Annotated in this window: 58 protein-coding genes and 1 pseudogene (1 of these 59 running past the window's edge); 22 read left to right on the forward strand and 37 right to left on the reverse strand. The window is 39.6% G+C overall.

Annotated features, from left to right (window positions below):
* Positions 1 to 335: 335 nt before the first annotated feature.
* Together EO93_RS09980 and hxlA are read right to left on the reverse strand one after the other, a co-directional pair.
* Positions 336 to 1,112 carry an A24 family peptidase C-terminal domain-containing protein gene (locus tag EO93_RS09980; protein WP_235284193.1) on the reverse strand — a complete coding sequence of 259 codons (777 nt, stop codon included), beginning with the start codon at positions 1,110 to 1,112 and terminating at the stop codon, positions 336 to 338.
* Positions 1,113 to 1,315: 203 nt separating this feature from the next.
* A complete protein-coding gene (gene hxlA / locus EO93_RS09985) occupies positions 1,316 to 2,587 on the reverse strand; it encodes a 3-hexulose-6-phosphate synthase (RefSeq protein ID WP_082105863.1) in 1,272 nt (423 codons plus the stop codon).
* A 414-nt stretch (positions 2,588 to 3,001) separates the two neighbouring features.
* On the opposite strand from hxlA, the gene EO93_RS09990 reads away from it, so the two are divergent.
* From EO93_RS09990 to pyrI, 3 genes are all read left to right on the forward strand, one after another.
* Complete coding sequence (locus EO93_RS09990) at positions 3,002 to 3,481, forward strand: DUF5788 family protein (RefSeq protein WP_048162376.1); 480 nt, start codon at positions 3,002 to 3,004, stop codon at positions 3,479 to 3,481.
* A gap of 104 nt (positions 3,482 to 3,585) precedes the next feature.
* Complete coding sequence (gene pyrB, locus EO93_RS09995) at positions 3,586 to 4,512, forward strand: aspartate carbamoyltransferase (protein WP_048131269.1); 927 nt, start codon at positions 3,586 to 3,588, stop codon at positions 4,510 to 4,512.
* Positions 4,509 to 4,979, forward strand: a complete 471-nt coding sequence (gene pyrI / locus EO93_RS10000) for an aspartate carbamoyltransferase regulatory subunit (RefSeq protein ID WP_048162378.1) — start codon at positions 4,509 to 4,511, stop codon at positions 4,977 to 4,979. The genes pyrB and pyrI overlap by 4 nt, the downstream gene beginning before the upstream one ends.
* A gap of 215 nt (positions 4,980 to 5,194) precedes the next feature.
* Here pyrI and EO93_RS10005 read toward each other — a convergent pair whose 3' ends face one another.
* A complete protein-coding gene (locus tag EO93_RS10005; RefSeq protein ID WP_048162380.1) occupies positions 5,195 to 5,659 on the reverse strand; it encodes a hypothetical protein in 465 nt (154 codons plus the stop codon).
* A 643-nt stretch (positions 5,660 to 6,302) separates the two neighbouring features.
* Between EO93_RS10005 and EO93_RS10015 the strand changes: the two genes are divergently transcribed.
* Entirely contained in the window at positions 6,303 to 6,776 is a 474-nt protein-coding gene (locus tag EO93_RS10015; protein WP_048162384.1) for a DUF5788 family protein, read from the forward strand.
* Between the two features lie 80 nt (positions 6,777 to 6,856).
* On the opposite strand, the gene EO93_RS10020 is transcribed toward EO93_RS10015, so the two are convergent.
* From EO93_RS10020 to EO93_RS10040, 5 genes are all read right to left on the reverse strand, one after another.
* The gene (locus tag EO93_RS10020) at positions 6,857 to 7,603 is read right to left on the reverse strand and encodes a DUF1673 family protein (protein ID WP_235284194.1); all 747 of its coding nucleotides are present in this window, start codon (positions 7,601 to 7,603) and stop codon (positions 6,857 to 6,859) included.
* An 11-nt stretch (positions 7,604 to 7,614) separates the two neighbouring features.
* The gene (locus tag EO93_RS10025) at positions 7,615 to 8,334 is read right to left on the reverse strand and encodes a DUF1673 family protein (RefSeq protein ID WP_048162388.1); all 720 of its coding nucleotides are present in this window, start codon (positions 8,332 to 8,334) and stop codon (positions 7,615 to 7,617) included.
* Complete coding sequence (locus tag EO93_RS10030; RefSeq protein WP_048162391.1) at positions 8,335 to 8,943, reverse strand: DUF1673 domain-containing protein; 609 nt, start codon at positions 8,941 to 8,943, stop codon at positions 8,335 to 8,337.
* A 79-nt stretch (positions 8,944 to 9,022) separates the two neighbouring features.
* Positions 9,023 to 9,634 (reverse strand): DUF1673 family protein, encoded by a 612-nt coding sequence (locus tag EO93_RS10035; RefSeq protein WP_048162393.1) that lies wholly within the window; start codon positions 9,632 to 9,634, stop codon positions 9,023 to 9,025.
* A gap of 33 nt (positions 9,635 to 9,667) precedes the next feature.
* The gene (locus tag EO93_RS10040) at positions 9,668 to 10,123 is read right to left on the reverse strand and encodes a hypothetical protein (RefSeq protein ID WP_048162395.1); all 456 of its coding nucleotides are present in this window, start codon (positions 10,121 to 10,123) and stop codon (positions 9,668 to 9,670) included.
* Between the two features lie 324 nt (positions 10,124 to 10,447).
* Between EO93_RS10040 and EO93_RS10045 the strand changes: the two genes are divergently transcribed.
* The 3 genes from EO93_RS10045 to EO93_RS10055 all read left to right on the forward strand — a co-directional run bounded on the left by EO93_RS10045 (position 10,448) and on the right by EO93_RS10055 (position 11,933).
* Positions 10,448 to 10,765: a transcriptional regulator gene (locus tag EO93_RS10045; protein ID WP_235283377.1), complete on the forward strand. Its 318-nt coding sequence runs from the start codon at positions 10,448 to 10,450 to the stop codon at positions 10,763 to 10,765.
* A gap of 98 nt (positions 10,766 to 10,863) precedes the next feature.
* Positions 10,864 to 11,439 (forward strand): hypothetical protein, encoded by a 576-nt coding sequence (locus tag EO93_RS10050; protein ID WP_156161289.1) that lies wholly within the window; start codon positions 10,864 to 10,866, stop codon positions 11,437 to 11,439.
* 77 nt (positions 11,440 to 11,516) lie between these two features.
* Positions 11,517 to 11,933 (forward strand): hypothetical protein, encoded by a 417-nt coding sequence (locus tag EO93_RS10055; RefSeq protein WP_048162400.1) that lies wholly within the window; start codon positions 11,517 to 11,519, stop codon positions 11,931 to 11,933.
* 121 nt (positions 11,934 to 12,054) lie between these two features.
* Here EO93_RS10055 and dapB read toward each other — a convergent pair whose 3' ends face one another.
* The 9 genes from dapB to EO93_RS18475 form a co-directional block, all read right to left on the reverse strand.
* The gene (dapB, locus tag EO93_RS10060; RefSeq protein WP_048162402.1) at positions 12,055 to 12,846 is read right to left on the reverse strand and encodes a 4-hydroxy-tetrahydrodipicolinate reductase; all 792 of its coding nucleotides are present in this window, start codon (positions 12,844 to 12,846) and stop codon (positions 12,055 to 12,057) included.
* Positions 12,843 to 13,718: a 4-hydroxy-tetrahydrodipicolinate synthase gene (gene dapA, locus EO93_RS10065; RefSeq protein ID WP_048162404.1), complete on the reverse strand. Its 876-nt coding sequence runs from the start codon at positions 13,716 to 13,718 to the stop codon at positions 12,843 to 12,845. Before dapA ends, dapB begins: the two co-directional genes overlap by 4 nt.
* A gap of 58 nt (positions 13,719 to 13,776) precedes the next feature.
* Positions 13,777 to 13,971: a 30S ribosomal protein S17e gene (locus EO93_RS10070; protein WP_048131258.1), complete on the reverse strand. Its 195-nt coding sequence runs from the start codon at positions 13,969 to 13,971 to the stop codon at positions 13,777 to 13,779.
* Positions 13,972 to 14,569: 598 nt separating this feature from the next.
* On the reverse strand, positions 14,570 to 14,887 hold the full coding sequence (locus EO93_RS10075; RefSeq protein ID WP_048131257.1) for a hypothetical protein: 318 nt from the start codon (positions 14,885 to 14,887) through the stop codon (positions 14,570 to 14,572).
* A 418-nt stretch (positions 14,888 to 15,305) separates the two neighbouring features.
* Positions 15,306 to 16,070 carry a heparan-alpha-glucosaminide N-acetyltransferase gene (locus tag EO93_RS10080; RefSeq protein ID WP_048131256.1) on the reverse strand — a complete coding sequence of 255 codons (765 nt, stop codon included), beginning with the start codon at positions 16,068 to 16,070 and terminating at the stop codon, positions 15,306 to 15,308.
* Positions 16,071 to 16,186: 116 nt separating this feature from the next.
* Positions 16,187 to 17,158, reverse strand: coding sequence for a hypothetical protein (locus EO93_RS10085; protein WP_048162407.1), 972 nt, complete (start codon positions 17,156 to 17,158; stop codon positions 16,187 to 16,189).
* Between the two features lie 271 nt (positions 17,159 to 17,429).
* Positions 17,430 to 18,305, reverse strand: coding sequence for a CPBP family intramembrane glutamic endopeptidase (locus tag EO93_RS10090; RefSeq protein WP_048162409.1), 876 nt, complete (start codon positions 18,303 to 18,305; stop codon positions 17,430 to 17,432).
* Between the two features lie 2 nt (positions 18,306 to 18,307).
* The gene (locus tag EO93_RS10095) at positions 18,308 to 19,207 is read right to left on the reverse strand and encodes a DUF1616 domain-containing protein (protein ID WP_048162411.1); all 900 of its coding nucleotides are present in this window, start codon (positions 19,205 to 19,207) and stop codon (positions 18,308 to 18,310) included.
* A gap of 356 nt (positions 19,208 to 19,563) precedes the next feature.
* On the reverse strand, positions 19,564 to 19,692 hold the full coding sequence (locus EO93_RS18475; RefSeq protein ID WP_255350216.1) for a hypothetical protein: 129 nt from the start codon (positions 19,690 to 19,692) through the stop codon (positions 19,564 to 19,566).
* Between the two features lie 90 nt (positions 19,693 to 19,782).
* On the opposite strand from EO93_RS18475, the gene EO93_RS10100 reads away from it, so the two are divergent.
* The gene (locus EO93_RS10100; protein ID WP_048162412.1) at positions 19,783 to 20,679 is read left to right on the forward strand and encodes an NAD-dependent epimerase/dehydratase family protein; all 897 of its coding nucleotides are present in this window, start codon (positions 19,783 to 19,785) and stop codon (positions 20,677 to 20,679) included.
* Positions 20,680 to 20,818: 139 nt separating this feature from the next.
* Here the strand turns inward: EO93_RS10100 and EO93_RS10105 are convergent, their stop codons facing one another.
* Together EO93_RS10105 and EO93_RS10110 are read right to left on the reverse strand one after the other, a co-directional pair.
* Complete coding sequence (locus tag EO93_RS10105) at positions 20,819 to 22,747, reverse strand: TIGR04279 domain-containing protein (protein WP_235284196.1); 1,929 nt, start codon at positions 22,745 to 22,747, stop codon at positions 20,819 to 20,821.
* Positions 22,748 to 22,844: 97 nt separating this feature from the next.
* Positions 22,845 to 23,723, reverse strand: coding sequence for a hypothetical protein (locus tag EO93_RS10110; RefSeq protein ID WP_235283305.1), 879 nt, complete (start codon positions 23,721 to 23,723; stop codon positions 22,845 to 22,847).
* A 680-nt stretch (positions 23,724 to 24,403) separates the two neighbouring features.
* On the opposite strand from EO93_RS10110, the gene EO93_RS10115 reads away from it, so the two are divergent.
* Positions 24,404 to 24,601, forward strand: a complete 198-nt coding sequence (locus EO93_RS10115) for a hypothetical protein (RefSeq protein ID WP_235284197.1) — start codon at positions 24,404 to 24,406, stop codon at positions 24,599 to 24,601.
* Between the two features lie 395 nt (positions 24,602 to 24,996).
* Positions 24,997 to 25,431, forward strand: a pseudogene (locus EO93_RS10120) (RNA-guided endonuclease TnpB family protein); the annotation flags it as partial.
* Between the two features lie 343 nt (positions 25,432 to 25,774).
* On the opposite strand, the gene EO93_RS10125 reads toward EO93_RS10120, so the two are convergent.
* Entirely contained in the window at positions 25,775 to 26,686 is a 912-nt protein-coding gene (locus tag EO93_RS10125) for a hypothetical protein (RefSeq protein WP_235284198.1), read from the reverse strand.
* A gap of 536 nt (positions 26,687 to 27,222) precedes the next feature.
* Positions 27,223 to 27,348 carry a hypothetical protein gene (locus EO93_RS18480; protein WP_255350217.1) on the reverse strand — a complete coding sequence of 42 codons (126 nt, stop codon included), beginning with the start codon at positions 27,346 to 27,348 and terminating at the stop codon, positions 27,223 to 27,225.
* Here EO93_RS18480 and EO93_RS10130 point away from each other — a divergent pair.
* Complete coding sequence (locus EO93_RS10130; RefSeq protein WP_235284199.1) at positions 27,347 to 27,544, forward strand: hypothetical protein; 198 nt, start codon at positions 27,347 to 27,349, stop codon at positions 27,542 to 27,544. The two genes, EO93_RS18480 and EO93_RS10130, sit on opposite strands and share 2 nt — an antisense overlap.
* An 892-nt stretch (positions 27,545 to 28,436) precedes the next feature.
* On the opposite strand, the gene EO93_RS10135 is transcribed toward EO93_RS10130, so the two are convergent.
* The 5 genes from EO93_RS10135 to EO93_RS10150 form a co-directional block, all read right to left on the reverse strand.
* Entirely contained in the window at positions 28,437 to 29,633 is a 1,197-nt protein-coding gene (locus tag EO93_RS10135; RefSeq protein ID WP_235284200.1) for a TIGR04279 domain-containing protein, read from the reverse strand.
* Between the two features lie 98 nt (positions 29,634 to 29,731).
* The gene (locus EO93_RS10140; protein WP_235284201.1) at positions 29,732 to 30,490 is read right to left on the reverse strand and encodes a hypothetical protein; all 759 of its coding nucleotides are present in this window, start codon (positions 30,488 to 30,490) and stop codon (positions 29,732 to 29,734) included.
* Between the two features lie 454 nt (positions 30,491 to 30,944).
* Positions 30,945 to 32,156: a CPBP family intramembrane glutamic endopeptidase gene (locus EO93_RS10145; protein ID WP_235284202.1), complete on the reverse strand. Its 1,212-nt coding sequence runs from the start codon at positions 32,154 to 32,156 to the stop codon at positions 30,945 to 30,947.
* Between the two features lie 373 nt (positions 32,157 to 32,529).
* Positions 32,530 to 32,661: a hypothetical protein gene (locus tag EO93_RS18485; protein WP_255350218.1), complete on the reverse strand. Its 132-nt coding sequence runs from the start codon at positions 32,659 to 32,661 to the stop codon at positions 32,530 to 32,532.
* 30 nt (positions 32,662 to 32,691) lie between these two features.
* On the reverse strand, positions 32,692 to 33,579 hold the full coding sequence (locus tag EO93_RS10150; protein ID WP_048162416.1) for a DUF1616 domain-containing protein: 888 nt from the start codon (positions 33,577 to 33,579) through the stop codon (positions 32,692 to 32,694).
* 1,063 nt (positions 33,580 to 34,642) lie between these two features.
* On the opposite strand from EO93_RS10150, the gene EO93_RS10160 reads away from it, so the two are divergent.
* Entirely contained in the window at positions 34,643 to 35,614 is a 972-nt protein-coding gene (locus EO93_RS10160) for a glycosyltransferase family 2 protein (RefSeq protein WP_048162420.1), read from the forward strand.
* 698 nt (positions 35,615 to 36,312) lie between these two features.
* On the opposite strand, the gene EO93_RS18490 is transcribed toward EO93_RS10160, so the two are convergent.
* Positions 36,313 to 36,441 carry a hypothetical protein gene (locus tag EO93_RS18490; RefSeq protein ID WP_255350219.1) on the reverse strand — a complete coding sequence of 43 codons (129 nt, stop codon included), beginning with the start codon at positions 36,439 to 36,441 and terminating at the stop codon, positions 36,313 to 36,315.
* A gap of 260 nt (positions 36,442 to 36,701) precedes the next feature.
* Here EO93_RS18490 and EO93_RS10165 point away from each other — a divergent pair, with 260 nt between their 5' ends.
* The 10 genes from EO93_RS10165 to EO93_RS10210 all read left to right on the forward strand — a co-directional run bounded on the left by EO93_RS10165 (position 36,702) and on the right by EO93_RS10210 (position 46,876).
* Positions 36,702 to 37,673 carry a glycosyltransferase family 2 protein gene (locus EO93_RS10165; protein WP_048162422.1) on the forward strand — a complete coding sequence of 324 codons (972 nt, stop codon included), beginning with the start codon at positions 36,702 to 36,704 and terminating at the stop codon, positions 37,671 to 37,673.
* A gap of 26 nt (positions 37,674 to 37,699) precedes the next feature.
* The gene (locus tag EO93_RS10170; protein ID WP_048162424.1) at positions 37,700 to 37,951 is read left to right on the forward strand and encodes a hypothetical protein; all 252 of its coding nucleotides are present in this window, start codon (positions 37,700 to 37,702) and stop codon (positions 37,949 to 37,951) included.
* Positions 37,948 to 39,201 (forward strand): glycosyltransferase family 4 protein, encoded by a 1,254-nt coding sequence (locus tag EO93_RS10175; RefSeq protein ID WP_048162427.1) that lies wholly within the window; start codon positions 37,948 to 37,950, stop codon positions 39,199 to 39,201. Before EO93_RS10170 ends, EO93_RS10175 begins: the two co-directional genes overlap by 4 nt.
* A complete protein-coding gene (locus EO93_RS10180) occupies positions 39,185 to 40,408 on the forward strand; it encodes a prenyltransferase/squalene oxidase repeat-containing protein (protein WP_048162429.1) in 1,224 nt (407 codons plus the stop codon). The genes EO93_RS10175 and EO93_RS10180 overlap by 17 nt, the downstream gene beginning before the upstream one ends.
* Positions 40,398 to 41,672 carry a hypothetical protein gene (locus tag EO93_RS10185; RefSeq protein WP_048162431.1) on the forward strand — a complete coding sequence of 425 codons (1,275 nt, stop codon included), beginning with the start codon at positions 40,398 to 40,400 and terminating at the stop codon, positions 41,670 to 41,672. Before EO93_RS10180 ends, EO93_RS10185 begins: the two co-directional genes overlap by 11 nt.
* Positions 41,669 to 42,469, forward strand: a complete 801-nt coding sequence (locus EO93_RS10190; protein WP_048162433.1) for a formyltransferase family protein — start codon at positions 41,669 to 41,671, stop codon at positions 42,467 to 42,469. The genes EO93_RS10185 and EO93_RS10190 overlap by 4 nt, the downstream gene beginning before the upstream one ends.
* A 244-nt stretch (positions 42,470 to 42,713) precedes the next feature.
* A complete protein-coding gene (locus tag EO93_RS10195) occupies positions 42,714 to 44,153 on the forward strand; it encodes a phenylacetate--CoA ligase family protein (protein WP_048162435.1) in 1,440 nt (479 codons plus the stop codon).
* Positions 44,137 to 44,682, forward strand: coding sequence for a serine acetyltransferase (locus EO93_RS16555; RefSeq protein ID WP_052735432.1), 546 nt, complete (start codon positions 44,137 to 44,139; stop codon positions 44,680 to 44,682). Before EO93_RS10195 ends, EO93_RS16555 begins: the two co-directional genes overlap by 17 nt.
* Positions 44,683 to 44,698: 16 nt before the next feature.
* A complete protein-coding gene (locus tag EO93_RS10205; protein ID WP_162198697.1) occupies positions 44,699 to 45,796 on the forward strand; it encodes a glycosyltransferase family 4 protein in 1,098 nt (365 codons plus the stop codon).
* An 84-nt stretch (positions 45,797 to 45,880) separates the two neighbouring features.
* The gene (locus EO93_RS10210) at positions 45,881 to 46,876 is read left to right on the forward strand and encodes a glycosyltransferase (protein ID WP_162198698.1); all 996 of its coding nucleotides are present in this window, start codon (positions 45,881 to 45,883) and stop codon (positions 46,874 to 46,876) included.
* Positions 46,877 to 47,045: 169 nt separating this feature from the next.
* Here EO93_RS10210 and EO93_RS10215 read toward each other — a convergent pair whose 3' ends face one another.
* From EO93_RS10215 to EO93_RS10260, 10 genes are all read right to left on the reverse strand, one after another.
* Positions 47,046 to 49,004, reverse strand: a complete 1,959-nt coding sequence (locus tag EO93_RS10215) for a hypothetical protein (RefSeq protein WP_048162439.1) — start codon at positions 49,002 to 49,004, stop codon at positions 47,046 to 47,048.
* Positions 49,005 to 49,086: 82 nt separating this feature from the next.
* Positions 49,087 to 49,944: a glycosyltransferase family 2 protein gene (locus EO93_RS10220; RefSeq protein ID WP_048162441.1), complete on the reverse strand. Its 858-nt coding sequence runs from the start codon at positions 49,942 to 49,944 to the stop codon at positions 49,087 to 49,089.
* 426 nt (positions 49,945 to 50,370) lie between these two features.
* The gene (locus tag EO93_RS10225; protein ID WP_162198699.1) at positions 50,371 to 51,537 is read right to left on the reverse strand and encodes a glycosyltransferase; all 1,167 of its coding nucleotides are present in this window, start codon (positions 51,535 to 51,537) and stop codon (positions 50,371 to 50,373) included.
* A gap of 81 nt (positions 51,538 to 51,618) precedes the next feature.
* On the reverse strand, positions 51,619 to 52,371 hold the full coding sequence (locus EO93_RS10230) for a class I SAM-dependent methyltransferase (protein WP_048162445.1): 753 nt from the start codon (positions 52,369 to 52,371) through the stop codon (positions 51,619 to 51,621).
* Positions 52,368 to 53,477 carry a DegT/DnrJ/EryC1/StrS aminotransferase family protein gene (locus EO93_RS10235; RefSeq protein ID WP_048162446.1) on the reverse strand — a complete coding sequence of 370 codons (1,110 nt, stop codon included), beginning with the start codon at positions 53,475 to 53,477 and terminating at the stop codon, positions 52,368 to 52,370. The genes EO93_RS10230 and EO93_RS10235 overlap by 4 nt, the downstream gene beginning before the upstream one ends.
* Positions 53,474 to 53,914, reverse strand: a complete 441-nt coding sequence (locus EO93_RS10240; RefSeq protein ID WP_048162447.1) for a hypothetical protein — start codon at positions 53,912 to 53,914, stop codon at positions 53,474 to 53,476. The genes EO93_RS10235 and EO93_RS10240 overlap by 4 nt, the downstream gene beginning before the upstream one ends.
* Positions 53,915 to 53,986: 72 nt before the next feature.
* Positions 53,987 to 55,003, reverse strand: a complete 1,017-nt coding sequence (locus tag EO93_RS10245) for a glycosyltransferase family 2 protein (RefSeq protein ID WP_048162448.1) — start codon at positions 55,001 to 55,003, stop codon at positions 53,987 to 53,989.
* 25 nt (positions 55,004 to 55,028) lie between these two features.
* Positions 55,029 to 55,610 (reverse strand): class I SAM-dependent methyltransferase, encoded by a 582-nt coding sequence (locus EO93_RS10250; RefSeq protein ID WP_048162449.1) that lies wholly within the window; start codon positions 55,608 to 55,610, stop codon positions 55,029 to 55,031.
* Complete coding sequence (locus tag EO93_RS10255) at positions 55,607 to 56,827, reverse strand: hypothetical protein (protein WP_048162450.1); 1,221 nt, start codon at positions 56,825 to 56,827, stop codon at positions 55,607 to 55,609. The genes EO93_RS10250 and EO93_RS10255 overlap by 4 nt, the downstream gene beginning before the upstream one ends.
* A gap of 6 nt (positions 56,828 to 56,833) precedes the next feature.
* Positions 56,834 to 57,671, reverse strand: partial view of an ABC transporter ATP-binding protein gene (locus tag EO93_RS10260; protein WP_048162451.1) — the 3' portion only. Its footprint extends 470 nt past the window's final position; the window shows 838 of its 1,308 coding nt (coding positions 471–1,308); its start codon lies beyond the right edge, outside the window — the gene reads right to left on this strand; the stop codon is at positions 56,834 to 56,836.

Here is a 57,671-nt window from a genome sequence, read left to right on the forward strand (position 1 = left end):
GAAATGAACATGAAAATAAGATCAACTGGAAGTTTACGAGAAAAGTTGCTGATGAGAAAATGTCTAAATATTATGCACCATAATTAAGTTTCTAAGACACTAGGAGCCCCATGCACATCATTGCGAGGGCAATGACTACAATACGGCTTACGGCTTTCTCATCATATGTGAATTTTCCTAAGAACCCTGAACCCGAAATAGCTTCATCCCCATCGTAGAATCAATTTACATCCGTCATATTAATTTATTAATACTGTTATGCGTCTCAATGTATAAAAAAGTTTCAAAAGACACCGGTTCTTTATCAATCCTTAATCAGGTCTTAGATGATGTACTTATTTACCTATAAAAAAGTAAAATCGGGAAAGAATTTCTGTCAGGAAATAATAAATGAGATCTCCTAATATGACTGCCAGAACAAAACTTGCTGTTATGGGAATCATGAATGGAAGTCCTGGAGTTACCCAGACAGTGCTGCCAAGGAGTCCCTGCTTTTCGTGTGCCTCAAGTCGGGAGAGCATATTATGGTTTACAGTAATTCCTCTGCCTGCAAAAAAAGGATATAACTTCCCGTTATTCAGCTCAAAACGTTCAGCTAGCCGGATGTGCCTGCCTTTCTCCAGAAGTCTTCGCAGATCTTTAATGTTTATCCTGTATGCAAAGAGCATATAAAATGGCTTTTTGAGCATATCAGGAGTAAAATGAAGAAGGTTGTAACAGAAAAGTCCTAACGGAACGGCAGCGGTAAGAAGGAAGGAATTTTCAAGAACAGTAAGTGCAAAGAGCCCTGCAGGAGGAAATCCAAGCAGGGGAAAAGTGTAGCCGTGAAACTCAAGGGCAGGGTAAACCGGGATAAGAGTCCCGATCACTATCAGTGCTTTTGCATCTGCGCCTCCGAAAACCCTGCTCCTGAAAAGCAGATAAACCAGAAATAAACTGGAAAAAAAAGAAAAAACTAACTGGAAAAGAAAGTAAATTCCCCCCTTCACAATCTCATATATTAAGAAACCTGAAAGGGAAAGAAGCATAAGCTTCCATACACGGTTTGGAACCCTGCGGGTTTTCAGGTCCAGGTAGGAAGAGTAAAGGAGAAAAGGCAGACAGGCTGCCAATTTCAAAATTTCTATCATGTATAGTTTTCTACTCTTTTGATTTGTGTATTTCTCCGGTTACAATCTTTTATCTTACTGGGTTTTATTATTTTCTGCAGCTTCTTTAGTTTAGTTTTTATTTCAGGTTTTGATTCCCGGTTCTTACCTCTGTTTTTATTCCTGCTTTACTTCCGGTTTCTGAAGTTTCCTGAGGATAACTTTTTTCAAAGTTTTTCCCATTTCTTGAGTTCCAGGATTTCTGAGAGGGTTCCGCCCCTCCGGATCTCATCGTAGATTCTCTTTTCGGTTTTATTTACTTCCTTTGCCCTTCTTGCAAGTTCGTAGGCCCGTTCCCTTGGGACAACCACAACTCCGCTTTCGTCGCCGATTATATAATCCCCGGGTTTTACAGTCTGGCCTCCACAGGTGATTTCAGCATTGATTTCCCCAAAACCTTTCGGATCCCCGGCATTGGGAACTGTATTGCTGGTATAAATTGGGAGCCCAAGAGTTTCTACCTCGTCAATGTCTCTTACAGCACCTTCTATTACCACACCTTCAATTCCTTTGTTCAGACTGCTCAGGGTTGCAAGCCCTCCCCAGCAGGCAATATCCTTACTTTCATTATAAATTACTATTACATTTCCTTCTTTTGCTATATCAATAGCTTCGACTGTTTTTGCCCAGTCTCCGGCAAAAGACTGCACCGTAACGGCAGTTCCCACCATTTTTCCTCTTACGAGAGGATGGATACCTTTCATTGCCCCTTTTTTGTGCATCGCATCCGAAATATTTGGGGTGGAGACTTCCTTAAAGATCTCCCTTATTTCCTGGTCTACGGTTCCCCTGCTCCGGATATCTACAGATTCAGGAGAGTCCACACTCTGCCTTATTTTTCTTGCAGCTTCGGTCACATTGTCAGAACGGGTTATGTTTCCTCCCACTATAACAATCCCGGCACCTGCTTTGACGGCCTGAGCTGCACTTTCGGCATCAAGCCCTCCAGCTACTGCAAGCTGTAAATTCACCTTTTCTGAAATTTCCATTAAAATGGATATTGGGTCTTTTCCAATCATCTGCTGGTCTATGCCTACATGAACGTTCACATAGTCCACACCCAGAGCTTCGAGTTCCACTGCCCGGTTTACAGGGTCCGGAGCCGAGATAAGGTCTGCCATCAACCTGATCCCATATTTGTGGGCTGAACGGAGCGCGTCAAGAATTGTGGAATCATCTGCACTGCCGAGGATGATGGCTACGTCTGCACCGGCTTTTGCAGCCATCTCTACTTCCATGGCTCCTGTATCTACGGTTTTCATGTCGGCAAGAATTGTCCTGTCCGAAAAAGCTTTTCTCATGGCACGGATAGCGTCCATGCCCTCACTTTTGATCAGGGGGGTCCCGATCTCGATCCAGTCAGCACCTCCTGCGATTGCTTCCTTTGCAATCTCAACTGAGCGGTCAAGTTCCAGAAGATCAAGTGCAACCTGAATTATGGGAACGATAGTATCACCTCTATTGGGAAACCGAATAAAGTGAAAAATTGAGTTTTGTATCGGTTTCGCTTCTGTTTTTATTTTTTTAATTTTTATTACATATCTTGAATTTTTAGAACAAATCTTAAATTTTTATTATAGGCTCTAAATTTTTATTATACTCTTAAATTTTTACTATGACCTTTATTACCTTTTTTGATTCACTTATTACCCCTGTTCATTGTTTACTGTTCATTATTTTCTGCTCATTTTTAGTATGTGAGTTCTTCATTATCTATATTGCTTTTCATTCCGGACACTTTTCCTGTAATGGTTAGGTTTTTGCAGTTTCAAATTCGCAGCCGAAAACTCGTCACTAAATAGTTCTCACAAAATTTTTTTATCAGGGAGAACAATCTAGTTTGGGGATAGTTTATGGAAAAGAGCCTTAAAACAGATGATGAAGACGACTTTTCTCAAAAATATATCACTGATGAGGAACGCAGACAGCTTTTATCAGCTCTACATTCCCGTCTCTTCTGGGTCGGGCAGCATATTCCGGATTATGTGGAATTTGAAGGAGAAACATACCCGCTTCATAACTATGTATGGGAACTGATTCAGAAAGAAAACCTCACGGCAAGCGAAAAAGCCGGAATAGATAAATGTATCGATATTATTTCGGCAAAAGAACAAAAGGACGAAAAGGAGCTCGAAGAGAAACCCCTTACACAGGAACAGGCAAAGTCTCTCTATCACGAGACTGCAGGCTTATTGCGTGCGATAATGGATCTTAAAGAAATTGAAAGTGGGGCTCTTAAAGAGAGTTCAAAACGCTTCCAGGAGCAATTTGTCAACCAGAGAGTTAAGGATGCCAGGCTCTGGCTTGAATTCATAAAGAATGTGTCTAAGTAAATTGGCATAACCGATGTGCCAGGCGATGCTTAATTGTTGCAGCGCTAACCTGAAATATTTTCGGAGCAAAGGTTATATCTCTGGGAATCATTTATGAAAACTCGATGCCATTTAAGAACCGACACGTCATCTCAATGAAAGATTTTTCGCGGGAAGAAATCGACTATGTTCTGGATACCGCCGAAAAACTTGAACCTGTTGCCAGGGGCGAGGAAAGGTCCCGGCTGCTGGATGGAAAAATTGTTTCTCTTCTTTTTTTTGAACCAAGCACAAGAACAAGGCTGTCTTTTGAGGTTGCTACGCGGAGGCTTGGAGGACAGGTCCTGAACCTGGGCTCAGTTGAGGCAAGCTCTGTCATGAAAGGGGAAAACCTTGCTGATACTATCCGCGTGATCAGTAAATATGCTGACCTTATCGTGCTGCGTCATCCCCTTGACGGATCGGCACAGATGGCTGCGGAGTTCGCGACTGTCCCTGTGATCAACGGAGGGGATGGTTCTGTTCATCACCCTACCCAGACTTTTCTTGACCTCTACACAATCCGCAGGGAAAGCCATCTTGAAGGCCTGAAAATCGCCATGGCAGGAGACCTTAAATACGGGAGGACTGTCCATTCCCTCTGCCATGCCCTGTCCCTTTATGGGGCCGAAATGACCTTTGTTTCACCTCCGGAACTCAGGATGCCCCCTGAAATTGTCCGGAGTCTTCGGAAGCAAAAGATCCGTGTAAAGGAAACTGATTCTCTTGAGGATATAATAGGGGATGTCGATGTCCTGTATATGACAAGAGTTCAACGGGAGCGTTTTCCTGATCCTGATGAATATGAAAAGGTTAAAAACAGTCTGAGGGTTACAGGCGATCTTTTAAAAGCTGCAGACCCTGACCTTAAGATCCTTCATCCTCTCCCGAGGGTCAATGAGATCTCTCCTGAGGTGGATGAAACCCCCCATGCACGCTATTTCGAGCAGGCTTTCTATGGAGTTCCAATCCGTATGGCACTGCTTGCTCTTGCAATGGGGGCGATTGAGTGAAAGAAAAAAGGGACCTGAAGATTCAGGCAATCGAAAACGGGACTGTGATCGACCACGTAAAGGCTGGACAGGCTCTAAACGTTCTGCGCATCCTGGGAATTTCCAGTGCTTTTCGGGAAACTATCAGTTTTGTGATGAACGCTCCCGGGGCGGGAGGCAAAAAAGACGTTGTTAAGATCGAGGGAAAGGAACTCAGTGTTGAGGAACTTAACAGAATAGCCCTGATCTCTCCTAAAGCTACAATTAATATCATCAGGGATTTTGAAGTGGTTCAGAAAAATGATGTCGTGCTTCCGTCTTATGTGGAAGGCGTTGTACGCTGTACGAATCCAAAATGCATCTCTAACAGCAGCGAACCCATAAAATCCAAATTTTCAGTATTGCAGTCCGAAGAAGAAGGAGTTTCCCTCCACTGCCTGTATTGTGAACACGTAATCTCCGACGAGATCGCGGAAAATCTGCTTTGATCCTTTAAAAAAGCCGTGAAAAGAAGAAGTGCTGATCATCAGGAAAGCCAGATGTTCTTCAGCACTTTTCAGCAAAAGGAAGTCCTCGGCAGTGCGGTACTCCTGCCGAGGAATATGGATCTCTTTTTATCTTGAAATTCCCACCGGTTGCCCGGTGGGATAAAGGATTATAAGTGGTTGACTTAAGTTTTAGCTTGGTTGATATTGTTTTTTAATTATAACTGTCCGTTGTTGTAGGCATCAAGCTTCTTATACAGATATTCTCCGGATGGAATTGAGCACTTTTCTATCTCTGTGCGCTTCTGCCATGCGTCACTGCTTGCCTTTACACCACTGCCCACTGGACCAAAGTACGGGATTGCACCCATCCATTGGTCTGCGTCTTCGATTGTATTATCTATCTGGCATGAGTGACAGTTATTGGCTACATTCAGTCTGGCAGCAACAAGTGCATCGAACATTGTGTAAGTCTTGTCCCCTTTTACAGGCTTCTGCATTATTTCTATTGCTGCAGTTTTACTGTATGAGATCCCTCCAATTTCGATACACTGAACAGGCCATGAGTCTGCATGATTTTTCCAGTAACCGGGGCTTCTACATTCGTTAGTTCCGCAGTCACAGGCTGCTGCAACCCCACTCAATGCGATCAGGCAAGCTGTAAGTACTAAGATTTTAGTCAAATACCTCAGTTTTTCACCTCATTCTCTATTTAGGAGGAAAAATGATCTTCTGGAATCAGAAAAGGAAATATTATATTCAATATTTCTACCTCTTCCCCAGGCTCCTTATCTGACTACTAGTTAGTCTAAATTCCCCCCATAGATAATAATTCTCTTAAATATTTAATACTTGTCTGTATATAATTAATACATCTGTTTTAAATGGACTAATCTAATTAATTATATGGTCGCTATGAAATAAATCATCCTTTCTTCTTTTTAAAGGCATAATGCAGCTGTTTTTTAAAACAAAAAAGAGGAATAGATCATAACTGGACAATAAACTCTTCAATCTATTTTGTATGCGTGGGTAAAAAATTAATAATGATAAATGGAAATTAAGTAAAAAAATTACTCCAGTAAGATTCAAGTGCAGTATATGTGGGCTTGAAAAATTGGCTTGAAAATGCGACAAATCTGAGGTCTTCCGGTATTCTCTCCGGGTAAGATAAGTCCTTTTCCGGATGCCAGTTCAGTAGATTTTCACAGTTTACTCTTACACTTTCAATGTAGATTAAAACGGTTTTCCGGGCAGGAATGGAAAAGAATAAGAGCCCGGGCGGATAAATCATAAAAGTATGTCTGGATTTGAGGGGAAGAGTTCATGCTGAAAGATGAGAACAAAACAAACAAAACCGAATCAGAATATCTTGGTTCTCAGGAGCGTAACAAACTCCTCTGGAGCCTCAGGAGCGACTTTGTCTGGGCCGGGAAGAAAATCCCTGAAAGCGTGGAGATTGACGGTGAGGAGTACAGGCTGCGGGATATGGTCCGGGAACTGGGGGAAAAAGAACCCCTCAATCCCGACGAAGCTGTCAAAATCAGGACTCTTATCCCGAAACTGAAGGAAAGGGCAAAAGCAGATGAAGAACTGCTGGAAACCGAGGAACTTACAAAGGCAGAGGCAGAAGCTCTCTATGAGGAGGCAGCCGGGCTTTTGCGGGCGGCAATGGAGCTGAAGGATAAGCTTGAGGGGAAAGGCGGGGAAAAAGGCGTCGATGAATTTAAGAGGATGCTCAATACCCAGAAGGTTGTGGATGAAAAGGGCTTTCAACAACTCTTAAAAAGCCTGAAATAATGAGCTTGTTTATATTTTCCAGGTAATTAGTCTCCAGGGAATCACAATTTCAGAATAATTCCTCTTTTTCCTCTCTTTTCTTATTCCTTCTCGTTTCTGAGGATCGCTATAATTTCTTCCGGTTTTTCAGTATATATCCAAAGTTTCATGTTTGAAAATGTGGTCACTTTAAGAATCCGCTGATAAGGCACTTGGAGTTCGAAGTTGTAATAAAACACAAGGAGATATGTAACTACAAAGAATTGTGGAAGAAATAAGCCGAGTTTTGCGGGGGCTGAAGCTGTTTCTTCCAGCTGTAAATCCTTTATTATCCATTCTATTTTACGATACAGTATAATTGGAATGGTAGTTAGGAAGACTAAGCGCATAAGCCAGCGCAGGGAATGGTTTTCATTCTTCTCTATCGAGATTTGTTTGATGTCCTCTTTTTCAATCACAACTGTCTTACGCATAGGTCTTTTGATTATGATTTTTTCAGGCATTGCCGCGACAGTACTGGAGCGATGGGAAAGTAATAGTGGTATGAGAGGTAAATACAGAATAAGCTCTGAAAGGATAATTGAAAAAGAGTCTTCAGGACTATATGTCCATAGAAGCAAGGAGATTATTAATGCGAAGAGAATGATTATTACAGCCCACAATTCAGGAAAAATGCTAACATGAACATTATAAATTATTTTTTTCTGCAGATTCACGGGAGAGGGTACTGTCTGGCTCCCATTTTCCAATTTAAAGCCAGAAAAGCAGTCTTCCCGCCTTCCTTTCCCGAAGGAGTTTTTCATTGGGCACCAGCTCATCAATTTTCTAAAGTATTTCACGAAAGTCATTTCATACGCCTTCACAAATGCCTTTCAATAAATGATTTAAGCTCTTCAGCCGAGGCTTCATCCGTGACCACGGAATAGTAAGGAGTCCATTCATACCATTTTTTGTGTCTTGTTTTAATATACAGCTGCGTATTCAGGTCCAATAACTGGGTTTTTTGTTTCTTCTCCATAAACAGCAGGAGAGGAAGTATTGAGGCCAGTAGCAGAAGTGGCTTCCATTCTCCTTCTGCAACAGCGATGTAAACAAAGAATCCACAAAGGGCAATTCCTCCAATTACTAAAAGCAGGGACATTTTCTTTGAACGTTTTTCAAGCCGGTATGAAGACACGCTTTCAATCTCTTCATAAGGAATTTCCAAATTCTTCAGCCTGAAGGCCTGCAGGTGTACACCAAATCTGTTTACCAGAACAGCTGCCTTGAAAGTTTTGAGAAATAGAAAGTAGTAACAGGTGTTAAGCAGGAAGAGACCGGCCAGGAAGAGTGTGATGTCCCCTTGATACCTCAGAAGCAGGCTGAAACCTGTATAAAAAAGAAAATAACTCAGAGTTGAATTTGCAGGAAACACTACATTTGAAGTTTGGAATTCCGGACTATTTTCTGTTTTTCCGGAAATTGGGTCCATATTTGTAAAGTAACAGGACTTTTTTGTTTGTGTTGCCATTCTCTTGCAAGCCGGACACCAGCCCATCAGCTTTTTGATCTGGTCAAAAACAAAAGTCTTATTGGGCATCTATTTTTTCTCCTGAATAATGTATGATTTCTTCCATTTTCCGTAACTTTTGTTGAAATAAATTGTTTTGTGGTTCTTTTTCTGCCAATATATTAGCTGGAAATAATTAAGCCACATCCCGATCACTATTCCACCCATAAATGAAAAGGTTACTTGCAAAGAAAAATTTTTTACCATATCTCCGGAAAAAATCCAATAAAAAAGTATTGCGTAGAAAATTAGGGTCATTATTCGACACACTTTTTCCATGCCGGAATAATCGAGAACGAGTTCTTGTGTGAGAGTATCGTACCTATGCATCTGCTTTTTCCAATCAAAAACGAAAAAAATTACGAAAATGAAAAATCCGGCGAGTAAAAAGGTTAGGTTTAGACCTAAGTGATTAATTGCCAGAATATATACGAGTGTAAATAAAGTGTTAATCAGGAGAGTATATGTACTCGTTTTCCGAATCCATCCGAGATTCTTCTGATCTCCATCATCTTCCTTAGCTCTATCCGGGATATCAAATTCAAAAATTCCAAAATTAGTTTGCTGTCTGGCTTCATGTGCTTTTGCATTCGGGCACCATCCCATCAGTTTTTTGATGAATTCTTCTGACCCGTTCATTCCAGTTCCCTCTTTCCTTCAGGGCATGCGTTCCGGGAATATATTGTCCTGAACCCGCCTTCACTTTTCGTACAAATTCTCATTTGCTTCCCCCTGCTTCAGTATCTACCGTGTAAAAAGATGCTTTCTCTACAATCAATGTCTTCTTATTTTTCCGCTCCCAGTAAACCACTTCAAAGTACTGGGTCCAGACAATTAAAATGAAACCTGAGAGAAATGCATATATCTCTTTAATGGAGCTGCCAGTCTTTACAGCGAAATAACAGATGATGAAGCTACCAATGAATATGAGTCCAATTATAATCAGATAGTTAACTAACATCTGTTTCCTGGTTACCTGCAACCTTCCGAATCCTCCGGCAGCAGCTTTGTTGAGTCTGCGCCATTCGGTTACCCCTGTAAATAGGCTGAACACCAAACCTGAGATTATACCTATCATAAATAGGTCCAATCTGTTTTTCCCCTCTGAAATAAAAAAGCCAATAGCCAGCAGCGTGAGAATCAGTGAGTTCAATAGAATCCTGTTGCGGTATTTGTTCCACCATCCCGGAGTGGTGTGGGTTTGTTCTCCAGCACTACCGGATACACTTACCATCAGTTCATCGAATTGCACTGCTTTTCTGGTTTCCATAGCACCCGCATTCGGACACCAGCCCATCAGTTTTCTTATACTTTTTGTGAATACATCCATCGTCTATCTTTCCCCCATTTAATTTGCCTTAAATCAGGCCTGCTCCACCAATTCTTTTAATTTTCCAAATAATTCATCAGCTATTTTTGTGGGGTCTTCCGAACTCTGGAGTTTGAGTTGCATTTCTTCTGCAAAGTCCCAGAGGAGTTCGATACATTCCCTGTACCTTTCGCAAGACCCGCATTCCCCTTCATGTTCGTACCAGACCTGCATTCCATGTTTTACTGAGACAAAGACTATTGCGCTGGTCTTGAAAGGAACTGATCTTCCTAAGAGAATTCCTTTCTTTGAGTCCAGCTTTTCTACTTCTATCCTGTTTGCCCTGGCCATCTCAAGCAGGGATTCTTCAATGCGTTTATCCATACTGAGGAGGGCTCTTGAGATCGCTTGCCTTGAGACCCCGAAACGCTTTGCTATATTGATATTCGGGAGCCCGTTTCGGCGCAGAACCCAGAATTCAAACTGTTTTTCACCTGCCGGAAGGAACATATGTAAACATCCGGATGTTGACTATTTATGCCTTTCTATCTTTCTAATTTTTTGAAGCTAAAATCATAAAAATTTTAACCTTACAGCAGGAATCCTGAATTTTCTCAATAATAGTTTGATGATCTGGCCGGAAAATCTATATGGAATAAGGTCAAAATTTGTTTTCAAGCAGGAATATTTTTTGAATAGTATAATAATTAAATTAGGTTTCACGCTAATCTAAGTTAGAAGCTGAAGATGGAATGAGGGTTTGATATGCAGAAGGAGGATTATTCAGAACAAAGTTTAGAAGTTTTGTTTATTTCGGAAAATTCCCGGAAACTAATGAAGGCTCTCTCCAATGCAAATTCAATAAAAATCCTGAAGCTTCTGGAAACCAGGGGTCTGTCAGCAGGTGAACTTGCAGAAAAGCTCGGTTTGGGCTTAAGCACTCTCAAATATAATCTCGACTCCCTTATCGCTGTAGGTATGATACGGGTTTCAGAGGTAAAATGGAGCCAGAGGGGCAGAAAAATAAAGATCTATGAGCCTGTTGAAAAAATTATAGTCCTTGTCCCCGGCAGCAGGGATGCCAGCAGGGGTTCAGTCCTTGAGCTGCTCCTTCGGTGTAAGGAGGAAGATTTCTGCTTTGGCAGGGACTGATCGCTCTTTAAATCCCTATGGGGTGTGAGGGTTGGCCGGGAAGGGTAGACATGAAACTAAATAAAAGAGTTTCTTTGATCAGTTCAGTTTTTTTCTTTTTGATTCTTTGCTCAGGGTGTATTGACAGTAAAAACTCGGAAACTCAAGCAGAAGAATTGGATTTTACGCTTGTACCCGATAGAACCCGGGTTACTGAAGGAGAACCCTTCAATATCGAGCTTACCCTGACAAACGCAGGAAATACAAATGTAAACGTGTGGAAATTGATGGAACAGATCAGTTATGATATTACTTTTGTGAGTTCGAACGGCTCTTATGTACCTTATGAATGCGGGGTGATTCAAAGGGAGTTGCTAATGGATGACGCCCTTGTGGAACTTCAGCCGGGAGAGTCTCTGAAGATAAACCAGGATTCAAGCTGCTGGACTCTTCCCCCGGGAGAATATACTCTTTTTGCAGAGTATCACACTTCTGGAGGGGAAGATCTCACAAAACCCTACTGGATAGGGCAGACCAGCTCGAATAACGTCAGTATTTTCGTGGAGACCGAAAACAAATCCTCTCTTTCAAAATCTGATGCTTCTACAGGGAACAGACCGCTTGAAGAATCCAGCGCTTCAGATGTGCCTATGACAATTTCAGTTAGCCCTGAGGCCGGCATTGAGATTCAGTAATTGAGATTCAGTAATTGAGATTCAGTAATTGAGATTCAGTAATTGAGATTCAGTCACAGCAATCAGGTGAAATCATTATGAGAAGTTTTAGAAGAAAACTAATGCTCGGAATTTCCCTTCTGGTATTGATATTCATGTTACTGTTTGTGGTCGTCCCCTATCTCATTGCCGGGCCACCGACTCCACTTTTTACTGTCAGGAACCATGACAACGAAGGGCATGAACTCAGGGTAGAAATCTATGACTCGGAAAATAATTCCGTGCTTGATGAAACATATGAACTTGCAGCAGGAGAGGAAGTTTATCATCCCAAACCCTTCCGGTTCCGGGTTCCGGGGTTTGAAATCGTGGATTATACGTTCAAATTCACTCTTGACAACATGTCTACGGAAACATACAGTACGAATGTTCAGCCCTGGAACACTGTTGAAGTCGAACTCTATGCTGACTATGCAGAAGGCCAGCCCCTTTCCATAGGGGAGATTACTGTTTGAATTGAGGGAGCGGAACTTAAATCCATTCTCAAAAATGCCCCCATCTGGCTGGGGTTCAAAAGGATTATCCAAAAAAAGTATAAAATTAAAAATCGGGCTGAATGAGTTTGACTCAATCAGCTCAGAGGCCGAGCACGTCGTCCATATTATAAATTCCGGGGGTTTGCCCGCAGACCCATTCGGCTGCACGGACTGCACCTTTGGCAAAGATCTGGCGGGAATGAGCCATATGCCGGATCTCAATCCTTTCGGAGTTTCCTACGAAAAGTACAGTGTGGTCTCCGGTGATGTCTCCTCCACGCACGGCGTGGATTCCGATTTCCTTGCCGCGGGGGGCTATACCTTCCCTTCCGTATACGTACTCTTTGCCACCCAGAGCCTCACTGATCACATCAGCTGCGCGAAGAGCGGTCCCGCTTGGAGCGTCTTTTTTCTGGTTGTGGTGAGCTTCGATAATCTCTATATCGTAGTCTTCAAGATACTTTGCAGCTTCTCTAAGGAGTTTGAAAAAGACGTTAACTCCTACGGAATAGTTCGGAGATATGACTGCACGTACCTTGTTTTTCCGGATAGCTTCATCAATTACTGTCCGTTGTTCCGGAGTCAGGCCCGTAGTTCCTATTATAAGGTTTACTCCGCATCCTGCGGCAACAGGCGCATTTACAATGGTTGCACCGGCTATAGTAAAGTCGATAAGGACATCAGCCTGAGTCTTTTTCAGGACTGTTTCGAGGTCTTTAACATCTGAAATCTGGATTCCCAGGTTGCCCACATGAGCAAATTCCCCTGCATCCTTTCCGATGTTGCCCACATCAAAAGCAGCAACTAGCTGCATGTTGGTGGAGCAGGTAATGTTTTCTATAATTAAGGAGCCCATCCTGCCGCAGGCTCCGAGTACTGCTGCATTAATCATTCCATTACCCCCAGTTTTCTGAGCTCATTTGCAAGCTTTAACTGGTTGTCGTCGCTTATGGGAGCGAGTGGAAGCCTCAGGTGCCCGCTTGCGAGCCCGATAAGTTCTGCAGCTTTCTTAGCCGGAATCGGGTTTGTTTCAAGGAAAAGGGCACGTATTAGAGGGGCTATCTCGAAATGGATCTTTCTTGCAGTCTCGTAGTCTCCCCTGAGGGCTGCATTTACCATTCCCGACATTTTGTCAGGCACAATATTTGCAACAACTGAAATGACTCCGCTGCCTCCCATGGAAATAATCGGAAGAGTCAGCCCGTCCTCGCCTGAGAGCACCACGAAATCTTCATCTATAGTCTGCTCAAGGATCTGGGAAACTTTGCCGACGTTCCCGCTGGCTTCTTTGATTCCCACGATGTTTTCTACCTTTGCAAGTTTGGTGATAACATCCACAGGCATGTCCTGCCCTGTCCGGGAGGGGACATTGTAGAGGATCATAGGGATATCTACTGCCTCTGCAATTTTCTTGAAGTGAGCAAGCAGGCCTGCAGGATTAGGCTTATTGTAATAGGGAGAGATCAGAAGTACGCCATCAACACCCGCATCTGCGGCATGTTTTGTAAACTGGAGGGCTTCTCCCGTGTTGTTTGAACCTGTTCCTGCAATCACAGGAACCTTTGCGCACTCCACTGCAATGTTGATTACTTCTTCATGCTCCAAAGCGGAAAGGGTTGCCGATTCTCCGGTTGTGCCACAGGGCACGATTCCTGAAACCCCTCCCTCTTCTACAAACGCTATATTCCTTCGTAGACCTTCCCTGTCAATCCTGTCGTCTTTCGTAAAAGGAGTGATCAGGGCAGGCATTGCTCCTTCAAACATATACGATATCCCTGCCTGTTCCCTGGAAATAAGTTCTTTATCTATTCAGTAAACTTATTCAGTAAACTTTCATGCGTGCAACTTTTCTTGTGACGTAGCCTGCAACCCTGTTTCTGATTATTTTGCTCTCAATGGTTGTATACTTTGTCACAAGGAGTTTGTTGGTCTCAAAGTCCTTTGTAAAAACGTCTCCGTAGTTTTCAAGCAGGCTAAATGCAGTTCTTTTGATGTTTGTCTGTCTTATATTTCCCATCGTATCTCCTCTTAGATTTTTGTTTTTTATTCCAGTTATTCAAGTTTTTGTGGTTTGTCTAACCATGTTTCCCTGTGAATTCTGGTTAACGTGAAGTCGGAGAAGGAAGCAGTTCCATAACATGGGTTTTCTTCTATCTCCGATTAATGATTTAGCGGAAACTGGATTCAAAAATTTAACTATACTGATTTTGTCGACTAATAGGTAACTTGAGATTTATAAGTTTTGGGGTGAAAAAGTATTTTCGGGAATGTCCCTACCTTTTCTGTAAATGTTTTTTCTTCTGCCATAGTTTCTGATGTAAATATACACTTAAGTCACTCGAAGGTTTATAGGCGCGGAAAACACAGAAAGTCAGGGAAAACCCCTCTCCTGATGCTATAATCACGGAAGACGCGGAAAGCACTTAACGCTTGTGCCCGTACTTCCTTTATTACGTGTTTTCCGTGGTTCACTTTATATTTAAGAGTAAGTAGAGAAATTTTGGTACGTGACGATAAATACATCCACATCAGTTTGTAAAGTGTTAATTTCTACCGTGAGGACTATATTTCTACCTGTCCCTTCTCACCCTTCAGTTTTTGTTTATTCCTGTTTTTTAATCTCTTCTTTTTAACTTGTTGCTCTTTACATAATCAGTCTTTCCAAGAAAGCGGTCAAGTGTTCCTGCACTCGTAAAAACCGGTTCTCTTACCCCTTTGCGGTTGACAATAAGCCCGAGTAAAACAATAAGCAGACCAAGATCCGGCTTTATCTCAATGCTGATTGCCCCTAAGAGGATCAGGGAAGAAGCTGCAAGCCCCCTGAGGGCACCTTTCCTGTAGGAAAAATACCCCGTTCTTTTAAAAATCCGAATATCTCGAATTGTTAGGAAGAGGGCTACAAAATAGGCAAGCATTGCAATTTCCAGATACATTCTTTTCTCCATTTTCTTTGTGGTTTCGCACTTTTTTATTCCTTACAGGTTGATTCTCAAGAGTTCAACTGTATATACACGGGTAAATCGCGCTGATGATTTTTCAGGGGACAGTGCAAGATTAGTATTGCAGTACGGTTTCTCGTATTGCAATACGTGGATAATTTTATATGTGAAAATATTTCCCGGTTATACGACAATATTGCTTTGTTATGTGAAAACATTACCTGGTTATGTGAAAATATTATCGTTGAGTAGTTACAGATGTAATATTAAATACCGGATAATAATGCAAAATCAGGTACTCTATATAATATATAAAACCAGCAGGTTTAGTTCTTTCTGTCAATTCTGTTTGCGCCAAAAAAGCAGATGAAAAAGCAGTTTTTCGCAGAGGAAACAGGCAGGTAGCAAATATTTAGATCATTCCCGGGTCAAGGAGCCCGCTCAGGAGCAAAAGTCCGAGGAAGAGAGGCTGGTGGATAAAATATATGAACAGGGAATGTTTTCCGATCCAGGAAATGAGTTTCTGAAGCAAGAAGTTCTCGGCTTCCGGGACTTTAAACTGCCTATTTCCATCTTTATAGAGAGAGTTTCCAAGGAAAATTCCTGTAAGAAGTACCCCAAACCAGGGGAACAGAGGGAAATAGTCCAGGGTTATGAAGCCTTCTGGCCTGAAGCCCAACCAGAGAAGAGCAGAAAACCCGAAAGTCCTGTCTTTGAGGTAGAGCCCTATAATGCCAAAAAACAGGCCAAAGAACAGGTTTTCTTTTCCGTACTTCAGGAACGGGTAGGCAAGCACTGCTGAGACTCCGAAAAAGTGCAGGATCCCAAAGAGAATATACTGTCCCGGAAAAAAAATCCAGGTTATTCCTGTAATTATCATTCCCATTGCAAAAAGTCTCAGCCCTCTTTTAAGGTATTTTGAAAAATTTTCCGCAGGCTTTCCTGAGACTCCATTATCAAGACCTCTTGAACGGCTTATGGAAAGAGCGGCTCCGGATATCAGGATAAAAAGGAATGCTGCACCTCTACCTATATATAAAAAAGTGCCGGACCTTAACTCAATATCAGCAAGCCCGAAAAAATCGAGGTCATAGAGAAAATGATATCCGAGCATTAAAATAACGGCAAAACCCCGCAGGCAATCAATTTCCCAGAAGCGGTTTGAGTGCCTTCCCATAAACTTTTTCTCCGAAATGCCCTGAAATCCTGTTACTAAATAACTTTCGACTCCCTTTTAAGAGAACCACACTTATATACTCTACGGGACACAGGGAATAAAGAGGTCAACACTATTTACTTTTTCATCCTGCCCGCCAGTAAAACCCCAAATCCTGCTAAGATACCGGCAAGCAAATAGAAGTAATCGATGACCCGATTCTCATGCTCTTGAATTTCCTGTTCTTTTGCTGATTCTTTTGCTGATTCTTTTGAAGGGACCTCTCCAGCAGTTGCAGCTATAGTATTATCTTCATCCCACGAACTTTCAGCTAGGTAAATACTGCGTTTTTCTTCATTTTCTCTGTCTGTTAGTTCCGTATCTGTGGATTCCTTGCCTGCAAGTGCCATTTCGGAATTTTTTCTCTCCTCAGGCTCTCCGGATGCCCGGACCTGAGAAGAAGCCGGAGGAGCCTGCAAGACAGGGACGTTTCCTTTTGCGTCAAAGATAATTTCCCTTTCCGAATTCCCCAATTTGATTTCAAGTTTTCCTGAAGGAACCGATCCGGTACTGTACCTGTAGCTAAACTTTCCGTCTTTTCCGGCGTTCAGTTTTTGAACTGTTGTGACCTTCAGGTTAACACCTGAAGCTCCATCTTCTGCTATACCGTCTACCCTGACTCTATACTCTCCCGGAGAAACCCCGGAGTGGGACACGGTAGCTATCCCGCCATCTGCCCAGGCGCTCTCTGTCTTTGAGAGAACCATTTTCATTTTAACTTTAAGGTTCTCCACCCCTTCTGCTCTTACAGTAAAGAGGTTATTAAAATTAAGGATTTCAATGTTTTCGAACTCGTAGGTGTACTCTCTCAGGTATACAGGCACTGTCTTTTCAAAGGAAACCGAAACCTCCACTTCTTCTTCAGGAGTGGCAAGTCCGCTGATTATAAGAGTATCCCCGATTTTCGGGTTCTCAGGGCTTACTTCCCAGCCTGTTACCTTTGCAGCGGCATGAGAGGCTGTAGCCCCAAAAAAAAGGATTAGTATAATGAGTAAACAAAACAGGGGCTTCAGTCCTGCTCTGTTAGGTTTGAGCATGAGAGGCTTCATAGTTTTTCTTCCGTATTTATATATTTACATCCCATCTTTTCCTGTACTTTCTTCCCACACTCTGGTGTTTTCCGATTCCATATATTTTCGTTTGCAACTCTGGTAACTTCTCCGATTTTCCTTTTTAACTCATTCTCAAATTCATCTGTTGAAATTCATCTGTTGATATAGTAACGACTTTGATTTTGCATGGGCTTTTAATTTTCGCCTATCTTGCTTAATTTGTGCACTATGTTATGTATAGTTTCTTTTATACTTTTTTCCACAGTGTTTATATCAGTCCCAATCCCGGACCCAGGTGTGGAATTAGCCCAAATAAAAATATGTTTATAAAACCGTGAATCATTACTACGAGAGAAAAGCTTTTTGTTCTGTAAAATAAATACCCAAGTGCGCCTCCCGCAAGAAATGTGTATGCCATCTCGTAAGGGGTGCCATAACTTGAATGCATTATCCCGAATAACAGGCTTGCAAGCAGGATGCCTCCCACAGGCCCTAAAAACTCTTCCAGCCTTGTCTGGACAATCCCTCTGAAGATAAATTCCTCTATCAGGCCGACTACAAAAATCATTATAATTGCGAGTTCCAGCAGGTTAATGGGTGAAAGATCCGGGATAAGAGGGCTGGTCTGGATTAATAAATACTCTGCCTCTGCAAAGATCAGGCCTGCGAGGACAGAAACGGGCAGATAAATCCACATTTTCCTGAGTAAATCTACTTTCCTCTCTCCCGGGATTTTTTGATGAATGGATATGATAGTTGCCGGAATTGTCATAGGTACATATATGAATACGAAAGAGTAAAGGTTGGATTCAAAGAAGATCGGCATTGAAATGTTTACCATGCGAAGAATGGGCAGGAGTATAAGTGCCTGGTGAACTTTGCGTATCTCCATTTTTTTTGAGACCATTATTGAAAGTGAAAGGATGATGAGAATCAGCGTATAGGTTATCGCGGCTTCTTTTATTCTTCCGCTAAAGATTAACAGTTCGGCAAAAGCAATAGCAATAACGGGAGCTCCTGCAGAGAACATCTTTTTTAAGAATCCGGTTTTTTCATCGGTCTGCATTTTAAACATTTTCCCAAGCTCCGGCAAAGAGATCTGTCCTGCTTCCAGTTCTGAAGATGGATAGTCTGGAGATGCCATCTTCAGTCCTCCTTTGTGACATTAATCCAGAGATGCACGTTCCTGTAAGGCACACTTTTTTCGGTTTCATTAAAAAGCAGAAATTCCAGTTTCATGTTCTTTCCCTCAAACGGCGGAGTAAAAGTAACTGGCTCTTTCCAGGATACGTCACGGTCAAGGTTGACATATTTCTGGTTTTCCGGAAGAGGCAGGGAACGATTTTCAAGCCTGATTTCCATTGTATAATCCATAGTCCTGTACTCATGGTTCGTAATCCCTACAACAACTGTTCCACTGTCTCCCAGTGTATAATTTGTGGGGTAGTTCTCAATCATTCTGTCAGGCCCCAGGATATAAAACTCGGTGAACGCTTCTCCTTCTCTGGGATTTCCTATGACATAAGCAAGGCTGCCAAGAGAGGCCAGAATCGAGATTACCAGTAACATTGAAATGGCTCTGTCGGCTCCGGATCTGGTTTCCCCCCGAGTTTCTCCCAGAAGATCTGCCTTCAGAGCAGAGATAGAGGCTTTGACCGGGACTTCAAAAGCTTCAGCTTCAGGCAGCTGGCGTCTTCTGTAATATGCCGCCCCGCACATGAGAATTGTAAAAATGGAAAGCCCTGCGAGGATGGGAACTTCCCTGATTCCCCAGTTAGTGTAGTTCATTCCAAGGCCCATGAGTGGGACCACGGCAATGCTTAATCCTAAGGAAAGCAGGGCTCTTTCAATTCCGTCAATGTCTTTTTTTGCAGGAAGTAGAGCCCCTATCAGGGCATATCCTGGCAAGAAAAGGACCAGAAGAAGTCCAAAGATTGTACGCAGAAAGCTTCCGCTGAGTGCGGGCACAAGTATGAAGATATCAGTAAGGATCACAAGACCTGCCACAAGCAGCAGATCCAGAGGAGATTGTCTGTTTCCAGCCATTTTTATCACTGCTAAAATATTTAGTATTCCATCTTCCTACAATTTATAGTTATGTAAGCTTTCCGCCAATCTTCTATAATTAATTCGATTTATGCTGATTTATGCATATATCCCTATCTTTTTTATACACATGCCGCATTTTGCCCTGCTGCATTTTCCCCACTTTACTCAGCCAGCATTCTCTCTTCAGAGATTGCTACTGCAGAATAATGGAAAACCTGAAAGGAATAATCGATTGAGTAAATCGGCTTAATAAACTGGTAAGTAAGCCACTAATTTGAAGAAACATTTTCTGGAAATTATCCCGCCCCCTCAAGCTGTATGGCTAACTGTAAAGCTGTATGGCTAACTGTACTTTACTTCTCAGTTTCTGGTTTATCGTGAAGACCCGAATTCCCAATTTTTTTTAATTCCCCTGTACCCATAAGGCTTCTTTCTATGAAAATTTTTTCCCTTCTGAAGGGATTTTTCCTGATAATAATCATTTCTTATATCTTTCACTATTTTTCCCGAACTAAGGAACTTTCAGGCTCGCACGGAAAATTTTATTTTATACCTCTTCCTTTTCTCGAAACATGAAAGTGCTGATTACAGGAGGAGCAGGTTTCATAGGCTCCCATTTAGCTGAGTATTTCTCAGAAGCAGGTCATAGTGTAAGGATCCTTGACAATCTTACTACTGGTTTTTCCCGAAATATCCCTCAGCACAGAAATGTTGAATTCATCCAGGGGGATATCTGTGATCCCGCTGTAGTTGAAAAGGCGGTCTCGGACATGGACTGCGTCTTCAATGAAGCTGCCCTGGTATCGGTGCCTCTCAGCTGTGAAAAGCCAGTCGAGGCTTTCCGGATAAACACTCTTGGAACACTTAATGTATTGCAGGCATGCGTCAGGGCAGGAGTTGAAAAATTTGTGACTGCATCCTCAGCTGCAATTTATGGGAATAACCCTGTACTTCCTAAAAGCGAGGGCATGTATCCTGAACCTGCCTCACCTTATGCAATCTCCAAACTTGACGGTGAGTATCTGGCACGAATGTTTTATGAGGACCACGGGCTTCGGACTACCTGCCTGCGTTACTTTAATGTCTACGGTCCGCGCCAGGACCCGAAATCTCCGTACGCAGCCGTTATCCCCCTTTTTTTGGAAAGGGCAAAAGCAGGAAAAGACCTCGTCATTTACGGCGACGGACTTCAGAGCAGGGACTTCGTGCATGTCAGGGATGTTGTCAGGGCAAACGTAGCAGCCCTCGAGCATGGGGATGGTCAGGTCTTCAATGTAGCTATGGGAAAAAGCGTAACAGTCCTGGAGCTTGCTGAGAATATTATTAAACTAACCGGCTCCTCAAGCCAGATCATCCATGCCGCATCAAGGGCAGGAGATGTTCGGGACTCAAGGGCAGATGTCTCAAAAATTGCCGGCTGGTGGAAAGGAGAGATCGAACTGGAACAGGGATTAAAAAGCCTTATTTAAGTCTATAAGGGCCTGATTTTTTAAAACCGGATCAATTATTCAACATGGTAATTTTAAAAATCGAATTTAAACAGGAGAAATAATATCTCCTGTTCGTTCTTACTCTTCAGAATCTCCAGTTACTCTTCAGAATCTCCAGTTACTCTTCAGAATCTTCATCTCCATCTTCATTGTTCTGGTCTATTTTCTTCTTTATAATTGTCCCCGTCAGAACGATTACAAGGAAACCTATAAAGAAACTGGCAATTCTTAATCCAGTTTTTCCGTTTTCTTTAGAAGACATCTCAGATTCCATAACTGACCCTGAATTGTCTTGTTGCCCTGCATCTGAAGTTGACTGACCCTCAGTGTCTCCTGTTTTTTCTCCAATCTCAAGGATATTCTTGCTGGCTGTAATTGCAAATGGGGAAAAGCCCGGAGTTTCAGCTTCAAAATAGAGATACTCATCATCTTCGTCTACTTTGTCCGTTTTAAGGGAGTCCCATTGATCTCCGTTGAAATGCTGAAGGGTTATTGCATCCGTGTTAATGTGGTTTTCAGTTATCCATTCCTTGCTTACCCTGAAGCCCACAATGGCGTTTTCAATGTTGTTTGAATTTGCAAAGCCGCCGTTTCCTACCCAGATATTAAGGTGTTTGTAGATCTCTCCTTCAGGCTCGGTGGGAGTAAGTGGGGATTTTCCTTTCAGTTCCTCAATAATGGCTGTTATCTTGCCTGCGGTTTTTTTGGCGCCAAACTCCACATAACCGACAGAGGTAGCTCCCTTTGTGAACTCAAACTTTATCCTGTGGCCATTTGAGACAAACTGCTGGCAGAGCTCTTTTGACTTGACATTTTTCGCAGGTTCAGGGGAACCTCCTGCTCCTCCGTTGCCTCCTCCGTTGCCTCCTTTTCCTCCGTTGTTTTCTCCTGAATTGCCGCCACCGTTTGAATTTCCTTTTGATTTAATCTCGATTGCCATCTGGGAGAGCCCTACCAGTCCCTTTTCGGGGGTATATGCGCCCACAAGGAGGTAATAGCAGCCTACAGGCAGATCGAATGCGGTAAGTGACAGTTTTTTCTGACCAGATTCCCCTATTGCTATGGCTCCATTTCCTTCCCCTATAAGGGTCTGGATTTCTTTCTGAAGCTCGTTCCTGGTCAGTTTAGACCTGTAGTTTGAGGAGGTTATGTCAAATTCATCAATAAGGTCCAGATCGTTTACTATTACTGAAGTTCCGTCCCTGGTGCCATCGGAGTTGATTTCTATGTTTGCTTTGTATGCCTGTTCCTTTATGAGGACTGCTCCGTAGGTGCAGGTGTTTTCGTTGGTAGCTCCTGTTATGCTTATGTCCAGTTCATCCCCTTTTTTTATACTTGAAGGGGAGGAGACGCACAGTTCAGATTCCACAACCACAAAAACTGTTGAAGAAAGGACTGTCATGCTTCCGTCATCATTTTGCTGAACCATAACTATGCAGTACTGGCCTGCACCAAGGCATCCAAGGTCATAGTCTGATAAATCGCCGCAATCTCCGAGTTGAGTAGAATACTTTTCATATTCTCCATCAACGCTGTCCTGGAAAAGGGTGTTTAAATTTTCGATATCTCCTGCCTGGAAGGCATCAAGAAGCCCGTATGCACAGTCCGAGGTCACTTTGAACAGGTAGATATCTACGTTTTCTCTTTCAAGATCGGTCTCTCCGTGGAAAGACATGCTCACATCTTCATCAGGGAGGTAAACGGGGAGGGTGGTATAAGAATCAGTTGAAGGGTATGTTATCGTATAACTTTCTTTTTCTCCCTTATTTAAGGTCCCGGAAGCCCCGCTATATTCTACATATTTAGGGCCGTTATAAGTGAGTTTTATCGGCTGAGGAAGTTGGACTCTTCTACCTTCATTTGGGCATCCCATTGTGATCCAGTTCCCTTCGGCCGGGTCGCTTGTATGGCTCTGGAAGTAAACCACTTTATCGGTAAAGTTTATGTTGCCGAGCTGGTTTACATCTGTTTTTCCACCCCCCGCCATTGCCGGTGCAGAGGTTAATATGAATATCGTTAGTATAAGTATCAATAGACTTTTTCTCAATTTACATTCCTCCATATTCCCATTGAATCTGTTTGATTCATCAGTTTCAGGATAGCAAATTGTTTGCATGCTATGGGCTGAAATTCCTATTTTTGCTTCATTTTCTTTTTGAATACATGATAAGGATTAGAACGGCTGCTCCCATTCCTCCCAGCATATAAGCTGTATCTACAGACAGTCCTGTATTTTCAGCAGCTTTGGGCCCCTGAGTTTCTATATCTAAAACAGATGTTTCATTTCCGTTTTCAGGGGGCTGGGCTGGATTTAAGCTGTCTTCAGTATCTTCTGTTTCCCCGGTCTCTTCTACGGGTTCAGGTTCTGTTTCCTCTGAAGGGGCTGGAGTCACAGCTGGGATCTTCCCCTGCTGAACGGTTACTTTTTTCTTGATGCCCCCGACACTTATTTCAAAGTCTCCCGGAGGAACGGCTTTTGTATTATAAGAATAACTGAAATCACCATCCGAATCAGCTTGTATCTGCTGGACAGCTGTGATTTTCAGGGTCACAGTTGAGGCTCCTCCTCTGGTATCCCCATCCATCTTTATCTGGTAGGTTCCCGGAGGGACACTTGACTGCGTCACAGTTGCAGTGTTTCCGGAAGCTTCTGAACTTTTAGTCACCCAGATTAGCATTTTTACCCTGACATTGAGGTTTTTGGCTTCGCTGGCCTGGACTGTGAAGCGGTTTTTGAAACCGTCAGGGATTTTCACGCCTTCCAATATGTACTCGTACTCCCCTCCGGATACCGGAACGGCCTTCTCAAAAGTTACCTGTACTTCGATTTCCTCTTCCGGAGATGCACTCCCTTTAATTCGAAGGGTATCTCCAAGAACGGGGTTTTCGGGGGATAAATCCCAGCTGTTAACTGCTGCAGTTGCAGGTGAGATTGTAAGTAAAGCCAGAATAAGAACCGAAAGGGAGAGGATTATAAAGGCAGATGTTTTTCGCCTTTTAGGGGGATGAATGAATTTTTTCATGGGATTTACTCCTTTTCAAACAAGGACATACTACTTATTTTTATTATGTGTCTATTTAAATTTTTGTGATAACCAGGTCAAAATTATACATTTATAATAATGCTAAGGACCTATCATTCTATAGATTTTTACCGTGAATTTTATATAAATTTCTATTGATAGTGAGTTAAATTCTCTGGATTTCAATTATATGATTTTCTATTCTGTTTGTTTTTTAATAGTATATCCTGAGTTCTACCGACTCCCCAATTTTTTAAATTAACATGACTGCATACTTCCGATTTTCACTTCCTATTCTTTTTTTGGCAAACGCTTTAGTAATGTTATTTGATGTTTATATCCTTTTCTCGCATTTATTCTATAAGCTTCTCAACATTCTTATCTCATAACCTTCTGTATGAAACTCTATATCCTTCTTTAGGTGCTGATTCTTCTCTGTATTCTTCTCCCTCTGTGAGGTTCTGGTCTATGTGGCTATACTACTACTCTACTATATTTTATATCTCAATCGTTTAATATCTCAGGAAACTTTTTTATAGTATGCACTCTTCCTATATGACTAATTTCACAAAATCTTGAGTATATCTAAGTTATTATTTATGGGAGGTATCTGTATTCTATTAAGCATAATTTCATCAAGTGCAATTTCATCGAGCGCAATTTCCTCGAGTGCAATTTCCATGGTTACAAGTCCCGGGCTCCCTCAGTATGGTGCAGCGGTAGTTGTCGGGCTGATTGCCCTTCTTTCTTTAAAGGAGGTCCTTTCGGCATCCGAGCACTGGAACAAGGCCCTTAACAGTTCTTTTAACCTGGCAATCCTACCTTTGCTCTTCTGTTTTATTTCAATTGTTACTTTCAAGGTTGTAGAGATTATTTAATTTCGGATTTTCCGAATACTCATTTTTCTCTTTTTCTAATGTTGTGAGGGTCCTCCTAAATCAGTGTGTAACGGGTCCAGTATACTTATTTTACTCGATTTTTTAGAGGAAATAGGATTTCCTAAGTTTAATTCATGCGTCTTCGGTTAAGTGAAGAATCGTGATAAATTGCCTCCACTTCCACAGCATTTGTCAAATATTTGATTCAATTGGAGGCCGGAACAAGGTATCGATTTCATGTAATTATGCCAAAACTTAAGGCTGGCTTCCAGTACAAAATCGATAGCTTTAGGGCAAGAAAATTCTTTAACCGATGACCAATGAAGTTTAATTCAAAGAATACTCCTATCCAGTCTTTTCCTGTTCCTCGACACTACTTTGTAGACTTTGAAGTCTCTAAAAACAGAGAAAATGCAAAACAAAGACTTGCTACACTCTATGTGAAAGTAAGCAATCAGAGGAATGTTCCCAGCACAAACTTTTTTTAGGCTTGTTAACGAGAACCAAGCATCAGTTATTGAAACTCTGAATGTTAAAGGCATGATTAAGAACCACCAGTTAGCCCCGGCTATAAGTGATTCTGCATGGAGCAGCTTTGTAACAAAGTTAGAATACTAAGGCTGAATGGTTTGGAAAAATTATCCTGAGAATAGGGCAGTTTAAACTATCTTCTAAGCTTTGCAGTGTTTGTGGCTACCACAATTCTAATCAACTTTAAAAATAGAGAATGGGAATGTCCTGATTGTAACACAAAGCATGATAGAGACCTTAATGCTACTATCAATATCAATAAATTAGCTCTCATAGATCAAAATCTAATTGGAATATAACACCTGCGGAACTCGGGGAAGAGCCTGGGACTTGTGAACAAAAGTTAAAGGAATGAACCATGAATCCCGTTAAATCTTTAGATTTAGCGGGTAGTTCACAATCGTTCGTATGAGGGGGCCTCGAAAAAAGCTGACAATTTTCGAAATTCCCTGTTTTCACTCCCAACTATCTATTCTTCCTTACAGAGATTGCAAACAGGACGAAACTGGAAGTTTCAGCTTTATAAGAAGAAGCGTAAAACCCCCAGTTAGTCGGGGGTAGTTTTCACAGTAAATATATTCCTCATCTTCGCCTACCTGTCTGGTCAGAAGAATATTCTACTTTTTGTCGCTGTTTTTTACTTCATTTCCTTTTTGAATATAAAAAAAGGATGACACATGCTATTCCAAATCCTCCCAGCATAAAGGCTATGTTGATAAATGACTCGGGGTTTTGAGAGCTTTCGGGGTCTTGAGTATCTCCGGAAAGTTTAGTTTCCTCTTCTCCTATATTTTCCTCTGGAGTTGAGGCAGCTTCGGGGGTGCGTGTCTCTTCCAGGGGTTCTGATGGGGTAGGTTCTGGATCAGACACAATCTCCGGGGAAGAAGATGAGGACGAGGAAGATGAGGATGAAGACGAGGATCTGCCTGAATCACTTTCAGACTCAAGAGTTACTGTTTTTGTGATGCCTCCTACATTAATTTCAAAGTCTCCCACAGGAACTGCTTTTGTGCTGTAGGAGTAACTGAAATCTCCTTCTGAGTCAGCCTTTATTCCCTGGACAGCTGTGATCTTCAGGTCCACAGTTGAAGCTCCTTCTGCGGCATTTCCGTCAATCTTTATTATGTAGGTTCCTGGTGGGACACTTGACTGGGATACGGTTGCAGTGTTTCCGGAGGCGTCTGCGCTTTTCGTTATCCATACAGTCATTTTTACTCTCACATTCAGGTTTTTGGCCCCCGTAGCTTCGACCGTAAAGCTGTTGTCAAACCCGTCGGGGATCTTCACGTCTTCAAGAATATATTCAAACTCCCCTCCCGAAACCGGGACCGTTTTTTCAAAGTTTACAAGCACATCGATTTCTTCTTCTGGGGATGCACTCCCGTCTAAACTGAGAGTGTCTCCGATGACAGGTCTTTCAGGGGATAATTCCCAGTCGCTAATGGATGCAGCTGCAGGAGAAATCATCAGTAAAGCCAAAATCAGAACTGAAAGAGAGGTGGTTATAAAAACCAGTTCTTTTCTCTTTTTATGGGAATTAATGAGTTTTTGCATAAAAATTACTCCTTTTTCAAAGGGTATAACTCAGGTTCGTTTTGTGTATATCTCTATTAAAGGTTCGTCGCAAGTTTTGTAATATGAAATAATAGGACGATTAATTAGACCTGATTATTATTATTAATGTCTGTATTGAAAATATTATATCAAGTTTTATTCCTAATTTACTTCTATTAAAGCTTTCTTGTATTTGGGATTATTTTACCCTAATTTGGCAGAACCATACATTTTATAATGTATGAATGGGTTTTATGATTCGGTTTTCATCACACAATTCAAAGTTCGAGCTTGTGTTTTTTGACTTTTGACATTTTTCATTTTTCTTTTCCACTTTATGCCGCTACAGTGTGTTTTTTTTGTGATGGAATACGGTATTAGTTAGTAGGATCTGTCAAACCTGGTTTTAATATTTTGAAGCCCCAGATACATCTAGTATCATCCTTAATTTTTTTCATTAATGTGCTATTCCAATCATCTGATACAAAAAGAAAAGTTTTTTATAGTATTTTGTCCTTCTTCCACTAAATCTAATATTATCTTAGTGGGTTTGATTGATTCTTTACAGGAGGTTTTATTATACTTTTAAGCATTATCTCATCGAGCGCAATCTCTTCGAGTGCTATTTCGTCGAGTGCGATTTCGTCGAGTGCGATTTCCATGATTACAAGTCCTGGGCTTCCTCAGTATGGAGCTGCGGTAGTTGTTGGGCTCATAGCACTTCTTTCTTTAAAGGAGGTCCTTTCCGCGTCTGAAAAGTGGAGCAAAACTCTTAATAGTTCCTTTAACCTGGCAATTCTGCCTTTGCTCTTCTGTTTTGTTTCGATTGTCGCTTTCAAGGTTATAGAGATTGTTTGATTCCGGCTTTTCCGGAATTCTCTCCCCTTTTTCCACAGTTGCAGGCTTCTACTAGTTTTTACTCTTTATTTTTATCTTTTATCCCCGGTTTTTTTTTCTGTAAAACCTCTGCTATCGAGCCAGGTTTCCAGGGACGGTTTCAGATTTTCTGCCTTATTGGACGTTTTTGGCACCAGAGAAAGAGAATACATATCCTGGAAAGGATTGCTTTGTTGATGGTAGATTCAAAATGTGTGCCGGAAAACTTCAGGAAATTTAGAATAACTTGTTTAAGATTAATTATAAATACTACTACTGTACCCTGCTTTCGGCAGGTCGACATTGGAATTTAGAACATTTTTCCTGATGCCTTTTTAGAACCTTGGCTAACTATATGTTATGTTAAAAGCTGGTTAACGTGTGTCTCAACCCCATGACACATATAAACACTGGGCCATTTTTTGTTAAAGTTTAGTATGAGAAATTATGTTTGGGCCATATGTAAACCTAACAACTATACACAATTATGGAGCATTATTTCAAAATCAACATCAATAGAAATTATCAAAAATTAAATGTCGGCCAGCCGAATGTAAGCTGTACCCAATGAGTGCCTTCAAAAGGCTGAAAAATTATTAGATTATTTGTGGCGAAAGTATCACAAGGTTCTCAGGGGTTTCCTGCTGAGGGTTTATGAAGTCCCATTCTTTTTACTCAATTCACTAACAATATCCAGCATATTACTTCAAATTTTCAGCAGATTTTCAAGACTTCCGAAGGCTCGAGAGAATTGATCTAAAGAAATGTAAATTAAAACAGAACTTTCTTCAAAAATAGAATTAAAACAGAAGACAGACAGTCTCCTGTTTTTTCCTGGTTATCATCTCTCATCTCATTTCTTCATGTTACCCTTTTATTTAATTTCGACATCGAGCTGGGTAAGCCCTGCAAGCCCCTCTTCCGGGCTATATGCTCCCACAAAGAGGTAGTAGTCTCCTACAGGCAGGTCAAAAGCGGTAATTGACAGTGCTTCCTGGCCGGCCTCTCCTACTGCTATGGCTCCGTTGCCTTCTCCTATCAGGGTCTGGATTTCTGTCTGGAGTTCGTTTCTGGTAAGTTTTGACCTGTAATTTGAGGAATTGATGTCAAATTCATCAATAAGGTCCACTTCATTTACTATTATGGAAGTCCCATTCTTTGTGCCATCAGAATTGATTTCTATGTTTGCCTTGTATGCCTGGCCCCTTATCAGTGCCGCCACATAGGTACAGTTACTCTTGTCTGGGGCACCCACAAGGTCCCTGATGCTTATATCAAGGTCATCTCCTTTTACTATACTTGAAGGGGCATCTACACAGAGTTCATATTCAGTGACCACAAAGGCTGTTGCAGAAAGGGCTGTCAGGCTGCAGTCTTCATTTTCCTGCATCATGACTATGCAGTACTCGCCTGCATCGAGAGGCCCAAGGTCATAATCTAATAAGTCGCCGTTATTTCCGAGTTCGGCACAGTATTTTTCATACTCCCCTTCCTCTATATTGCAGTGGAAGAGGTTGTCAAGGTTTCCTATGTCTCCTGCCTTAAAGGCATCAAAGAGGCCGGATGCACAGTCCGAGTTCACTTTAATGAGGTAAATTTCCACATCTCCTTCCAGGCCGTTTTCCCCATGGAAAGACATGGTCACGTTTTCCCCTGGCAGGTAAATGGGATGGGTGGTATAGGAAGCAGAAGTTGAAGGATAGGTTATGGTGTAGTTTTCATCTTCGGCTTTGAACAGGGTCGCGGAAACTCCTCCATACTCCTTATATTTCGGGCCTGAGTATGTGAGATTTATTGGTTGGGGGAGCTGAACCCTTGTTTCATTGTCGGGGTTCCCCAGAGTAATCCAGTTCCCTTCGTCAGGGTCGCTTGTATGGTTCAGGAAATAAACCACTCGGTCGGTGAAATTTATAGCGCCAATTGGGTTTACATCTGTTTTTGCATCTGTTTTTTCATCATTTTTTACATCTATTATTCCACCCTCTGCCATTGCCAGGACAGAGGTTAATACGAATGCTGTTACTATGAGTATCAATAAACCCTTTTTCAAGGTCAATAAATTCTTTCTCAAATTACATACCTCCATTTTACTCATTGAATCTTTTAGATTCTCCAGTTTCAGGATCGCAGGATTTTCATGCCATATTGAGTGAAATTACTGGCTTTATTTCACTTCCTTCTTGAATACATAATGAGGATAATAATTAACACTCCAAATCCTCCCACTATATGGGACATCTTAAATTTGGAGGGTGCAGTTTTCGTTTCAATCTCAGGGGGAGAGGAAGACGAGTCCCCTTCTGAGGCATTCTCAGACGTCAGGGTTACTGTTTTTGTGATACCTCCCACATTTATTTCAAAGTCTCCCGGTGGGACGGCTTTTGTGCTGTAGGAGTAACTGAAGTCCCCTTCTGAGTCAGCCTCTATTCCCTGGAGGGCTGTGATCTTCAGGTCCACGGTTGAAGCCCCCTCTGCGGCATCCCCGTCAATCTTTATTCTATAGGTTCCTGGTGGGACACTTGACTGGGATACGGTTGCAGTGTTTCCGGACGCATCTGCGCTTTTAGTCACCCAGATTATCATTTTGACCCTTATATTCAGGTTTTTGGACCCTGTGGCCTGGACTGTAAATCGATTATCAAACCCACTGGGGATCTCCACGCCTTCCAGAATATATTCATACTCTCCCTCAGAGACCGGGATGGTTTGTGCAAAGTTTACGAGCACATCGATTTTTTCTCCCGGCGATGCACTTCCTTCTATACTGAGAGTGTCTCCCAATGCCGGATTTTCAGAGGATAATTCCCAGTTGCTCACAGATGCAGCTGCAGGAGAAATTGCAAGTAAAGTTAAAATTAGAATTGCGAATGAGATCTTTTTAATAATCAGTTCTTTTTTCCTTTTACAGGAAGTAATTGTTTTTTGCACGGGAATTACTCCTTCTTCAAATTAAGGACATAGTTCAGGTATATTTTGTGTATGTATTTCTTAAGTTTGTAGAAAACTCCTGGATTTGTGGACCTTTAAATTTTTGAAACCTTTGATACACATAGTTTTCATCTATATTTCATTCATATATTTAATTATGATTTAAATAACATTATTTTATGCTTATATCTCTTTCTTTTTTTCCGCACGTTTTATTTAATATTTTTAATGCTTGAAACCTCTCAATACCAAAATTGCACAGACATCTGCGAAAATTCAGTTTCTCGCTCTTTTCCGGATTTTCCGGATTTTTCAGGCGTCTCTGAAGGCAGAGGGAAAGGGAAGAAATCCCGGAGAAAAGATAAGCTGCAGAGATTTGGACACTGGAGAATAGGGACGAAAAAAGAGTAAAATTAGAAATTGAGGTCGTTGGACGAAGGTAAATTCTGGGGGTTCAGAAAAAGGTCCAGCTACTCAGGTGGATGGGAAGGACTCCAAAAAGGAAAACATTGACGAAGCCGTGGAGAGTCGCAATAAAGGGCAGACTTTTTGTTTTATAAAAGGCGAAGCCCATGATGAACCCTACAAAACCGGTGTAGAGGATTTCATTGAAAGTGCCGTAACCTGAGTGCATGAGTCCGAACAGGAAACTTGAAATTAACAGGGCTTCCCTTGAACTGAGTGCCTGCTCCAACCTCGTCTGGAGGATCGACCTGAATATAAGTTCCTCTACGAGGCCCACGAAGAAGACCATGATAAGGGTAAGTTTAAGGAGGTTTTCAAAAGAAAGGTCAGGGATCAGGGCTCCTGTCTGGATGGTCAAGTATTCTCCAAGCCCCAGCAGGAAGCCCAGGGGAATCGATAGGAGAATGTAAGCCGTGATATGCTTTAAGGTAACTCCCATCTGTTCGAGGGGCTGCCGCTGGTGAATTGCTATAACTAGTACAGGGATTGCCAGGGGGCCATAGATGAAGATAAAGGTATAGAGAGTTGTATTGAAAAAGATCGGCATGGAAAGGTTTACGAGCCTCAGGACGGGAAGGAGCATCAGAGCCTGGTGAATTTTGTTGATCTCGGGTTCCTTTATGACTATATTGGAAAGAGAAAGTGCAATCACGGTTCCTATGTGCAGCCAGACAGCTGCTCCCATCCTGCCTGAAAAGATAAGGAGTTCGGCAAAGGTTATGCTCAGGACAGGGACTGCGGTAAAGAGCTTGAGTTTTCTGGCTTCGAGTTTTTCCTGGTCAGTTTCTTCAGATTCTTCAGGCCTGGCTGTTTTCCAGATTTTTAGTGGAGGGAGATCTTTCAGGGGGTTTTTTATAATTACGGGATTTCCCGAAGTCATGCGTAAATATGCGAGAAGAATCAGAACTGCTGCTCCTATTCCCCCTACCGTATAGACAATGTCTACATACTGTTCGATTTTCTGGAGTGGTTCGGGATCTTCATGTGAGTTTAAAATAACTCCGGAATCTCCTGTTTCTTCCGGGGCTTCGGCGCTTATATGCTCTGAAACGGGCCCCGTCTCTGGAGAAGGTGATAAATTCAGGTTGCTACTTGATGCGGCTTCTGGAGAAATTGCCAGTAAAGCCAGAATCAGAACTGAGACGATAATTAGAATATTCAGTTCTTTTTGACTTTTATGAGATTTAATTAATTTTTGCACTGAAATTACTCCTCTTTCAAATCGGGGCGGGTTCAGATCTATTCGGTGTATCTCTTATTAAAGGTTTTTTACTGGTTTTTTATTATAAAAATATCAGAGATGCCATGCAGCTCTCATATTATACACGTTTTTATTGTAAATATTATATAAAGTTTCGTAGACAGTAAACCCCCTTAAATAGCGAGCTTTAACTTTTGTGAACTCAATGGCTACTGAAAAAGGGGAGGTCTTTATAAATATTCACTGACCTCCGTTCCGAGTTAAATACTGAAATCCAAAAGCAAAAAAGTTCACAAATCCACAGGACCAGTGCAAACGTATTTCACTCATATGGCCCTCTGCCCAGCTTCTCCGACTGACCGGACATGGGGGCTCAGTCAGGATGATTGAGTTTTTTCAGCAGGAAGCCCTGGAATGCAGGCAGTAAAGCTTGAAAAGGCAGCCGGCATTTAATCTTTAAGGCTGCCAGCCTGAGGATTCCGGGGACCTTTGTTTCCGAAGTCACGCTTTTGCAGGCTCCGGGACTTTTACACCCTCAGCCATCTGTTGAATTTACATTTATCCAGAGGTGGAGGTCCCTGTAGGGCGTGTTTTTGTCGGTCTCGTTGAAGAGCAGGAACTCAAGTTTCATATCCTTTCCTTCGACTGGAGGGGTGAGTGTTAGAGGTTCTTCCCAGGTCTCGTTATAAGCAAGTGTGACCTGCTGCAGATCTTCGGGCAGGGGCAGGGATTTGTTTTCAAGCCTTACTTCCATTGTATAATTTACTGGCCTGTATTCATGGTTTACGACCCCAACAATTACTGTCCCGCTCTCTCCGAGTGTGTAGTTTGTCGGGTAATTGTCAGCCATCCCTTCAGGTCCGAGGACGTAGAACTCTGTGAAGTGTTCCCCTTCTTTTGGGGTGACAACTACATAGAACAGAGTTGTAACAGAAAGGAGGATGGACAGGACCAGAATAACTGTGAGGGCCCTGTCGAGTCCAGGTTCAGGTTTTTCCAGGATTTCGGCTTTAAGCGCGAGTGCTGTTTCTCTGAAGGGCACCTCGAAAGCATCGGCTTCGGGAAGTCCTGCCCGCCTCAGGTATGCAAGCCCGCACATTGCAATGGTGAATATGGACAGGCTGATTAGAATTGGAAGAAGCCTTATCCCCCAGGGGGTGTAGTTAAGGCCGAGGCCAATCAGGGGCACGACTGCAATGCTCAGCCCGAAGGATAGGGCTGTCCTTTCGATCCCGTCAAGGTCGGATTTTGCAGGAAAGAGTGCCGCAATCAGGGCATACCCGGGCAGGAAAAGTACAAGGGGCAAGCCAAGTATATTGCGGAGCACAGTTTCACTTAATCCGGGCGTAAGTACAAAGAGATCGGTAAGGATCACAAGCCCAATAACGGTCAAGAGGTCTGATGGAACTTTTTTTCCGGTCATTAAGGTCATCCGGCGTATAATTTAAAAAATTATTATATTTCTCCAGTTTCTTTCAGGAGAGTAACTATCTTTTTCTCATACATTTTATTCTTTCGCTCTTTTTAGGGGTGTCTAGGACTAATCCCTGTCGTTTTAATGCGGGATGCCGTCGCCAACTCTTCCACAATGCGCTGATTGATGACGTTTTTGTGCTTTCCAACCTATACTCTATTGTCAAGTTTTGTTCTGGAAGCTGCAAATATGTCTGCGAATTTATTCGGGGGAGCTGTCACTTTTCCTCAAGCATTCGGTGTTTCCCTGATTAATTAGCTGGTATTATTCCTAAATGGCCGCAAATGGTATCTCGTGTTCTTTCTTTTCACGCGCTGTGCAAGGCTTGAGCCCGCCTGCGTACAGTAAATAAATAAGAAAGCATCAGCCGGGCTGGAATTTATAACATAAAAAGCTCAACCATGTAGCAGAGGACGACCTTTTGCTTAAACTTGCTTTATTTCAGAGTATGCTTTTCCCGTCAAGCCCGGGCAAACAGATTCAATTTGATTTTTTTCATATTCACCGGTTTCATTTTTTTCCCTCTCTTCTGCAGATGCGGCAAGTGGGAGATGGAGTTGAGTTGAGCTCTAAAGTTTCAGACCCCTTGAAATTAATTTCCTGGTATCCGGGAGAGCCTGCGGCACCAGAGCGCAGAATCTCGTGTTCTTATGATATTGTTTTTTTCGGAATCATTTTTTTATTTTTGATTACTTATACTTTTTATCTTCAGATTTCCTATGCTTTTTGCAGGCGCGTATCTCAATCATATAATGTTATATTTATCATACTAAAGACTCTACCGATATTATTATAACTCATTTATAATTCTGTCACAGTGTGGCTGTCAATATATTTATATATTCGTGCCCCAGATTCAAGTCTATAAAAAATTTAAGTGCATTTGGTATTCAAACCAACCTTTAAAAATTCAAACAATCAGGCCATCACTGGCATTAAGTGGCTTTTAGCCGCTATAATTTCTACTTAATAATACAAACTTCATAATATAAATTTCAAAGGGGTCATACAAATGAGTAACGAACTGCTTGTGGGCAACAGTACCCAGTACCTAACCCATAAAGAGAACCAACGTTTCAGGGGGATATCCTCTCAAAATATAACCGCTATCCTTCCGGCTTACAATGAAGAAGTCTCAATCGGAAGCCTGGTCCTTCTCACCAAACTTTATGTCGATAATGTAATCGTTGTCGATGACGGCAGCACTGACCGGACAGCTGACGTTGCCCGGAAAGCCGGAGCTGAAGTAGTGGCTCACAAAGCCAACAAAGGAAAAGCCGAAGCCCTCAAAACCGGCTTTAAAACTGCAGCCGACCTCGGCGCAGATATTATAGTTACAATGGATGCGAACGGCCAGCACAACCCTGCTGACATCCCCAGGCTCGTTGTCCCTATCATTAAAGGAAATGCCGAGATGGTAAACGGCAGCCGCTACCTTAACTATCCGGACAAAAACGCCCCCATCTACCGCCGCATCGGCCAGACCATGCAGGGCACCGCTGTAAAAATGAACTTTGACCTCAAGATTACTGACTCGCAGAGCGGGTTCCGTGCCTTTGCAGCCTCGACAAAAAACATCTTCCGGTTCAGCGGCAAAAAGATCGCCATAGAAAACGAAATGCTTGCCGATGCAGGCAGGTCAGGCGTCCGCATAACTGAAGTCGAGATCGGAGCCTTCAAGCCCTCCGAAACCTTAACCAGAAACCCGGTAAAGTACATCACCGGAGCCCTGAAGGCCGTGGGTGAGGATATGGAAGCCAACAGGCCCCTGTACTTCTACTCGGTGCCGGGCTTTGCCCTTGCAACATGCGGTTTCTATATGGGTTTCAAGTTCCTTGAAGACGTTTTCCTGGGCAGTGCAAGCCTTAACTTCGGGCACACCTTCCTTATGGTCTTCCTGTCCCTTGCAGGTGCATACATGACCCTCAGGGGAATTGTGGCGCATTCCATGGCAGGAGCTACCAGGCAGAGTGAGTCCATTTAATTATTTGCTTTCAGCCCCTCTTTTAAATTCTTTTCATCTATACCGGGGGGCTGAATTATTTTTTTGGGACTGAATTATTTTTTTAATGGCAATTTCTTGATTACCCTTCTTATTTTTCCAGGCATTTCTCTCCTTTCCGTCGAAAACAAACTTAACTTATTCATTTTTCAGGTATTCATCCTTCGCCTGGATAGTCTTATTTTTTCTTATTTTACCGCCACATAAAAATGCGGCAAGTGCCCTTCAGAGAGATTTGGCTCACAAGAGCCATACCAATGAGAAATATCTCTTGAGGATTTTTGAAGTCTCGCCTTTAGATGTGGCAAGGTAATTATAGGGGCGGATAATCATGTTTTTGGATTATCATTCTATTTTTTTCTCATGTTTCGATTTCTGCAATCCCTAAAACATAGTCCTTTTTCTACAACTGTTAGTTTAATCCTATAATATTATTTTTATTTAAACACTGGTTCTCCTCTTCTTATTATTTCTTCATTTATATTATATTTTGAGTTCAAATCAAAAAGTTTATATAGACCTCTCCCAAACAGTGTTTAAATAATTATACTCACCTACAAAATTTAAACCGTCATTATATCATTAAGATCACGAGACTAACAATTACTGTCTCAATTATCTATCTAAAAATTTTCCTCACCAACTTTCAAAGGAGGTTTTCAAAACGAGCGCTGGACAGTTTATGGGCAATAACGTTCAGCGCATAAACCCGAAAGTGCAAGCCTTAATTTCGGGCACACCTTCCTTATGGCCTTCCTGTCCCTTGCAGGTGCATACATGACCCTCAGGGGAATTGTGGCGCACTCCATGGCAGGAGTGACGGGGTAGATCGAGTCCGCTTAATTATCTGCTTCACTAAATAATAATTCATTAAAATAGGGGATAATTTACTCCAATAGCTATTCAGGTACACAAACCGGAGTATTCAAACAAATTTATTTGTTGGGTTTTATATTTTCGGTGCCTGAATAGTTATCACTCACGTTTGATATTCATCGTTTCCTTTATATATTGTCAATTCTCTTTAATTTCAGTCAATCTTCAAATCTATTATTCCGGGGTTAGTTGAATGAATAACGAACTGCTTCTGGGCAAGGGTGCCCAGCCAATAACAAAAAATGAGGAAAGTCAAGATGCGAGAGGCACACCCCCTCAAAACATAACCGTGGTCCTCCCCGCCTTCAACGAGGAAGTCTCCATCGGCAGCATAGTCCTCCTTACCAGGCACTACGCAGATCACGTAATCGTGGTCGATGACGGCAGCTCAGACCGCACCGCCGCAATCGCCAGGAACGCAGGAGCCCATGTGGTTGTGCATGAGGTTAACAAAGGCAAAGGAGCAGCCCTCAAGACCGGCTTTACAGCCGCAGCCGCCCTCGGAGCCGACGTTATTGTTACAATGGACTCCGACGGCCAGCACAACCCCGCTGAAATCCCCCTGCTGGTAGCCCCCATCATCGACGGCTACGCCGAGATGGTCAACGGCAGCCGCTACCTGAACCACCACGACAAAAACACCCCCATTTACCGCCGGATCGGGCAGACGGTCCTTGACACCGCCACAAACATGAACTCCGGCCTCAAGATCACAGATTCCCAGAGCGGTTTCCGCGCCTTTGCCGCCTCTACAAAAAACGTCTTCCGCTTCAATGCAAAAGGCATGGCAATAGAGAGTGAAATGCTTGCAGATGCAGGCAGGTCCGGCCTCCGCATAAAAGAAGTGGAAATCGGAGTCCGCTACGATGTCGACGGCTCAACCATAAGCCCGATAAAGCACGGTTTAGGTGTCCTTGTCATGGTCTTAAAGGACCTGGAGTTCAACAGGCCCCTTTACTACTTGACAGCCCCTGGCCTTGCTCTTGGAGCAGGAGGGCTGGTTATGGGTGCATATTTCTTGCAAGCCTTTGTTGCGGGAGGGAGCCTGAATTTTGGTCCGACAATGCTCATGATCCTGTTTATTATTGTAGGGACTTTTATGGCTCTTACAGGGATATTGTTGCATTCGATGTCTACAGTCCTGAGGGAAGCGAAGACGGCTTAAATTTTCACAAAAATGGTTCTGATTAAGTGTATGCACTAAAACTTCAGGCAGCAGGCGAGTTCAGGGCATTATATTCTTTTTATGGTTTCCGAAAGGGGCTCTGCGCTGAATATCCGGTTTATATATACTGGTCTTTGTGGCGGATATTGGATGATATGATGCTTGGATTACTTCCTTTTCAATACATGGAACAATTGGAGAAAAAACTTGAATCGAGCTCTCTAAACCATGTTGTGCAAAACATTTTTGGAGCTGACTTTTTCGAGGTTAAATTATGAGGGTTCTAATTATATCTCAGCATTTTCCACCTGAAAAATCCGGTAATGCCTCACGTATTTTTGATATGTCCAGTCATCTCCATAAACTGGGTGCAAATGTTACGGTGCTGGCGCCTCACCCCTGTTTTCCATCCGGTTCTTTTAAAAGAAAGTGGAGTATTTCCGAATCTCGAACAGTGGACGGGGTCAACCTGATAAACCTTCTTTCATGGCAGCCCAATTGCGAGAACCCCAGTTTTGTGGGTAGAATTGCCTATTACCTTACTTTTCCGCTTCATACTATACTATGGATACTTTTCAATTTCCACAAATTTGATGTAATTATTACTTCTGCTCCGCCGATTTTTTCCGGCTTTGGAGGCATTCCGGCCAAGTTATTGTTCAAAAAGAAGTGGGTCATGGACGTAAGAGACCTCTGGATCAATGCTGCTATCAGCCTCGGATTTTTGAAAAAAGGAAGCCTGTTTGAAAAGATGAGCAGGGCATACGAGCAGATCTGCTATTCCAATGCGGATCTGATCTGTGTTACTACCGAAGAACTCGGCCAGGACATTATGAGGACATACAAAAATATAGATGAGAGAAAAATAAAGGTTACACCTAATGGTGTGGACACCGGTTACTTCTATCCTGTAGATGTCCCAAAGAAGAACCAGATTATATATGCAGGAAACATAGGTCATGCTCAGGACCTTGAGGATGTAATCCTTGCAATGAAAAAGGTCAATGAACAATTCGACCTGAAATTATTGATCGTTGGAAATGGCGATATCAAAGGGCATCTGGAAAAGGTGACTGTAGAGAACGGGCTTACCGATTATGTAGAGTTCCCAGGCCTGCTCCCGAGGGAGGAGATCCCGAAAATGCTTTCCGAATCTCTTATGGGGGTAGCTCCCCTAAAGAAGCTGAAGACCCTTGAATATGCGGTTCCGACCAAGGCTTATGAATACATGGCATGTGGAATTCCCTTTGTCGGGTGCGGGGAAGGAGAAATCCGAAAACTTGCTGAACGTTCCGGCGGCGGAATAATTGCAGAAAATGACCCTGGTGCAATTGCAGATACTATATTACACATACTGAAAAATCCTGCGAAACAGGCTGAGATGGGCAAAAAAGGCCGGGCTTTTGTGGATAAATATTACAGCAGGCAGCAGATCGCAGCAAACCTGAAATTAGGGCTAGAAAGCATCGAAGTTGAAAAACAGATTCCTATTGTCAGCGACGGTATAAATTATGCAGGTTCTCAATAAGCGGCTGTATTCTTTGGTTTCAAGGATTATTCAAAACGGCATTCTTCCAAATCTGAAGGAGGAAGGTAATACTTCTTATACGTTAGATCCAGTTTTTGGACTCGTAAGGAATAGGGTTAATGCCGAAATTTGTAAGTCTCTCTTAAGAATTAACTCTGAAGATTCTCATGTCCCAAAAATAATAAATTACATTATTGAATGCCAAAATGAAGATGGTTCCTGGAATGAAATCCATCCAAACTATAATCAACCTTCTGCATTAGTTACTTCTTTTATAGGTGAAGCTCTTGTAAAAGCTTTTAAGTCTTACCCTGATAAGAAACGTATCAGTAGATCGCTCGAAAAAGCTAAAGAATATGTTCTTTCCCAAGAACAAAAACCTGGTTATTTCGTTAAATCCTTACATTATACAGCTGATCATCCAAATGTTGATGCATCCTGCGGGGCCTTTCTCGCAGAGTATGCTGATGAATTTTCAGATTGTGAATGTTTAGAGGCTGCAAAAAGAGCAGCAAAAAGAGTTTGTGAGTCTCAAATAGATGGTTCTTTTCCATATACTACTGACAAAGGAAGCTATGAATACAGTTTAGATGTTCCATGCGTTCATTACCAAGGGGTTACAATTTATTATCTAGCTAAAATAAATGATGTATTACATGAAGGATTCATCAAAGAGAGTTTATTGTCTGGTGCCGAGTGGCTTTCTTTGGCTCAAAAAAATGATGGACGGCTAGATTGGGCAAAAAGTGGATTAATGTTTGCCTATTATTTGACTGGAGCTTATGCATTTGCATATTCTTCTTTTGTCTATGTATCTAGGTGGGATATTCGTTATTTAAAAAACGCCGAATTATGCTTGGATATATTAGAAAAAAATATTGATGGATTGGCTTTCAGATGGGAAAAACAATCCTGGGCAAGTTTACCTGCTTCCATTTCTACGACTTTAAAAACTGCACTCATTGGAGATTACCCACTAAATCACAGATTGTTTAGATTTGGGTATGGCATGTATAGGCAAATCGCAACAAGAGGCTTTTCTGATAATCCTTTAGAGGATCGTGTTTTTAAAACTCTGGTTAAAGTATTAGGCTTGAACCATTCTGTTATAGAAGCATCTAAAAATTTCCATGATTTGTTCATGACTTCTGAAATCTTAGATTGTCTTTCTCTGTCTTTGGAATGGAGGAATCATAGTGAAGGATAATTTCAAAAATACTGCTAAAAATTTATATTTCTCAAATGCCTCTTTGAGGATATCTTCTTATTTCCTTTTCCCTCAAAGTTATTCCTATTCTAATTTACGGATTTTTATCAATGACGCTTTTAATAAAACAAATCCTGAAAAAGATCTGGACTTTCATGTTGTAGAGGGAATGAAATGGTTATATCACTCTTATGAGAAGGGATTCCCTGGTTCATCTGGACTCTACAACATGAATCTTGGATGGCAGGCTCCTTACCCAGAAACAACAGGATATATTATTGAAACTTATTTCGACTTTATTCACTATTTAAATGGGAACGGACCTTCTTTCTCAGAATTAGATGTTAATTCATATCATCATGCCGCAGTAAGTATGACTGAGTGGTTAATGGGCATTCAGCTGGAATGCGGTGCTTTTCCAGGTGGATTATATTCTGATGGTGAGCAGAAACCCAACGTTTTTAACACTGGGCAGATTATGATTGGTTTGCTAAGAACTTATGACGAAACGGATGATGAAAAGTATCTAAAATCTGCTCAGAAAGCTGGGGACTGGTTAGTTGAGATTCAGAATGCAGACGGATCATGGTCTAATTTCACATATGAAAATGGAGCTCGTTCCTATCATTCAAGGGTTTCGTGGCCTTTGCTATCCTTGTACACGAAAGCCCCTTATGACAGGTACAAAGAAGCAGCAGTCAGCAATATTGATTGGATATTAAAGAACCAACGTTCCAATTATTGGTTTGAGAGAACAAACTTTTTCGATGAAAGTACCTCTCTCACGCATACTTTAGCGTACACACTAAGAGGTTTATTAGAATCGGGTATTATACTTAATGATGAAGAGTGTATTAGTAAAGTAAAATTGACTGCTGAAAAATTAATGAGGATTATTGAAGTTAATAAATTTGATTTACTCCCTGCAGTCTTTGATGAAAACTGGAAGCCTGTTGTAAATTATTCCTGTTTAACAGGCTGTGCACAAATTTCTATAATATTTTCTAAGTTATATCAGATTACGGATGATATCAGATACTTCAATACAGCATTAAAACTCAATTCCGCCTTGAAAAAATCTCAAATTCTTGGCTCGTATAGTAAGAATATAAACGGTGCTATTAGAGGTTCTTACCCTGTATATGGTGCTTATATGCCTTTTTCTTTCCCAAATTGGGCCACAAAGTTTTTTGTTGATGCCCTATTACTAGAGAATAATATTTTGAAAAAACTTAATATGAAAAATATGGGTGATTGCTCATGAAAATTGTATTGTTTGGATATAGTTATCATCCATATACATTAGATATTTTAGAGGCATTGAATGATTCTCATGTAAATATTCATGCTTTGATAGAAGCAAAACCAAAATATACAATGAATAAAGTTTCCAATTCTTCTGACATCGATAATGAATTTTTGTCGAAGGTGAATCTGAAAAATTTGGTTTCCTTCTGGAGCATCAAAACTTTCGCATTAAATCCAATTAAAGGTATTAAATACCTCCAAAATATTTATCTTGCGAAAAAAGAAAAAAAGAGCAGTAAAAACCCCTTAGATGGTTTAAACATCTATAAAGTAAATGATCATACCGATAAAGATTGTGAACAGCTGTTAAATAAAATAAATCCAGATCTTATAATATTGGGTCCCTCTTCTTCAATTATCAGATCTAATATCTTAAATATTCCAAAAATTGGAATCATTAATGCTCACATGGGACTACTTCCTCAGTTTCGTGGAATGAATGCTCTTGAATGGACACTTTTTCATCTGGATAGAGCTTCCGTAACAATACATTTTGTTGATGAAGGATTGGACACTGGTGATATTATACGTACCTATGAATTCCCTTTTGAGGGTAGATCTTCAGTTAGCAGTCTTAGAGTATTGGGTCGAAAAAAAATGGCACGGGGATTGGCAGAAGCTGCCAGATGTATTGAAACTGGGGAATATTCAAGGAAAAAGCAGAAGATAGAGGATGGTAAACAGTACTTCAGTATGCATCAAAAGTTAATTGATATTGTTGACTTAAATCTTTCTGGAGATATTTCTAGTTGAGGAAGCGATTGAGTAGAATCCTTAATCTCACTTTCCGCAGATGTACATAAATATGTAATTAATTTGTCGATTTGTCCAATATTCTCAATATTATGGCGAGTTTATTTTTAAGCCGTGGCCATATTGAGAAAATAGGTGACATTTTTGTGGACTTCTGCGGAAGGTCGGCTTAATAATAATCTTTTGTATTTCTGAAATGACGGACTATTGAGCTATACGATGATAAATGATGAGGCAATTTTATATGATTCCAGAGTTAGAAAAATTACCCGGCCTTGAAAAAAAATTAATCTCTACTTATTACAATAGCCCTTATCATTTTCAAAATTTCGTGGTTTCTGCTTATGGCTACTATTATCGAAAACAAAATTTAAACACAGAGGTTTTCAGCCGTTTAAAAGAATTAGAAAAAACTCAGTATTACGTGAAATCAGAATTAGAAAATTATCAAAACAAAAAATTAAGATCGCTAATAAAACATGCTTATGAAAATGTTCCTTATTATCATAGAATCTTTAGGAGCAACAATCTAGTTCCTGATGACATCAAAACTAAAGAAGATCTTGTAAAACTTCCTTATTTAACAAAAGATGACATCAGACACAGCTTCAAAGATCTTATCGCAAAAAACTATAATCCTACAAAATTGCAGTTAGTGCATACAAGCGGAACCACAGGTTCTCCACTCGAATTTCACTGGGACAAAAATGTTATGTTAATGGAAAATGCCTTCATTCGAAGGCATTGGTCTTGGGCAGGGTTCGGTTTAAAAGATTGGCGTGTTACTTTACGAGGAAATGTGATTGTGCCTTTAGCTCAAAAAAAAGGTCCCTTCTGGAGATACAATTACCCTGAAAGGCAGGTATTTTTTTCTTCCTTCCACATGAATCCAGACACTCTCCCAGAGTATGTGAAAGAAATTTATAAAATATCTCCAAAAGCTATACAGGGGTATCCATCAACAGTGTATACATTAGCCAGATACATGCGTGAGAATGACATCAAAATTCCAGTTAGTGCTGTTTTCACGTCTTCTGAACCAATATATCCTGTTCAAAGGGAAGTCATTGAAGATCAATTCCAGTGCAATATCTATGATCTGTATGGTTTATCTGAACGTACAGCCGCTGCAGGTCAATGCTCTAATGGTAACTATCATATTTATTCCGAATATGGAATTATCGAGTTGCTGAATAATGATGAATTTATAACTGATTCAGGTGAATTTGGCGAAATCGTTTCAACCGGGTTAAACAACTATGGAATGCCCCTTATAAGGTACAAAACTGGGGATGGAACGAAATTTAGAGATGAGTTATGTGAATGTGGTATAAATTTACCTTTGATGGATCCTGTGGAAACAAAACTTGATGATATGATCTTAACTCCAGATGGTAATTTATTGTCTCCTTCTGTATTAACTCATCCATTTAAGCCAATGGTCAACGTTGAAAAATCTCAGATAATTCAAGAAAAAAAAGATCAAATAACTATAAAAATTGTGAAGAAACGGGGATATTCTGAAAAAGACAGTGAAATTCTATTGAAAGAACTTCATGAAAGAGTCGGCTTTGAGATGGACATAGAACTAGAGTTTGTTGAAGATATCCCTCGTACAAAGGCAGGGAAATATAGGTGGATAATCTCAAGGGTTTCCAGATATTTCGATGACAATGAACATTAAATTTTCAGCAAAACCAAAAGAATCTCTGAAGATATTGATCAATATGCAATCTGAATTTAAAAATAGTGTATTAGTTAGTTTTTTGCTATCAATACGCAAGATTTTGTATAAATTCCGGAATACAAAAATAAGATTCCTATATCAGATGTTGCACTTTTTATACCTTTTTGTTGTGCAATTAATTTTTTCTGGATATTTACCAGCTACTGTGAAGTTCGGGGAAAATGTTTTTTTCCCACATGGATTGAATGGAATATTCATTTCTGGCTCTGCAGAAATTGGTGAAGGTTCGATAATCTATCAGCAAGTCACAATTGGCTCTACGTTTTTGGATGGTGGTGGATGCCTTGGGGCGCCGGTAATTGGTAAAAATTGTATACTTGGTGCGGGATGTAAAGTTATCGGAAATATTCGTATTGGAGATAACGTAAAAATTGCAACTAATGTTTCAGTTAATAAAGATGTTCCTGCAAACTATACGGTCGTTCCGAGTAAACCAAGGTATCTTAAAAGAGAGATTGAAGAATAGTTTTGATGGGTTGAGCATGAAAAACAAAATATTGATTCTGGGGCCCACTCCTCCTCCAATGGGTGGAATTGCGACTTATGTAGAGGATCTGCTGAAGTCAGGTATTAATGAGAAGTATGATCTATTACATCTTAATACTGCAAGAAGTCTTCAAATTAAAAAATCTCTACTGAAGAATTTTTTGTTATTTTCTAAAAACTCATTAAAATTAGTTTATTTACTTGTACTTCATAAACCAAAGGTCGTACATATTCATACTTCGTCATATTTGGCTTTCTGGGAGAAATCTGTATTTTTGATCATTTCAAAATTTTTCTCAGCTAAAGTAGTTTTACATATTCACGGAGCAGAATTCGATCTCTTTTATAATAATAGCAGTTCTTTAGTTAAATTTCTTATTCATAAAATGTTGAATTCCTCGGATAAGGTTATAGTTTTATCCCAGCGATGGAATAATTTTTTTTCAGGGATTTTGGATGATAGTAAAATAGCAGTAATTCCAAATGGGGTTAATTATTCTAACTTCAGTCTCAGTGAGGATAGTTTCAAAAAGAATGGAAATTTATTACAGATTTTATTTCTTGGAAATCTTGTTGAACGAAAAGGTGTTTATGATATTTTATCTATTATCCCTATTGTCACAAGTAAGTTCCAGAACGTGAATTTTGTCTTTGCTGGATCTGAAGAAGTTTCGGGCAATATCCTCAAACTTAAAAATGAATGCATTCGAATGGAAATTAAACGCTTTGTCACATTTATTTCTGATTTCAGTAATGATGATAAAATTAGATTACTTCGTGAAGCAGATATCTATCTTTTACCCTCCTATGCAGAAGGTTTACCTATTTCTTTACTAGAAGCTATGGCTGCAGGGTTGCCTGTCATTTCTACTCCAGTGGGTGGTATTCCAGAAGTTGTTGAAGACAGTGTAAATGGATTTTTAGTCATTCCTGGGGATCATAAAGATTTGAGCGATAAAATCATTGAACTAATTGAGAATAAAGAACTCCGAAACATAATTGGGAATAATAATCGCGAAAAGGTTAAAGAAGAATATGACTGGAGTATTATTGCAAAAAAACTTGAAGTTGTGTATACTGAACTATTGGGATAATTATAGTGCATTTTCAATTTTTGTAATCAATTAAATTTCCACTGACAATATCATGAGAAGGTTTTTATGAGCTATACATTATTCGTGACTGAAGAAGCACTTGAAGGTTCAAACGGTGCATCCATAAATAGTGAGGGTACTTACAAGGTATTATCTTCTCTAGGACAATGTGATCTAATTGAAGGAAACAGATTTGCTGTCCCTGATATTTTCTCATCTAAATTTAATTCGAATTATGATTTACTCTGGTTAAGGGGTTTATTTTCTACATTTATAGTTCAATCTTTCAAAAAATCGTTTACTGTATATGATATAAATGGAATTCTTCACGAGGAGCATAAGTTAAAAGGTGGAAATAAACTAGAGTGTATGTTCATCCAGAAGCTTCAAAAGCATTGTGCAAATCACGCAGATGTAGTTAAAGTTCATACAGAGAATATGAAAAATTATTTTATAGATTGTGGGGTATCTTCAGATTTCATTAAAGTACCTCCAATTATTGACATCTCACGATATCCGTATATTCAAAAAGATTTTTTTTCTAACGATACTATTAACGTAGGGTATTCTGGGAGCGTTAGACAATGGCAAGGAATTGCAAATATTTTTGAGGCGGCTGAGTTCCTTAAAGACAAAACAAATGTAAATTTTAGTTTAATAGGACCCAATAAAAAAGATATTCCATTAAACTCAAAAAATATTCGTCTTTTAAATAAATGCTCCCATCATACATATGTCTCCCAAATTCTTCCAAAATTTGATCTCTTTGTCATACCCCGCCCATCAAATCTCGTTACGGAAACAACAACTCCTATAAAACTGATCGAAGCGATGGCTTCTGGAGTTCCAGTCATTGCTTCTGATGTAGGTGGAATTAATGAGTATGTTAAACATAATAGAAATGTATTCTTGGTTGAACCTGATAACCCAGAAGCTTTAGCGAATGCTATTTTGAAGTTATCTGAAAATCCTAACCATGCTAAAAAATTATCAAAAAATGCAAGGGAAGTTTCTGAGTTAACGTTTGATTATAATGAAGTATCAAAGCACGTGAGACGTGTTCTTGATAATTATTTGTAATAATTATTGTACAGTTGCATTGAGAACTCAGTAGTATGAGGCATTGAACGCCTATTCATATAATCTTTAACTGGCTCTTATGTGCTTGATTTACTTCTAATATGCATAAGTCCCATTAATTCATTCCGATTTGATTCAATATCCAAACCTATACTCTTGAGCTTATAAATCATAAATAAATATGTATGTCATTGTTATTGTATATTAAAGCTTTTTTCTTTAAATTTGGATTTGTTTCACTTATTTTGTTGATATCTCCATCTTTTGAGTCATACTTGTACTTTGTAAGAAGTATTCCAAAACCTTTTTGAACTGCGTTTAATCTTATATAACGGTTGTTCATTTCTTTAACCCTCAATAATATATAGTTATTATTTCCAATCACGTCTTCGTAAGGATTGTTGAAAAAATGAGCACCCAGTAGATTAGTGTCCATCAATAAATAGTATTGAAGAATCACATCTGAGTCTTCGTCTGAATATACGGTTATGTTTTTCGAATTGCTTTTTAAAAAATAATATGAAGTCATTTCCTCATTAGTGAAGTAACTTTTTGACATTGTATAACTGCTAGATATTATTTGATTATCTGATGAATTCATTTCGTTTATAATTGAAAACGATGAAAATATTAGGAAAAAAATACAACAGTATGTTGTCCCGATTCTCTTTTTTGGAGTTGATTTGTATAAAATAACAAGTCCCATGGCTGATATAAGTGATACAAACATGGTGATTAGTAATGGAAGTCTGTACATTAAAAGTATATGTGTGGATTCTATAAATAATAAGGCAGGATTTGGAAAATAAAATGCACAGAATACAAAACAAGGTATCAATATATAATTTAGTTGCTTGAAAAAAGCGTTCTTTACAATATATATATATACAAATATTGATATGCTGAATATTACTGCCATTAAGTCAATTCTATTTAATAAAAAAATAATTTCAGGTGGTAATGAAGACATTGATTGAACGATCACTGATGTGACTGAATTTGATCCTATTATTATTTCTGTTTCGGATTTCAAACTTAAGATTACACGTGTTATAAATCCTTCTGCTTCATAAAACCAATATCCTAAATATCCAATTGAAAAAAATATATAATAACTTATTAAGTTATTGTTTGCTTTTTTGTTAAATTTCCAGAAACTAATTAATAACACTAATAAGATAAAAGAGAACTGGATTACGGTTGTTTGATGTGTTAATATTAAACTAAATGTAAATAATACAAGTAATATTTGTTTATTTGATTGTTTCTTAGATATTATAATATACATTATGTACATCGTTAATACGAAGGCAAAGGATCTTGTAATCATATACGCATTATAAAATATAATTTCTCGTGAAAACGCAAAAAAGAGAGAAGTTATCAATGAAAGTTTATAATCTTTTACAATGTTGTATGCAATCTGGTATACAATGATGCTAGTTATGGGCATAAGTAAGCCAGATATTATAAATGTACCTTCTTTTGTAGTAATTCCTGTTAATATATTGGACATTGCAAAAAAAATATGGTAGAGTGGGAAATAATAGTATGTCGAATATCCAAATTGAGGACTGATCTGATAATTTTGAGCAATCAGTTCGATCCATTTTAAGTGTGCGATGATGTCTCCATACCCGTAATAGAATGGATATTTTAATGTGAGGCTATATGCTAAACTTATTTGGATAAAGGATAGTTGAATGAAAAATAGTATATTATTTATTCGATGAGTAGTTAATATTTGCAAAAGTAAGTTCGACCCCATAAGTGCCAATATTAATAAATATCCCAATGTTCTTGATTCATATGAGTATAAAACGCATAGACTTATGATTCCTAAAAGGAAATTTGATAGAAATAATAAGTTCGTTTTTTGGCTTTTATTATGTTGAGTCGAAGGTATGTTTAAATTTTGAATAATGTTGAGGTTGTCTTTATATTTAGTAATGAAAATTGAACTTATAAAGATTGGAATTACAAATAAAAGAGACCTTGTTGCAAAAGTAATTCCTAAATAATAATATGCCAATAAAAATACAATTATTGATATTAGTCCATAGATTTTTTCTGTATGAGTTACTGCGAAATGAAATCCTTTTTCCAAAAAAGTATTATTTTTTAGCATTTTAATTCCTTATCTACTTCTATTCGTTAATTTTCTGTAAAAGTTCCTTCTTTACTTACTTTTTTTATCAGTAGGTTGATAGCTATGTTATTTTTATAACTAATCTCAAAAAATTACGTAATAAGTTTACACTAAAATAATAGAATCCATATAAAGGATCAAACATTAAGAATGATTTAAAAAAATTGTCTTTTAAATTAAGAAATGATTTTCTTTTGAAAAGTATTGGATATATACTTTTTAATATATTATTTTTTCTAAATGCGTATGGACTAGCCATTATAGTATATACAATTGAATTTGTGGAAGTATACACATTATAGCCTCTTTTTTTAGCCCTATAAATAAATTCAGAATCAGCTCCATAATGTGGCAAGTACTTCTCATTAAATAGGCCGATGTCTAATAAAACTTTTGCAGGGATCAAGGTACCTCTACCTGGTAATATATCGCTTGGCAAAATATTCTCGCGAATGTCTTTTATATCTTCAAATCTGTGCTTGAATTCAAAATTCGCCTTTAATTTATTTAAAACAATATTTGCATATAATATTTTAGAGCTTCCTGATTCAACGCATACAGATCCCATTATAACATTTTCATCACATCCCCAATCTAAAATTAAGTTAGATAAATAGTGTATGTCAAACGTAACATCATCGTTTATGATTAAAATCGGAGTTACAGGCTTTACAGTCTTATTATCTAAAATGTATTTTATTCCTATATTTATAGCACCCGTCCACCACAATTTGGGTGAAGCTTTGATTATGTCTACTTTGTCCCCATATTTTTTTTCCAATTTATTTTTCCCATGATCAACAATTACTAACCTATAATTTTGATAAGTTTGTTCTTTTAAATGATTCACTAAATTCGAAGTGTGAAATTCCCTTTCGAACACTGGAACCACTATCCATATCAATGGTTTATCATGCATTTTTCATCCTCTGTATCATCATATATTTTGTAATGTAAATGGGCTTCATGCTTCTGCTTTCTTTCTACTATTCAAATTTAAATCCATTGATCATCGGTTAAGGAGTTTTCTTGCCTGAAGGCTATCGATTTTGTACCATCAGTCTACCTCAAATTTTGCCCTCTTTACCTGAAATCGATGCCTTGTTCCATCCGACAATCTGTTAAAGTTTTGGACAACTGTTGGGAAAATGGATGCAATTTATCATGATTCCTCACTTAACCGAAGACACATGAATTTAAATCTTATGTTTTTTGATTTCTAGCATTTTTCAGTTTTCTGACAATATTGTGCCTATATCAATGTGTTTGTGTATAACCTGAGTTCCTCTTTTTTAAGCACATAATTCGGCATCAATAGAAGTTTATGTGCCTAAAACGGCGGAACTTAGGGTATAAAGTCTGATGAAAAAGTTTCATAAAACTTTTTTTCAAAGTCTAAATTCTCTTTATAATAGTTTATTGTGTTACTTTTATAGTAATTATGGGCATTCACAATTTCTAAAATGCCATTTTTAATCTCATACTCACTGTCAACTGCCACTCCGATTCTATATTCTTCGGCAAACTTACGTAAATCTTCAAGATAAGTGGGTACTATAATAGGTATTCCACATCTCAAATAGGCATTCATTTTTCCAGACGAAAGACCTATTGTGGACACATTTTCTGGTAGGTCTTTTCTATACCATGCCAATCCTATATCAGCAGACGAAATTAATCTCATATATTCTGTTTCGTCCACCAAATTTAAAGATAAGTATATTTTTTTTCGTTTTGAATTTATTTTTTCAACCAATGGTTTCATTACTTTCTCTAAATAATCCCCTCTGCAATATCCGTGTAATACAAGGACATAATTTTCATCCCACCCATCAACTGAAAGGATTAAATTCTCATCAATTGCCCATGATTCGAGTGCCCCGGAATAAAGTGCAATTGTTTTGTTTCTTGGAATCTCGAACTTATCTCTTAGATAATCTGAGCATTCGTTGAAAGGTCCTAAATATGAATTAGGAATACAAAATATAGAACCATCTTGTAACCCATGTGTTTTTTTAATTAACTCCTTCCTGCTGTTGTCCTGAACAATTGTGAAATCTGCCTTTTTATTGAAATGAATTTCCAGAGACTTCATAACTTTATCTTTAATGTTTCTTATCTGATCAAAACATTTTATTTCTAAGCAGAAATATCCATAAGGAGTTTTTCTTATCCTGCAAGCCACTCCAGTAGCAATTAAGCCATAAGCATGATATGGAAGTATCAAATTATATTTTTCGGATAATAATTGATGTATAATCCCTATCAATCCATTAATAATTTTGACCGGGAAAATACCTTTATAATTGTATTTTATAACTGTTACATTTTTAGTATCACAATCTATATTCATATCTTTTGGCACAATCAAGTCTACTTCATAGCCATTTTTGAGAAATAAAACCATACAATTGACGACTGATGGATAAGTGCTCAACGCTCTATTCTCGTTGACTATCAGTGCAATTTTTCCGAGCATATTAATTCCATTTGTATATGTAAGAATTTCCACAATCTGAGATCTATTTTTTCCCACGGAAATGTTCTAATTTGTATTATTCCAAACTCTAAGGTAGTTTCTGCAATTTATTTTTTATTTTTTTAATCCGAGAAACGTTACTCCCCAAGTATTAAATCCAGGTTCATTTCCGCTTAACCATTCTTCACATTTTTCTAACCTAAAACCTGTATTTTCCATAAAAAGTTCAATTTCTGGTTTAAACAAATATCTCATAGTATGTGTTTCATTTAATACTTCATAACTACCGCTTTGCTTGTCTTCCACGAGTATCTCATAATTAACATCCACTAAATTCTCATTTGAATACATTACCGGCTCTGCGACTCGAAGAAGCTTTGTATTTTCATCTTCCAGTCTTTTAACTCTTACACTGGGGTTCTCACTTAAAACCGCAGGTCCATACCAGCAATCAAATATGAACAAGCCCTCATTATTCAAATGTTTCGAGGCAGTCTCAAATGCATTTCTTAAATCTTCATTAGTTGTTTGATAGCTGATCACATGAAATAAAGAAATAACTACGTCAAATTTCTTATTTAGCTCTAAATTTCTAATATCTCCTTTGAAAAAGGATAATTTACTTTTTTCAGCTAATTTATCTGCTTCTTCTAACATTTTTTCACTTATGTCTACCCCGCAGACAGAGTACCCACGTTTTACAAAAAGTTCATCGTGTCTTCCGGTTCCACAGCCAAGATCTAAAATCGTTTCTGCGTCAGGACTATATTTTTTTATCAAATTTGATACATAATTTACTTCCTTAGAATAGTCTTTGTTTTTATACAATAAATTATAATATCTAGAATATTCCCCAAAAACGTTCAATTTAGTTCCTCCTTTATCACTTTGACGACCTCATCCATTTGCGCCTCTGTCAAAGTAAGTCCGCTCGGTACATAAAACCCCTTTCTGGATATTATTTCTGCAACTGGATAACTCTCATTTACAAATAATCCCATTTTATGAAAAACAGGCTGTTCGTGCATAGGGTAGAAAAAGGGTCTTGTACCTATATTTTTAGCTGCAAGATGCTTCATCATTTTATCGGCATCAAAATTAAGCTGATCATTCAGCACTATTCCATATACCCAGTATATATTGTCTGCATAAGAGGTTTTTTCGAGGGGAAGTTGTATGGACTCTATATCTTTCAGTTTTTGAGTATAATACTTTCCCATATTCCTTTTCTTAATCACAAATTCATCCAACCTTTCAAGCTGGGCTAGACCAATTGCAGCCTGAAGATTTGTCATTCTAAAGTTCCAGCCCATTTCTTCATGGACAAATCTTCTATTTGCTTGAAAGCAAAGATTACGTAAAGATCTGCATCTTTCTGCAAGTTCTTCGTTATCCGTAACTACCATTCCCCCCTCACCTGTAGTTACATGTTTATTTGGATAAAAGCTGAAAACACTGATATCCCCAAAACTGCCACATGGTTTCCTTTTATATGTTTGTCCATGGGCTTCTGCAGCATCTTCTATAATCTTCAATCCATATTTTTTAGCAATTCTCATCACAGGATCCATGTCTACAGGTAATCCGTAAATATGAACTACCATAATTGCCCTGGTTTTAGGAGTGATCCGGGATTCTATCTGGTTTACATCCATATTCCATGTGTAGGGATCAGAATCAATTAACACTGGAATTGCACCGGCTCGGATAATCGCATTGGCACAGGAGATGATCGTGAATGTGGGTATAATAACCTCATCACCTTCTTTGAGCCCCAGAGCAGCCACCGCGACATCAAGCGCTGCAGACCCATTGCAAACTGCAATTCCATATTTTCTGCCCACTTTTGCTGAAAATTTTTCTTCGAATTCTTTAACGAATGGTCCTTCGCTTGAAATCCATCCTGTATCGATGCATTCCATCAGGTACTTTTTTTCATTTCCATCCAGAAGGGGTTCATTTACCGGAATCATTGTGTGTCCTCTTTATATACAATTTCAGGGTCATCAATTCCTATAAATCTGGTTTTGTCTTTATCTCCCGCATAAGGTCCCTGCTTCACTTCAAACATTTCTACATCTTCAAGGACTTTAAATCCATGCCCGCCTTTGATCAAGAGAATTACATCTCCAGATTCAAGAACCCTACTTTCAATGTAGTTTTGATTTTCATCATAAAAATCCACCCTCAACTTTCCTTTCCTGATAAAAAGCACTTCCTGAGTATAATGCACTTCCCTTTTTACGGGATTGTGGACGTGCGGATCAATTATTTTACCTGTTGGGTGCATCATGTAAGCTAACTGCTGAGAAAAATCACCGGGTGTAAAAAAATGTATGCCTTCTTTATTGAAGGTGCTGGAAACGATTATCGCCAATAATTCGTCATTGTGTATAATTTCTTCGAACATAGGGACACCAACATGAGAATAAACTTATTATTTGTTTGAATTAAGTATATTTGAGAAGTCGCATCAATTCACCTAATCAATATAATTTTCTTTCATTACCCATTTCAATAACTGATTATCTGTTCGGACTTCATTTTGATGATATCGATAGCCTTTTTTATATGCCTGATTAATCTTGGATTTTATTATCATAGATTCTGGATCTTTTAACAAATCAAAAATTTTAAACATTTTGTAAATTAAAGGTCCCAAGATATTTATAATGTTTGGTAAAATAATAGATGCTTTTCCTGAAAATGTGAGGGCAGAAGCATCCTGCTCTTTAGAGGATCTGATTTCACTAAAAGAATCCGAAATTCCTTGATTATAAGCTCTTTGCTCAAAATACTCTAAAGTCATGCGGGAATTTGAAACCAGATGATACACACTTGCTTTTGGATTATACACCGTTTTATATCCCTTTTCAAGGATGTACCTTGAAACATAACTTTCCCCGTCTCCCCTGAATTTAATCAACTCCTGTGGCATCCCATCAGGATGAAAACCTCCCGCTGCTTCAAGGACAGCTTTTCGAATCGAAAAATTGCACCCAAAAACATAAAACGGACTTATTTCTTTAGTTTCATCCCCAAAGTCCAAAATACTCAGATATCCAAGAACATTTCCATACTGCATTTTCTGGTTCCACATTTTTTTTATCCAGGTCGGTGGTTCAGATTCAAAGTTTGGCAAATTTTTTCCACCAACAAGAACGACTTCATTACTCGCAAAACTTTCATAAATTCCTTCCAACCATGTAGGAGATGCCTCGATATCATCATCGGCATAAACTAAAATCTCAGCGGTAGATTCCTTAAGTCCCTTGTGTCTCCCAACATGAAGCCCGGGAGTATTTTCATAAAAATATTTTAAGTTTATAATACACTTTTTAAATGAGTTGACGATTTCTTTGGTATTATCAGTTGAACCGTTATCTACAACTATAACTTCAAACTCTTCAGGAGGAAAAGTTTGATTTGTTATTGATTCCAGTGCTTTATTCAAATATTTTGCACGGTTTCTTGTGGGGATAATAACTGATAGGTACATTCTTTATCACTTGAGAATCAGGTCCTCAAATCCGTGCCCAATATAGGTTTGGAAGTCTTCCTTCACATTTAGCCATAGGGGCGATATCTTCCATTACAACACGCTGAACGCCCTCGGCCCAACCGATATCATGCATAACTACAAGTGCACCGGGATTTAATTTTGGAATCCAGAGATCCACATCTTTTTTTACGCCCTCATAGGAGTGATCTCCGTCTATGAAAATGAAATCAACTTTTTTATCAAAATTTTCGGCGACATCGTAACTCCATCCTCGGAGGGGGGAAATAATATTTTTATACTCCCTAGTATTATTAAGGAATTCCTTGTAAGTATCTTTGTTTCCTTCAGACATTGCATCGTTCTGCCAAGTATCAATGCAAAATAGATGGGATTTTTTTTCTGACTGCTGAATTCCTTCTGCAATGAAGCATGAAGATGATCCGAGATAAGATCCAATTTCAACAAACATTCCCTCAGATGAACGTGCAAGAGAGATAAAAGTTATTTTTTCCTCTGATGTCAAATGGGAAAATATTTTATCAATGGTGCGATATCTTGTTTTTAATTGAATTCTTATAAGCAGATCATTAAAACAACCTTTCATAACTGTTTCTCCATTCTAATTTCATAACCCGGCATTCGCTGCACATTGAAATTCTCACTAAATCCCAAATATGACTCTAAATACGCCAGACATAACGTCCTGAACCACGTTGCAAACATGCTACTTTCATTATACCCAGAGTACATTTCCTTATGTCCATAGTAAAAAGGTTCGTTACGGCGGAATACAAATCCTCCATCATCATTCATATTGGCAAGCACCGCAGGGAATGCTCGTTTTAGAGCAAGGTCAATGTATTCCTTCCTGTAATTTATATCCCTTGAAAAGCGAATCAGAGGATCAATCGAATCGAGATCTTCACAGGCGCTGCTATTCAGTGTAATACCAAAACCCCCTAAAGGGTTTTGTGTTCTTAGTAATAGATCAATTGCCTTGTGTTTAGATGGAAGGTCGTGTTGGTCATAAAAGAAAAGCGGATAGATGTGATATGCGCCCTGAACAATCTGCGAAATGTGGTATGGATTATCGGTAGGCAGATCTCCCCACATACCTGTATCAGGGTTGATTCGATCTTCAAGCCAATCCATCATTGCTTGGAGTCCTACTCCTGCCTCCCTGTTCTGGAAATAATCTCTTGAATACTGGAGCAAACACCCATAGTTCATTACTTCGTTACCTGTAAACGCGATCCTCTCTCCCCAATCTCGGGATTCTAGCCATTCAACGATATATCTTGGGTCATAGAATGGTTCAAGAAAGTAAAAATCATACTTTGGTCTGGATCCAAGAGCCGAATATGAAGTTATTAGTTGGAGTGCTAGATGTCTGGCCCCCCACCAATCTTCTGTTTTATAAATCTGATTGATAAGTACGGGATCATAAAAAAGGCCGTCATCAGGTGACTGAAATGAATCGAAATATGATGCCCATTCTTGTTTTTCATCTTGGGATAACGTGTTCAGATCATCATAAAGTGAGCGGATCATACAGGCATAGCAGGAGGCATAAATATTGGGTTTTAATGAAGAATGACAATACTTGTACTCAGCAATGTGATCCCCAACCTTGTTTGAGGAAACATAATCCAGTGTTTTCTTCTTGATCTTTGGAAAATCATATGATAAGGAAGTAGACACTCCTTTTGCATAGAAATTGAGTAGATTATGAGTTGATTGCAATTCACGGGCATGTGATCGAGCAAGACGACTAAAAATTACCCGATCAAATTTTGAATAGATTTTACCAAATATTTCCATAATTACTCACCACTCTTGACTATCAAAAGTGTGTGTGATTTTCCACGTGAAGTCCATACAGAACAGTCCATATTCTTTTGTGATCAACTGGCCCGTCCTATAAAAGTCTGAGCCTTCAACGTTGAAAGAGACTATATCATCTACTTTATCTAAATACACTCCAGCTGTATGAATGGTAGACGAGAGGTATAGACCCCATCTTCCGGGGGTAAGACAGAGTCTATCAACTTCTAAAATCACCCACTCCAAGTTTCTTCTGGGTTTCTCAATAGTGGTGGCACACATCCAGGTAGAAGCACTTGATATCCATTGGTCATATTCGGATTTGAATACAACACCGACCTCTGATCCGTCGTGTTCAGATAAACCTTCTACCAAAATTGATATTTTTAGAGTTTCCCCAGTTAAAAATGTCTCTCTAGGAATATTGTCAGAACCAGATAATATTACTTTTTTTAGGATTGTTTTTCCCTTACTATATAGATTAAATCTCTCAGAAATATCAAATACTCCACTATAATTCTTTTTGCTATTATTTTGTGGATTGGAGAGATAATATCCTATCACATCTGCCACTTCACCATCTTTTATAACAGTGCCTTGGTTTAATAAAAGTGCTCGGTTGCAAAGATTCTGCACTGCCGCCATATTATGACTCACAAAAAGCACAGTCCTTCCCTCTTTCGACACATCCTCCATCTTCCCCAGACACTTCTTCTGGAACTCCGCATCCCCCACCGCCAGCACCTCGTCCACGACAAGGATCTCAGGGTCCATATGTGCCGCCACAGAGAATGCAAGCCGAACATTCATTCCACTTGAATAACGTTTAACAGGAGTGTCC

Source organism: Methanosarcina sp. 1.H.A.2.2, assembly GCF_000979975.1.
GTDB lineage: Archaea > Halobacteriota > Methanosarcinia > Methanosarcinales > Methanosarcinaceae > Methanosarcina.

Excerpts from the sequence above, each read along its gene's own strand:
- EO93_RS09990 (WP_048162376.1), top strand. The coding sequence starts at position 3,002 with ATGGAAAAGAGCCTTAAAACAGATGATGAAGACGACTTTTCTCAAAAA.
- pyrB (WP_048131269.1), top strand. The coding sequence starts at position 3,586 with ATGCCATTTAAGAACCGACACGTCATCTCAATGAAAGATTTTTCGCGG.
- EO93_RS10015 (WP_048162384.1), top strand. The coding sequence starts at position 6,303 with ATGCTGAAAGATGAGAACAAAACAAACAAAACCGAATCAGAATATCTT.
- EO93_RS10020 (WP_235284194.1), bottom strand. The coding sequence starts at position 7,603 with ATGACTTTCGTGAAATACTTTAGAAAATTGATGAGCTGGTGCCCAATG.
- EO93_RS10025 (WP_048162388.1), bottom strand. The coding sequence starts at position 8,334 with ATGCCCAATAAGACTTTTGTTTTTGACCAGATCAAAAAGCTGATGGGC.
- EO93_RS10030 (WP_048162391.1), bottom strand. The coding sequence starts at position 8,943 with ATGAACGGGTCAGAAGAATTCATCAAAAAACTGATGGGATGGTGCCCG.
- EO93_RS10035 (WP_048162393.1), bottom strand. The coding sequence starts at position 9,634 with ATGGATGTATTCACAAAAAGTATAAGAAAACTGATGGGCTGGTGTCCG.
- EO93_RS10040 (WP_048162395.1), bottom strand. The coding sequence starts at position 10,123 with ATGTTCCTTCCGGCAGGTGAAAAACAGTTTGAATTCTGGGTTCTGCGC.
- EO93_RS10045 (WP_235283377.1), top strand. The coding sequence starts at position 10,448 with ATGAAGGCTCTCTCCAATGCAAATTCAATAAAAATCCTGAAGCTTCTG.
- EO93_RS10055 (WP_048162400.1), top strand. The coding sequence starts at position 11,517 with ATGAGAAGTTTTAGAAGAAAACTAATGCTCGGAATTTCCCTTCTGGTA.
- dapB (WP_048162402.1), bottom strand. The coding sequence starts at position 12,846 with ATGATTAATGCAGCAGTACTCGGAGCCTGCGGCAGGATGGGCTCCTTA.
- dapA (WP_048162404.1), bottom strand. The coding sequence starts at position 13,718 with ATGTTTGAAGGAGCAATGCCTGCCCTGATCACTCCTTTTACGAAAGAC.
- EO93_RS10070 (WP_048131258.1), bottom strand. The coding sequence starts at position 13,971 with ATGGGAAATATAAGACAGACAAACATCAAAAGAACTGCATTTAGCCTG.
- EO93_RS10075 (WP_048131257.1), bottom strand. The coding sequence starts at position 14,887 with ATGTATCTGGAAATTGCAATGCTTGCCTATTTTGTAGCCCTCTTCCTA.
- EO93_RS10080 (WP_048131256.1), bottom strand. The coding sequence starts at position 16,070 with ATGGGAAGGCACTCAAACCGCTTCTGGGAAATTGATTGCCTGCGGGGT.
- EO93_RS10085 (WP_048162407.1), bottom strand. The coding sequence starts at position 17,158 with ATGAAGCCTCTCATGCTCAAACCTAACAGAGCAGGACTGAAGCCCCTG.
- EO93_RS10090 (WP_048162409.1), bottom strand. The coding sequence starts at position 18,305 with ATGGCATCTCCAGACTATCCATCTTCAGAACTGGAAGCAGGACAGATC.
- EO93_RS10095 (WP_048162411.1), bottom strand. The coding sequence starts at position 19,207 with ATGGCTGGAAACAGACAATCTCCTCTGGATCTGCTGCTTGTGGCAGGT.
- EO93_RS18475 (WP_255350216.1), bottom strand. The coding sequence starts at position 19,692 with ATGATTATTATCAGGAAAAATCCCTTCAGAAGGGAAAAAATTTTCATA.
- EO93_RS10100 (WP_048162412.1), top strand. The coding sequence starts at position 19,783 with ATGAAAGTGCTGATTACAGGAGGAGCAGGTTTCATAGGCTCCCATTTA.
- EO93_RS10110 (WP_235283305.1), bottom strand. The coding sequence starts at position 23,723 with ATGAAAAAATTCATTCATCCCCCTAAAAGGCGAAAAACATCTGCCTTT.
- EO93_RS10115 (WP_235284197.1), top strand. The coding sequence starts at position 24,404 with ATGGTTACAAGTCCCGGGCTCCCTCAGTATGGTGCAGCGGTAGTTGTC.
- EO93_RS10125 (WP_235284198.1), bottom strand. The coding sequence starts at position 26,686 with ATGCAAAAACTCATTAATTCCCATAAAAAGAGAAAAGAACTGGTTTTT.
- EO93_RS10130 (WP_235284199.1), top strand. The coding sequence starts at position 27,347 with ATGATTACAAGTCCTGGGCTTCCTCAGTATGGAGCTGCGGTAGTTGTT.
- EO93_RS18480 (WP_255350217.1), bottom strand. The coding sequence starts at position 27,348 with ATGGAAATCGCACTCGACGAAATCGCACTCGACGAAATAGCACTCGAA.
- EO93_RS10150 (WP_048162416.1), bottom strand. The coding sequence starts at position 33,579 with ATGACCGGAAAAAAAGTTCCATCAGACCTCTTGACCGTTATTGGGCTT.
- EO93_RS10160 (WP_048162420.1), top strand. The coding sequence starts at position 34,643 with ATGAGTAACGAACTGCTTGTGGGCAACAGTACCCAGTACCTAACCCAT.
- EO93_RS18490 (WP_255350219.1), bottom strand. The coding sequence starts at position 36,441 with ATGGAGTGCGCCACAATTCCCCTGAGGGTCATGTATGCACCTGCAAGG.
- EO93_RS10165 (WP_048162422.1), top strand. The coding sequence starts at position 36,702 with ATGAATAACGAACTGCTTCTGGGCAAGGGTGCCCAGCCAATAACAAAA.
- EO93_RS10175 (WP_048162427.1), top strand. The coding sequence starts at position 37,948 with ATGAGGGTTCTAATTATATCTCAGCATTTTCCACCTGAAAAATCCGGT.
- EO93_RS10180 (WP_048162429.1), top strand. The coding sequence starts at position 39,185 with ATGCAGGTTCTCAATAAGCGGCTGTATTCTTTGGTTTCAAGGATTATT.
- EO93_RS10190 (WP_048162433.1), top strand. The coding sequence starts at position 41,669 with ATGAAAATTGTATTGTTTGGATATAGTTATCATCCATATACATTAGAT.
- EO93_RS10195 (WP_048162435.1), top strand. The coding sequence starts at position 42,714 with ATGATTCCAGAGTTAGAAAAATTACCCGGCCTTGAAAAAAAATTAATC.
- EO93_RS16555 (WP_052735432.1), top strand. The coding sequence starts at position 44,137 with ATGACAATGAACATTAAATTTTCAGCAAAACCAAAAGAATCTCTGAAG.
- EO93_RS10205 (WP_162198697.1), top strand. The coding sequence starts at position 44,699 with ATGAAAAACAAAATATTGATTCTGGGGCCCACTCCTCCTCCAATGGGT.
- EO93_RS10215 (WP_048162439.1), bottom strand. The coding sequence starts at position 49,004 with ATGCTAAAAAATAATACTTTTTTGGAAAAAGGATTTCATTTCGCAGTA.
- EO93_RS10220 (WP_048162441.1), bottom strand. The coding sequence starts at position 49,944 with ATGCATGATAAACCATTGATATGGATAGTGGTTCCAGTGTTCGAAAGG.
- EO93_RS10235 (WP_048162446.1), bottom strand. The coding sequence starts at position 53,477 with ATGATTCCGGTAAATGAACCCCTTCTGGATGGAAATGAAAAAAAGTAC.
- EO93_RS10240 (WP_048162447.1), bottom strand. The coding sequence starts at position 53,914 with ATGTTCGAAGAAATTATACACAATGACGAATTATTGGCGATAATCGTT.
- EO93_RS10245 (WP_048162448.1), bottom strand. The coding sequence starts at position 55,003 with ATGTACCTATCAGTTATTATCCCCACAAGAAACCGTGCAAAATATTTG.
- EO93_RS10250 (WP_048162449.1), bottom strand. The coding sequence starts at position 55,610 with ATGAAAGGTTGTTTTAATGATCTGCTTATAAGAATTCAATTAAAAACA.
- EO93_RS10255 (WP_048162450.1), bottom strand. The coding sequence starts at position 56,827 with ATGGAAATATTTGGTAAAATCTATTCAAAATTTGATCGGGTAATTTTT.